The organism is Cellulosimicrobium sp. E-16 (assembly GCF_049913115.1).
Lineage (GTDB): Bacteria > Actinomycetota > Actinomycetes > Actinomycetales > Cellulomonadaceae > Cellulosimicrobium.
Map to the genome: position 1 here is coordinate 736969 of NZ_CP183974.1, position 56930 is coordinate 793898.

Here is a 56930-nt window from a genome sequence, read left to right on the forward strand (position 1 = left end):
CGCGCGGCGGGTTCGTCGGCACGCCGCAGCAGGTCGCGGACGACATCGACCGCCACGTCCAGGAGGACGCCTCCGACGGCTTCATCCTCGTCCCGCACCTCACGCCGGGCGGGCTCGACGACGTCTTCGACCGCGTCGTCCCGCTGCTCCAGGAGCGCGGCTCGTTCCGCACGGAGTACGAGGGCACGACCCTCCGCGAGCATCTCGGCCTCGCACGGCCCGGAGCCGCGCCGCGGGCCGCCGACCCCGAGCCGGCCTCGGCCGAGCTCGTCGGCTGACCGCAGCCCGACCCGCACCAGTCCCGCAGACCTGCACCGCACCGACCTCGGAGGACCCATGAGCACGAGCACGCCGACCGCCACGGGCGCCGTGGCCACCGCGCCCACCACCGGCACGCCCGTCGCCGCCGCGTCGCCCCCGTCGCCCGACGCCACGGCGTGGGCCGGCTGGCACGCCGAGCGGGAGGAGGCGCTGCGCCCGCCGCACGGCTGGCTGAGCCTCGTCGCCTACCACTGGCTGCCGACCGAGCCCGCCGCGCTGCCGGGCGTGCCCGGACTCTGGTGGGCCGACGCCGACGGCGCGCACCATCGCGCGGGCGCGGACGGCGCCGTGCGCACGACGGCGGGCGCGGCCGTCACGACGGTCGTCGTCCCGGAGGGCGGGTCGTCGGTCGCGGGGACGTACCTGCCGGAGGGCCGGGAGCCCGGGACCGATCGGGCGACCGCTCGGGGCGGTGCGCACGACGAGCGGGACGAGACGCGCGAGGTCGCGGTCGAGGTCGTGCGCCGCACGGGCCGGTACGCGGTCCGCCTGCGCGACCCGCTCGCCCCCGCCCGGCTCGCGTTCGACGGCGTCCCGACCTTCGCGCACGACCCCGCCTGGGTCGTGGACGCGGCGGTGCGCTGGTACGACGCGCCGCGGTCCGTCGTGGTGGGCGCCGCGCGTCCCGGCCTGGTGCACCACGTGAGCACGGTCGGCGAGGTCGACCTCGTCGTCGAGCGCGACGGCGTCTCCCACCGCGCGACGCTCGTCCTCACGGGAAAGGCCGGCGGCGCGGTGACGCTGCTGTTCAGCGACGAGGCGGACGACGTCGCGACCTGGCGCGTCCTGTGGGTGGACGCCGACGTGGCGCCCGGTACCGACGCGCGCGTGCGGCTCGACCTCAACCGCACGATCAACCTCCCGTACGCGTTCAGCGACTTCGGGACGTGCCCGGCACCGGTCGAGGGCAACCACGTGCCGTTCGCCGTCACCGCGGGCGAGAGGGCACCACGGTGACCGCGCTCGCCGCGCGCCCCGCCCCGCGCGGGGCGGTCGAGGGAACGCGCGAGGTCCGGTCCGTCGCGATGCACGACCCGCTCGTGCGGCCGCTCCTCGACGAGCTGTCCCACGAGTACTGGACCCGGTACCAGCGGGTGCTGACCGCGGACGAGCTCCGCGCCGAGATGGAGCACTACCCCGCCCAGGACTTCGCGGCGCCGCACGGCGAGCTCGTGCTGGTGCTGGAGGACGGCGAGCCGGTCGCGGGCGGCGCGTTCCGCCGTCGGACCGAGCCGGAGCTCGGCGACCCGGCGCGCCTCGCCCGACCGTCGGCACGGCGCGCCGACGGGTCGCCCGCCGTGCGGACCGCAGAGCTCAAGCGCATCTGGACGCACTCGGCGCACCGGCGCCGCGGGCTGGCGCGCGTCGTGCTCGCCGAGCTGGAGCGCCGCGCGGTCGAGCGCGGGTACCGGCGCGTGTACCTCACGACCGGCCCGCGCCAGCCCGAGGCCGCCGGCCTGTACCTCGCGACGGGCTACACGCCCCTGTTCGACACCGGGACCGATCCGGAGGAGATCGGCCCGCTCGCCTTCGAGAAGTGGTTGGAGGTCGCGCCATGAGCACCGTGTCGCTCCCGCAGGACGAGTCCCGGCAGCTCGCGCCGCCGTCGGGCCGGCACCCCGCCGACCGGCGTGGTGTCGAGGACGCGCTACCGCTCGAGAGCCTGCGCATCGTCCCCGCGCGCCACCCCGGCCGGTGGGCAGCGACGGTCGGCGTGGCCGTGCTGCTCGCGATGGTCGTCAGCTCGCTCGTGACGAACGACCGCTGGGAGTGGGACGTCGTCGCGCAGTACCTCACGTGGCCCTCGATCCTCGAGGGCGCGTGGGCGACGATCCGCCTGACGCTCGTCGCGTCGGTCGTCGGGTTCGCGCTCGGCACGGTCCTCGCGCTCATGCGGCTGTCGCGCTCGCCGCTCCTGCAGTCGGTGTCGTGGACGTACACGTGGGTGTTCCGGTCCGTGCCGCTGCTGCTGCAGCTCCTGCTCTGGTACAACCTCGCGTACCTGTACCCGTATCTGAGCGTCGGCATCCCGTTCGGGCCCGAGTTCCTGTACTTCGACACGCTGTCCGTGATCGACAAGTTCTGGGCCGCGATCCTCGGCCTCGGGCTCTCGCAGGCCGCGTACTCGGCGGAGATCGTGCGCGCCGGGATCCTCTCGGTCGACCAGGGGCAGCAGGAGGCGGCAGCGTCGCTCGGCATCCCCAAGCGGCGCCAGGTGAGCCGCATCATCCTGCCGCAGGCGATGCGCTCCATCATCCCGACGGCCGTCAACGAGGTGATCGGGCTGCTCAAGGGCACGTCGATCGTCTACGTCCTCGCGTACGGCGAGCTGTTCTACATCGTGAGCGTCATCTACGGCCGCAACGGCCGCGTCGTGCCGCTGCTCATCGTCGCGTCGATCTGGTACCTCGTGCTGACCACGCTCATCACGGTCGTCCAGTACTACGTCGAGCGGCACTACGCGAAGGGCGCCGTGCGCACGCTGCCCCCGACGCCGCTGCAGAAGGCACGCTGGACCGTCCTGGTCTGGGCGGCGCGGCTCTCCGGCCGGCCGGTGTCCGACTCCGTCCCGCCCGCGTACGCGGCCCGCGCCCGCGTGGGCGTGCTGACGCGCACCGCGCGCACGTCGGGAGGTGCGGCATGAGCGCCGCCACCGCGACCGGCGCCACCGCGACCGCAGGCGTCGCGACCGCCGGGCTCGTCGAGATCCACGGCGTCCACAAGAGCTTCGGCACGCTCGAGGTGCTGCGCGACGTGTCGCTCACCGTCCCGCCCGGGTCCGTGACGGTCGTGCTCGGCCCGTCGGGCTCCGGGAAGTCGACGCTGCTGCGCGCGATCAACCACCTGGAGAAGGTCGACAAGGGGTTCATCTCGCTCGACGGCGAGCTCATCGGGTACCGCCGCAAGGGCAACACCCTGCGCGAGCTCAAGGAGCGCGAGATCCTCGGCCAGCGCACCCAGATCGGGTTCGTCTTCCAGAGCTTCAACCTGTTCCCGCACCTCACCGCGCTGGAGAACGTCGTCGAGGCCCCGGTCTCGGCGCAGCGCCGCCGCCGCGAGGACGTCGAGCCCGAGGCTCGCGCTCTGCTCGAGCGCGTCGGGCTCGCGGACAAGGCCGACGCCCGACCGCGCCAGCTCTCCGGAGGCCAGCAGCAGCGCGTCGCCATCGCCCGCGCGCTCGCGCTGCGACCCAAGGTGCTGCTGTTCGACGAGCCGACGTCGGCGCTCGACCCCGAGCTCGTCGGGGAGGTGCTCGAGGTCATCAAGGACGTCGCGAGCACCGGCACCACGCTCGTCGTCGTCACGCACGAGATCGGCTTCGCCCGCGAGGTCGCCGACACCGTCGTGTTCATGGACGACGGCGTCGTCGTGGAGCAGGGCACGCCCGCCGAGGTGCTCGACCACCCGCGCCACGACCGCACCCGGGCCTTCCTCCAGAAGGTCCTCTGACCGGCTGCGCGAGCCCGGGTCCACGACCCGGGGACCGACACAGCCCTCGACCCCCCGACGTCGTCACCCGCGACCGGCCGCCCGGCCGTCCCGCACCGCACTCCCCGCGTCGACCGACGCACCACCCGAGAGGTAGGACACCCGTGACCGCAACGACCACCCGCGCCCGCGCCCCCCGCGCGCTCGCCGCCCTCGCCGTCGTGCCCCTGCTGGCGCTCGCGGCCTGCTCCGGGGTGAGCACCGAGGCCCCGGCCGCCGCGGAGGAGGGCGCGGCCACCGAGGAGAGCACGACCTCCGTGTCGGACGCCCTCGACGTGAGCACGAGCCCGGACCAGGACCGCATCCGCACCACGGAGTCGGCCGAGGCCGTCGCGCTCCTCCCGGACGCGTGGAAGGACAAGGACGAGCTCGTCGTCGCGATCTCCGCCGGCGCGGCGCCGCCGCTCGGCTTCCTCGCCGACGACGACGAGACGCCCATCGGCAACGAGACGGACATCGCGCAGCTCGTCGCCGACGCGCTCGGCAAGGACCTGCGGCTCGAGGTCAAGGCGTGGGCCGACTGGCCGCTCGCGCTGGGCTCGGGCGACGTCGACGCCGTGATCTCCAACGTCACCGTGACCGAGGAGCGCAAGGAGACCATCGACTTCTCCACGTACCGCAACGACGAGCTCGGCTGGCTCGTGGGCGCCGACTCCGACATCACGTCGATCACGAAGCGCGAGGACATCGCGGGCAAGGTCGTCGCGGTCGGCTCCGGGACGAACCAGGAGAAGATCGTGCTCGAGTGGGACCGCCTCAACCAGGAGGACGGCCTCGAGCCCATCCAGGGCCCCGAGTACTACGAGCAGTTCTCCGACGTCCTGCTCGCTCTCCAGTCCGGGCGCATCGAGACGTACGTCGGCCCCAACGCGTCGCTCGCGTACCAGGCGGCGATCTCCCCGCAGGACTTCAAGGTCGTCGGCACGCTCAACGGTGGCTGGCCGGACACCGCGCAGATCGCCGTCGCCACGAAGAAGGGCAACGAGGTGGCCCCGGCCATCACGGCCGCGATCAACCACGCCATCGAGGACGGCACGTACCTCGAGGTGCTCCAGCGCTGGGGCCTGGAGTCGGAGGCCGTCGAGGAGTCGCAGACCAACCCGCCCGGCCTGCCGAAGACGGAGTGACCCGCGCATGACCACCAGCACCCAGCACGTCGACCACCTCGTGGTCGGGGGTGGCGTGATGGGCTCGGCCGCCGCGTGGCAGCTCGCCCGGCGCGGGCGCGACGTCGTGCTGCTCGAGCGCTTCGCGCCCGGGCACGCGCACGGCGCCTCGCACGGGACGTCGCGCATCTACCGCACGACGTACGCCGAGCCCGAGTACCTCGACCTCGCGCAGGAGGCGCTCGGCCTGTGGCGCGAGGTCGAGTCGGAGACCGGCACCGAGCTCCTCGACGTCACCGGCGGCGTGAGCCACGGGCGGCGCGACGGCGCCGCCGAGCGCCGCGCGGACGCGATCGGCGCCGCGTTCGCGGCCCGCGGGATCGAGCACGAGTGGCTCGACCCCGGGGCCGCGAGCGAGCGGTGGCCGGGGCTGCGGTTCGAGGGCCGGGTGCTGCACGAGGTCGCGACGGCCGGGCGGCTCCACGCCGACCGCGCCGTCGCGGCCCTCCAGGGGGCCGCCGCCGCACGGGGCGCCGACGTCCGGCACGAGGTCGCCGTCCGGCACGTCGAGCGGGTTCCCGAGGGCGTCCGCGTCGTCACCGGCGGCGGCGACGTCGTCGCACGGGTCGTCGTCGTGACGGTCGGGGCGTGGAGCGCGGGGCTGCTCGGCGGCCCGACCGGCGGGCTGCTGGGGCAGGAGCTCCCTCTCGTCGTCACCCAGGAGCAGCCCGCGCACTTCGCGCTCGCCGCGGGCGCGTCCCCGCAGGGATGGCCCGCGTTCACGCACGACGTCGGCCCCGGCACAGCGTGGCCGAGCGGCGTCTACGGCCTCGCGACACCGGGCGAGGGCGTCAAGGTCGGCTTCCACGGCGTCGGCCCCGTCGTCGACCCCGACCGGCGCTCCTACCGGCCTGAGCCGGGCCAGCTCGCCGCGCTGCGCGACTACGTGCGCACGTGGCTGCCCGGCCTCGACCCCGACGCCTACGTCCCCGTGAGCTGCACGTACACCACGACGCCGGACCACGACTTCGTGCTCGACCGCCGCGGCCCCGTGGTCGTGGGGGCCGGGTTCTCCGGCCACGGCTTCAAGTTCGCCCCGGCGATCGGCCGCGTGCTCGCCGACCTCGCCACCACGTCCGACGGCGTCGCCGCGGCCGAGCGGTTCTCGCTCGCCCGGCTCGCCGCGCTCCCCGAGAGGACCGCCTCATGACGATCGCTCCCGCACCCACCGCGGCGGACGCTCCGGCTCCGTCCGCAGCCCCCGGGACGCTCCCCGCGCCGCCGCACGACACCGACGGAGCCCGGGCTGCGCTCGCTGCGCGGTACGGCGTGGACCCCGCGACCGTCGAGGACGTCGCGCCCGGCGCGACCGAGGGACTGGCACCCGTCGTGGACCGTCCGGGCACCGTCCTCGCGACGCAGCTCCGTCACCGGACGGTGCGCCGCTACCTGACCGACCCGCTGGCCGACCACGTCGTGCCGACGCTCGTCGCCGCCGCGCAGTCCGCTCCGACGTCGTCGAACCTCCAGCTCTGGAGCGTCGTCGCCGTCACCGACGCCGTGCGCAAGGACCGGCTCGCGGCGCTCGCGGGCGACCAGGCGCACGTCCGGACCGCGCCGCTGCTGCTCGTGTGGCTCGCGGACCTCGCCCGGGCGCGCGCCCTCGGTGAGCGCGAGGGTGTCCGGCTCGAGGCCACCGACTACCTCGAGACGACCGTCGTCGCGTTCCTCGACGCCGCGCTCGCCGCGCAGAACGCCGTCGTCGCGGCCGAGTCCCTCGGCCTCGGCACCGTGTACATCGGCGCGCTGCGCAACCACCCCGCGCAGGTCGCGGCGGAGCTCGGCCTGCCCGAGGGCGTCGTCGCGGTCGTCGGGCTCGTCGTCGGGCACCCCGACCCCGCGGGCGGCGAGCGCGTCAAGCCGCGGCTGCCCCAGGCCGCGGTGCTGCACGCCGAGCGCTACCGGGCCGCGGGCCAGCACGAGCACGTCGCGGCGTACGAGCAGCGGATCGCGCCCTTCTACCGCGAGGAGGGGCTCGACGGCGGGTGGCGCGACCGCGTCGTCGACCGCCTGCGCGTCCCCGGCGCCCTGCGCGGGCGCGCCCACCTGCGACCCACGCTCGCCGCGCTCGGGTTCCCGTCCAAGTAGCCCGGTCCCGTCCCGCGGTCGGGAGCAGCCAGGATCCACCGCTCCACGACCAGCCACCACTCCACCACCAGCCGCCGCTCGACCACCGGCCGCCGCTCCACCACTGAAGGAAGCCATGTCGTCCCACCAGCACCCGCACCAGACCGCCACCGCCGGCGGGCCGCGACCGGCGTCCGGCCGCGTCCCGCTGTCCGTCCTCGACCTCGCGATCGTGCCCGAGGGGGCGACGGGCCAGGACGCGGTGCGCCGCGCCGTCGGGCTCGCGCGCGACCTCGACCGGCTCGGCTACCACCGCGTCTGGTACGCCGAGCACCACCTGTCGCCCGGGGTCGGCTCGGCCTCGCCCGCCGTGCTCGCCGCGGCCGTCGCGGCCCGGACCGAGCGCATCCGCGTCGGCAGCGGAGCCGTGCTGCTGAGCACGACGAGCCCGCTCGTCGCCGCCGAGCAGTTCGGGACGATCGCCGCGCTGCACCCGGGCCGCGTCGACCTCGGTCTGGGGCGGGCGTTCACTCCGCCGAAGGACGCGACAGGCGCGCAGGGCAGCACGCAAGGCACCGGCGGTCCGCTGCGGACCGCGCCGCGCGGTACGACCGGGCCGCGCGTCGTCGAGGGGCTCTACGTCCCGGGAGCGCCGCCGTCGAACGTCAACGACTCCGTGCTGCGCGAGCGGATCCTCGCCCAGAAGCGGATCGTCGGCGCCTCGCGCACGCCGGTCAGCTTTCGCGACGAGCTCGACCTCGTGCTCGGTCTGCGTGCCGGGACGTACCGCGACGAGCACGGGACGCCGTACGTGAGCCCGCCCGTCGAGGGTGCCGACTGGGACCTGTGGGTCCTCGCGTCGAGCCCCGGTGAGAGCGCGCGCGTCGCGGGCGAGCTCGGGCTGCCGATCGCCGCGAACTACCACGTGGCACCGTCGGCGACGATCGACACCGTCGCCGCCTACCGCGAGGCGTTCCGGCCCGGGGTGCTCGACGAGCCGTACGTCGTCGTGTCCGCCGACGTGCTCGTCGCCGACACGATCGAGCGGGCGCGCGAGCTCGCGACGCCCTTCGCCGACTGGGTGCTCTCCATCCGCAGCGGCGTCGACGGCGCGATCGCGTACCCCGAGCCGGGCACCTCGCCCGCGTGGGAGGAGCGACCGGAGGCCGAGCGCGCGCTCGTCGCCGACCGCGTCGACACGCGGATCGTCGGCGACCCGGAGACGGTCGTGCAGCGGCTCGAGACGCTGCGCCGCGCGACCGGCGCCGACGAGCTGCTCGTCACCACCGCGACCCACGACGCCGACGACGCGCGCCGCTCGTTCGAGCTGCTCGCGGAGCACTGGTTCGCGAGCTCTGCCCCCGACGCGGCCGCGGGCGCCGCCGTCGTTCCCGCACTCGCCACCACCCCCTGACGCGAGATCGACCCCTGCGTCGCCAGATCGACCTCCTGAAGGTCGATCTCGGGCGTGCGGGTCGATCTCGCGACGACCTTCGAAGGAGACGCTCCACCATGACGACCCCGCCCCTCCAGACCGCGACCGACGCCGGCGCCAAGGTCGCCGACGGCGCTCTGCTGATCGACGTGCGCTCGGCCGGCGGCCGCGCCGCTCACGGCGAGATCCCCGGTGCCACGCTCGCGGACCGCAACGACCTCGACGCGCTGTTCGGTCCCGCCGGCAACCCGGCGATCTCGCTCGACACGCCCGTCGTCGTCGTGTGCGGGTCGCCGAACGGCTCCGGCCCCGTCGCCGAGGCGCTCGCCCAGCGCGGGTACACGAACGTCTCGCACGTCGACGGCGGCTTCCCGGCCTGGAAGGACGCCGGCCTCCCGGCGTCCGACCCGGTCGAGGCGCCCGCTCCGTCCGCCGAGCCGGTGGCGTCCCACGAGCCGGCGGCGTCCCCGGAGCCGACGGCGCCCGCCCGGCCCTGAGCCGGCGTCCGACCCGCACCGCGCCTGCCCGACGCGGGCGCCACCCGCACCGCGAACCACCCGCACCCACACCCACACCCACACCCACACCCACACCCACGGAGACACTCATGCCCGTCGAGTTCCTCGGCATCGCCACGACCAACGACGCCTCGGAGACCACCGAGCGCACGACCGCCGCGTTCGACCCCGCCTACCTCGAGCGCATCGTGCGCGCGCACGAGGACAACGGCTGGACGCGCGTGCTCTTCGCGTACGGCTCCTCCGGCCCCGAGCCCGCAGCGCTCGCCGCCTACACCGCGGCGCGCCTCGACTCGATCGAGCTGCTGCTCGCGCACCGGCCCAACGTGTCCTACCCGACCTACGCCGCGAAGACGTTCGCGACGCTCGACCAGCTCTCCGGCGGGCGGCTCTCCGTCCACTTCATCACCGGCGGCAACGACCACGAGCAGGGCCGCGAGGGCGACACCCTCACCAAGGACGAGCGGTACGCGCGCACCCACGAGTACATCCAGATCGTCAAGCAGGCGTGGGCGAGCGCCGAGCCGTTCGACCACCACGGCCCGTTCTACGACTTCGACGACTTCGTCCTCGACGCCAAGCCGTTCGAGGGACGTACCCCGACGATCTCGTTCGGCGGGTCGTCGGACGCCGCGTTCCGTGTCGGCGCGGCCGAGGCCGACATCTACGCCGTCTGGGGTGAGCCGCTCGACCGCACGGCCGAGCAGATCGCGCGCGTGCACGCCGAGGCCGCGGCGGCGGGACGTGCGACGCCGCCGCGCATCCACGCTGCGTTCCGGCCGATCGTCGCGCCGACCGAAGAGCTCGCGTGGGAGAAGGCGCACCGCGTCCTCGACCGGATCGAGGCCCGCAAGGCGGCGGCCGGCGGGCAGCTCAGCCGTCGGCACCCGATCGACAAGCCTGAGAACGCGGGCTCGCAGCGCCTCCTGGAGATCGCCGCCCAGGGTGAGCGCTACGACACCGCCCTGTGGACCGCGACCGCCAAGGCCACCGGCGGCGCCGGCAACTCCAACGCGCTCGTCGGCACGCCCGAGCAGGTCGCGGAGGCCCTCCTCGCGTACTACGACCTCGGGGTCCGCGTCATCTCCGCGCGCGGCTACGACCTGCTCGACGACGCGATCGACTTCGGCCGCTACGTCATCCCGATCGTCCGCGAGGAGGTCGCGAAGCGCGACGCCGCCACCGCGGAGGCCGCGGCGGCCTGACGATCGGCCGGACCCACCGCGAACGACGACGACAAGGAGCAGGACCGTGCGTTTCCAGGTACTCGACATCGTGTTCAACCCGCCCCACCCCGTGACCGGGGAGGCGGTCGCGCCGTCCGACCGGTTGAACCGGGTCGTGGAGACGGCGGTGCTGGCGGAGGAGCTCGGGTTCGACTCGTTCGCGGTGGGGGAGCGGCACGCGGGGGAGGTGCTGTCGTCGGCGCCGACGGTGATCCTCGGGGCGGTCGCGGCGCGGACGTCCCGCATCCTGCTGAGCACGGGCGTCACGGTGCTCTCGCTGCTCGACCCGATCCGCGTCGCCGAGGACCTCGCGACGGTGGACCAGCTGAGCCGCGGGCGGCTGGAGATCGTCATCGGCAAGGGCAACGAGGTGCTGCAGTACCCGCTGCTGGGGCTCGACATCGACAAGCAGTACGAGTACCTGCAGGAGAACTACGAGCTCCTGCGCCTGCTGCTGTCGGAGGAGGACGTGAGCTGGAGCGGGCGGCACCGGCACACGCTGGAGCGCGCGACGACGCTGCCGCGTCCGTTCGCCGGGCCGTTCCGCATCTGGCACGGGTCGGCGACGTCGCAGTTCGCGGTGGAGCTCGCGGCGCGGTACGGGGACCCGATCGTCAGCGCCAACGCGCTGCAGCCGCGCGAGAACTACCAGGTGCTCATCGACCGCTACCGCGAGCGGTACGCGGCGCACGGGCACGACCCGGCGTACGGGTTCGTGGGGTCGGGCTCGGGCGGGCTGTTCCTCGCCGACACGACGGAGGAGGCGATCGAGCAGTACCGCCCGATCTACGAGGGCCAGGTCGCGGCGGCGGCACGTCGCGGCTACGGGCCGGATGCCGTGGGGAAGGCGCCGAGCTTCCGGACGGTCGAGGACGCCGTCGAGCGCGGCCCGGCGCTGGTGGGCTCGCCGGAGCGCGTAGCGGAGAAGATCCTCGACTACCACGCCTCCTACGGGCACGACCTCCAGTCGGTGTCTGTCAACCACCTCATCCCCGCGACGCAGCAGGAGGACGTGCTGCGCCGGTTCGCGGAGGAGGTGGTCCCGGTCGTGAAGGCCGAGGTGAAGACCGACCTGTGGAGCCCGGCCGACGCCCGTCGCGCGGCGGGGTTCACCGCGGCCTGACCCGCCCCACCGGTCGTGGGCATGAGAAGGGCCCGGTTCGCGCGGCGAGACCGGGCCCTTCTCATGCCCACAGCGGGGAGCGGAAACATCCGTCCGCCTGGCGGGACGGTCGTCTCGAAACTTGACTCAACCAGTCGAGATTGTCTTTCCTGCTCCCAGGTGACGAGCGTCAGCACCCAGGCCCGGCTCGCTGACCAGCAACCCTTCGACGTGACGGGGTGCTCCGGGAACGACCTGACCGCGTGGCTCCCGCTGCGCGGTAAGCACGGCACCCCGGTGGGATCCCCCGCCGCGCCGGCCCTCGGCCGGGCGCGGACGACCACCGGCGCCGGACGACCGCCGGTCCTCAGCCGGCACACGAGGAGAGCAGCACGACATGATCCCCACATCTCACCGACGCCGGTCCCTGGCCGTCGCCGCGGCGGCCGCCGCGACGGGCCTCCTGCTCAGCGCGTGCGCGGGCGGCGGCTCCGGCGCGTCCGACGGCGACGGGTCGCCGAGCCCGTCCGGCGAGCCCGTGGCGGGCGGCGACCTGACCTTCGCGATCACGGTCGACTCGCACTGCATCGACCCGCAGCAGGTCGGCAACAACGACGCCATCGCCGCGGCCCGCCAGACCGTCGCGTCCCTCACGGCGCAGGACCCCGCGTCGGGCGAGATCCTGCCGTGGCTCGCGGAGAGCTGGGAGGTGAACGACGACGCGTCGAGCTACACGTTCCACCTGCGCGACGACGCGACCTACGCCGACGGCACGCCGATCGACGCCGAGTCGGTCAAGACCAACTTCGACGCGATCGTCGCCCTCGGCGCGACGGCGTCGCTCGGGTCCCAGTACCTCGTCGGCTACGAGGGCACGACGGTCACGGACCCGCAGACCCTCACGGTCGACTTCTCGGCGCCGAGCGCCCAGTTCCTCCAGGCCACCTCCACGTTCTCGCTGGGCCTCCTCGCCCCGTCGTCGGCCGACCTGAGCGTCGAGGACCGCTGCGCCGGGAAGTTCGTCGGCTCCGGTCCGTTCTCCGTGAAGTCGTACACGCAGGACCAGGAGATCGTGCTCGAGAAGGTCGCGGGCTACGCGTGGGGCTCGGAGGCGAACGCCCACCAGGGCGAGGCCTACCTCGACACGGTGACGTTCAAGGTCATCCCCGAGGCGAGCGTGCGCAGCGGCAGCCTGCAGTCCGGGCAGATCGACGCGACCGCCGCGATCTCGACCGTCGACCTCCCGCAGTTCGACGGCAACGGGTTCTGGCTCGAGTACCGCGCCAACCCGGGCGTCGTCTTCAACCTGTTCCCCAACGAGTCGAGCCCGCTCGCGGGCGACGAGGCCGTGCGGACCGCGATCCTCAAGGGCATCGACCGCGAGCAGATCGCGGACACCGTGCTCAGCGCGCAGGACGAGCCGGCCACGAGCGTCCTGTCCCACTCGACGCCGCTCTACGAGAGCATCGCGGACGAGCTCGCCTACGACCCCGAGGGCGCGAAGAAGATCCTCGACGACGCGGGCTGGGTCGAGGGTGCCGACGGCGTCCGTGAGAAGGACGGCCAGAAGCTCTCCACGACCGTGACGTTCTGGCAGGTGCCGGAGCCGCTCGAGCTGGTCCAGCAGCAGCTCGCGCAGATCGGCGTCGACCTCCAGCTCCAGCACGTGACCGTCGCGGAGTCGCAGGCGATCAAGGAGAGCGGCGACTTCGACTTCGACTACTACAACCTCACGCGCTCCGACCCGGACGTGCTGCGGACGATCTTCTCCGCCAACGCGCGCAACATCAACCAGCGCGACGCCGAGGAGGTCGACGACCTGCTCGACGCGTCCGCCGCGGCGACCGACGCGACCGAGCGGCAGGAGCTCGTCACGGAGGCGTCGCGCCTCCTGGTCCAGAAGGGCCACGCGATCCCGGTCTACGAGCTGTCGACGACCATCGCGGCGGCAGACACGGTCCACGGCCTGACGTTCGAGGCGTCGTCGCGCCTCGACTTCTACGACGCCTGGGTCACCCAGGGCTGACCCGACGGGTCCGCCTGCCCGACGCCGCGGCGTCGGGCAGGCGGACCGTCCCCCCACGGAAGGAGGCCGACCATGGGCCGATACGTCCTGCGTCGCGCCGGGCAGGGGCTGTTCGTGCTCTGGGCGGCGTTCACGATCTCGTTCTTCGTCCTCTACCTGCTGCCCAGCGACCCGGCCGCGCTCATGGCGAGCGGCGGCGGCGAGGCGGACCAGGTGGACCCCGCGCTGCTCGACGCGCTGCGCGCGCAGTACGGCCTCGACCGGCCCGTGCTCGTGCAGTACGGTGACGCGCTGTGGCACGCGCTGCGCCTCGACTTCGGCACGTCGTACTCGTCGGGCGCGCCCGCGACCGAGCTCGTGCTCCAGGCGCTGCCCGAGACGCTCAAGCTCACGGCTGCGGCCCTCGTCCTCGCGGTCGTGGCGGGTGCCGGCATCGCGATCGCGAGTACGTTCCCGCGCGCGACCTGGCTGCGCCACGCGCTCGCCTCGCTCCCGCCGCTCGGCGTCGCCCTGCCGCCGTTCTGGCTGGGCCTGCTGCTCCTGCAGTGGTTCTCCTTCCAGCTCCCGGTGTTCCCCGCGATCGGCAACGAGGGCGCGGTCAGCCTCGTGCTGCCGGCGATCACGCTCGCCGTGCCGGCGAGCGCCGCGCTCGCCCAGGTGCTCGCACGGAGCCTGCGCGGGACGCTCGACGAGCCGTACGTCGAGACGGCGCGCGCCAAGGGCGCGAGCCGGGCGCGCGTGCACTTCGGTCACGCGCTCCGCAACGCCGCGATCCCCGCGCTGACCGTGCTCGGGGTCCTCGTCGGCGGGCTGCTCGGCGGCACGGTCGTCACGGAGACGGTGTTCTCGCGCGCGGGGCTCGGGCGGCTCACGGTCACGTCCGTGGACGCGCAGGACATCCCCGTGGTGCAGGCGGTCGTCGTCCTCTCGGCCCTCGTGTTCGTGGTCGTCACGCTCGTGGTCGACCTGCTCTACCCCCTGCTCGACCCCCGGATCGACGCACGACAGAAGGCGGTGGCCGCATGAGCACCAGGCCGGGAGTACGCATCGTGCTCCGTGACGACGTGCGGGTCGCGGACCGCGCCGCGGTGGTGGACGCACCGCCGTCGGCCACGCCCGACCCCGACGCTCCGCCTGCCGACGCGCCCGAGGTGCGCACGCCCGAGGAGATCGAGGTCGCGGACCGCGAGGACGCCCGGGCGATCATCCGGTACGGCCGGGTCCGCGGCGCCGGCCCCGCGGGCCGGTGGCGCCGCGGGGTGCGGTACGCCGTGCGGCGTCCCGGGCTGGTCGTCGCCGTGCTCGTCGTCCTGCTCGTCACGGCGTGGGCGGTCGTCCCGCAGCTCTTCACGTCGTACGACCCGCTGACGGGCGTGCCCGCGGACCGGCTCCAGCCGCCGTCGGGCGCGCACCTGTTCGGCACCGACCACCTGGGGCGGGACGTGTACGCGCGCGTCGTGCACGGCGCGTCCGCGTCGCTCAGCGCGACCGTCATCGCGGTCGCCGTCGGGCTCGTCGCCGGGTCGCTGCTCGGCCTGCTCGCGGGGTTCGTGCGCGGCTGGGTGGACGACGTCGTCGGCCGGTTCGTCGACGTGCTGCTCGCGATCCCGAGCATCCTGCTCTCGCTCGCGATCATCACGGCGCTGGGGTTCGGGACCGTCAAGGTCGCGATCGCGGTGGGCATCACGAGCGTCGCGACGTTCGCGCGCGTCATGCGGGCGGAGGTCCTGCGGACCTCGACGTCGGTGTACGTCGAGGCGGCCCGCGCGTCGGGCGTGCGCTGGTACGGCGTGCTCGGACGGCACGTGCTGCCCAACTCGACGGGACCGGTGCTCGCGCTCGTCGCGCTCGAGCTCGGGACCGCCGTGCTCGCCATCTCGGCGCTGAGCTTCCTCGGCTACGGGACGCCGCCGCCCGCGCCCGAGTGGGGGTCGCTCGTCTCGGGCGGGCGCGACTACCTGGCCACCGCGTGGTGGCTCACGACCATGCCGGGCCTCGTGATCGTCGCCGTCGTGCTGTCGGCGAACCGCATCGCGCGAGCCCTGGAACGGACCGGAGGGGACGCATGACCGCCACGACGCCGACCACGCAGGAGCGCGCCGGCACCACGCCGCACGAGGCGCCCGCGCTCGAGATCCGCGGGCTCGAGGTCGCCTACCGCACGCGCGACGGCGGCTCGTACGCCGCCGTCCGCGGCGTCGACCTCACGGTCGGGGCGGGCGAGGTCGTGGCGCTCGTGGGCGAGTCGGGGTCGGGCAAGAGCACGACGGCCCACGCGGCGCTGCACCTGCTCTCGCGCGGGGGAGCGGTGACGGGCGGGACCATCCGGCTCGGCGGTCGCGACGTCGGCGACCTCTCCGAGAAGGAGTGGCAGCAGGTGCGGGGCCGCGACGTCGGCCTCGTGCCGCAGGACCCGACGGTCTCGCTCAACCCCGTCACGCGCGTGGGCGACCAGGTCGCGGAGGTGCTCGTCATCCACGGGCTCGCGCGGCGCAAGGAGGCGCGCGAGCGGGCGGTCGAGCTGCTCCGCCAGGCCGGGATCGACGACCCGGAGGCCCGTGCGCGGCAGTACCCGTCGCAGCTCTCCGGCGGCATGCGCCAGCGCGTGCTCATCGCGATCGCGGTCGCCGCGCGCCCGAGGCTCGTCGTCGCCGACGAGCCGACGAGCGCGCTCGACGTGACGGTCCAGCGCCGCATCCTCGATCACCTCGACGGCCTCGTGCGCGACCTCGGCACTGCGGTCCTGCTCATCACGCACGACCTCGGGGTCGCGGCGGACCGCGCCGACCGGATCGTCGTGCTCGAGCGCGGGGTCGTCGTCGAGGAGGGGGCGGCCGAGCAGGTGCTCCACGACCCGCGCCACCCGTACACGAAGCAGCTCATCGCCGCGGCGCCGAGCCTCGCGAGCTCGCGCCTCGTCGCGGGCGGCACCCCGGAGCCGCGCGATGCCGTCGTCCCGCGCGCCGAGGCGAGCCGCGCCGTCGATCAGGGGCTCGTGGTGCCCGACGGCGCCGGCCCGGACACCGCGAGCACGCCCGTCCTCGCGGTGCGGGAGCTGCGCAAGGAGTTCACGCTGCCGCGGGGCGCCGCGCACCGCACGCTCGTCGCGGTGGACGGCGTGAGCCTCGCCGTCGGGCGCGGCGAGACGTACGCGCTCGTGGGGGAGTCCGGCTCCGGAAAGAGCACGACGGCGCGGCTCGCCCTGCGCCTCGAGCGGCCCACCGCGGGCACGGTCGAGTTCGCGGGCGAGGACATCACGACGGCGCGCGGCGAGCGCCTGCGGTCGCTGCGCCGCGGGTTCCAGGTGGTCTACCAGTCCCCGTACGCGTCGCTCGACCCGCGGTTCACGGTCGAGCAGATCGTCACCGAGCCGCTGCGGGCGTACCGGGTCGGGTCGCCGTCCGAGCGGGCCGACCGCGCGCGCGCGCTCGTCGAGGACGTCGCGCTCCCCGCCGACGTGCTGCGGCGCGGGCCTCGCGAGCTCTCGGGCGGCCAGCGCCAGCGCGTCGCCATCGCGCGGGCGCTCGCGCTGAACCCCGCGCTCGTCGTGCTCGACGAGCCCGTCTCGGCGCTCGACGTGTCCGTGCAGGCGCAGATCCTCGAGCTGCTCGTGCGGCTCCAGGCCGAGCACGGGCTCGCGTACCTGTTCATCTCGCACGACCTCGCCGTCGTGCGCCAGGTGTCCGACCACGTCGGCGTCATGCACCGCGGGCGCGTCGTCGAGCAGGGGGCGACCGAGCAGATCCTGCTCGACCCGCAGGAGGACTACACGCGCGAGCTCGTGGCGGCCATCCCCGGCCGACGCGCGCTCCAGGACGCGCCCCGGGCGTCGTCCACGACAGCAGGGAGCGCACGATGACCGTCGCCGCCGCACGAGCCGCAGAGCCCCGCACCCGGCCGAGCGCGGGGCCGCGCGTCCTCGCGGACCCCGCCCCCGCGCCGTCGCGCACGGAGCTCGCCGGCCGCACCACCGAGCTGCTCCAGGCGATGATCCGCAACGCGTGCGTCAACGACGGCACCGTCGGCTCGGGGCACGAGGCGCGCAACGCGCGCGCCGTCGCCGACGCGCTCGACGGTCTCGAGCTCGAGGTCGAGTGGGTCGAGCCGCGCCCCGGCCGCACGTCGCTCGTCGCGCGCCTGCGCGGCACCGACCCGGACGCGCCGTCGCTCGCGCTCGTCGGGCACACCGACGTCGTGCCCGTCGAGCCGGAGGGGTGGACGCGCGACCCGTTCGGCGGTGAGCTCGTCGACGGCTGGGTCTGGGGTCGTGGGGCGATCGACATGCTCGGGCTCACGTCCGCGTTCACGGTCGTCACGCGCGCGATCGCGGAGAGCGGGCGGCGGCTGCGCGGCGACCTCGTGCTCGCCGCCGTCGCGGACGAGGAGCACGGCAGCACGTGGGGAGTCGACTGGATCATGCAGCACCGGTACGACCTCGTGGACGTCGACGCGGTGCTCACGGAGTCGGGCGGGGTCCCGCTGGGGTCCCGCGGGAGCCGCACGGTCGCGGTCGGCGAGAAGGGCGGCGCGGGGCGCCGGCTGCGCGTCGTCGGTCGCCCCGGGCACGGGTCGGGGCCCTACGGGTCGCTCAACGCGATCGTGCTCGCGGCCGAGGCCGTGCGGCGGATCACCGAGTACCGGGGCCCCGTCGTCGTCGGCGACCTGTGGCGGCGGTACGTCGACGCGCTCGACCTCGCGCCCGACGTACGCGCCGCGCTGCTCGACCCCGCGCGGCTCGACGACGCGCTCCCCGAGCTCGGCGCCCTGGCGTCGGTCGCGCACGCCACGACCCACACGACCGTCGCGCCCACCGTGCTGCACGCAGGCTCGAAGCCCAACGTCATCCCCGGGCTCGCGGAGGTCACGCTCGACATCCGCGTCCTCCCGGGCGCGACCCCGCAGGACGTGGCCGACCTGCTCGACGACGCTCTCGGCGACCTGCGCGAGCACGTTCACGTCGAGGGAGACTGGTTCGGCGAGGCGTCGCAGTCGCCCACCGACGGCGCGGCGTACGAGGCGATCGAGCGCGCCGTGCGCGCGCACGCGGGCGCCGAGGTCGTGCCGGTGCTCGGGACCGGCGGCACGGACGGGCGCTTCTTCCGCCGCCGCGGCGTGCCGGCCTACGGGTTCGGCCTGCTCAGCGAGCACTGGGACCCCGGGGTGTTCCGGTCCCTCTTCCACGGGAACGACGAGCGCGTCGACGTCGAGTCCCTCGGCCTCACGGCCACCGCGCTCCACGACGTCGTGACGAGCTACCTCGGATGAGCGGTCATCCTGGCGACGGCCGGCCGTGGCGGTGACGACGGACGGTCGGTCGTCACGGACCGTGCTGAGGGTCTGCCTCGCGACCGGGTTCGTCACGCTGCTCGACTCCGCCATCCTCACCGTCGCGGCACCGGCGTTGCGGACGGAGCTCGGCGCGACGACCGCGCAGCTCCAGTGGATCCTCGCCGGGTACTCGTTGACGTTCGGGCTCGCGCTGGTCCCGGCGGGCCGCCTCGGCGACCGGCTCGGGCGCGGTGGCCCCCTGGCCGTCGGGCTGGCCCTGTTCGCCGCGGGGAGCCTCGTCGGCGCGACGGCGTCCGACGCCGACGTGCTCGTCGCCGCGCGACTGCTCCAGGGCGTCGGCGCCGGGACCGCGAACCCGCAGGTCATCGGCCTGCTCCAGGACCACTACGCCGGGCCGGCCCGCGCGCGTGCGCTCGGGGCGTACGCCTCGACGGGCGCGTTCGCCATGGTCCTGTCCCCGCTCGTCGGCGGCGGGATCCTGTCCGCCCTCGGGCCGGCCGCGGGGTGGCGCGCCGCCGTCGGGCTCGCCGCGCCCCTGGGGCTCGCCGTCGCCGTCCTCGCCCTGCGCGTGCTGCGTCGCGGCTCGACGGGCGCGGGGCGCCGGACACCGCCTGGCGGCCGCGTCGGCGTCGGGTTCGACGTCGTCGGGCTGGTGCTCGTGACGCTCGTGACGCTCGGGCTGCTCGTCCCGTTCGTCGCCGAGGGCCCGCGCGCCGTCGTGCTGCCGCTGTCCCTCGGGGTGCTCGTGGCCGCCGTCGGGGCGCTCGTCGTGTGGGAGCCGCGCTACGCGCGGCGCGGTCGGACACCCGTCCTCGCGCCGGCGCTCCTGCGTTCCCCGACCTACGTGCTCGGCTGCGTCGTCGCGGCGTTCAGCTTCGGGGCGGCGCTCGGGTACTCCGCCGTCCTCATGCTGTTCCTCCAGGACGGCGCGGGGCTCAGCCCGGTCCAGGCCGGCCTGGTCACGACGCCGGGCGCGATCGCCTCGGTCGTGGCGGCGAACCTCTCGTGGCGGCTGTTCCGCAGGTTCGGCCGGCGCGGGGTGACCGTGGCCGTGGGCGCGAAGGCGCTCGTCGCCGCGGGCACGGCGCTCGCGGTGGCCGTCGCGCCCACGACGACCGTGGTCGCCGTGCTCGTCGTCTCGCAGGTGCTCACCGGGGCCGTCGCCGGGCTGACGATCTCGCCCAACCAGGCGCTCACGCTCGAGGGTGCCCCCGGCACGGAGCGCGGCGTCGCCGGCGCCGCGCTCCAGCTCGTGCAGCGCGTCGCCGCGACGGTCTGCATCGCCGCGATGACCGGCACGTTCGTGGCCCGGACCAGCGGCGCGGTCCCGGGCGTCCTCGACGCCCACCGCGACGGTCTCGTCGTCGTGAGCGCCGCCGTCGCGGCGCTGGCGCTCGTCGCCTGGGCGGCGTCCTTGCTCGACGAACGGCTCGCCCGTCCCCTCGACGAGGTAGAGCCGCCGGTCGCGAGGTAGAGCACCAGGTGCTCTACCTCGCGACCGGCGGCTCTACCCCGCGGGGCGGGTTGGTCAGGCCTCGCGGTTCTCCGACGAGAGGAACCAGGCCTGCTTCTCCAGGTCGGCGATGATCTCGTGCAGGATGTCGGCGCTCGTCGGGTCCTCGGCGTCGACGCCGTCGTGCACCTCGCGCACGACCTCGACCGTCTGGGCGAGGCGCTCGACGATCGCGTCGACCGTGTCGCCGACGGAGACGAGCCCGGCCGGGTACGGGGACAGGTCCGTCGTCGTCGCGACCGTCTCGGTGCGGCCGTCGGGCACGACCTGGAGCGCTCGCATGCGCTCGGCGACGGTGTCGCTGTGCTCGCGCGCGGCGTCCACGACGTCGTCGAGCTGGAGGTGCAGGTCGCGGAACCCGCGGCCCGTGACGTTCCAGTGGGCCTGCTTGCCCTGGACGTGCAGGTCGACGAGCGCGACGAGCACGCGCTGGAGGTGCGAGCGGAGCGCCTCCGACGCCTCGAAGCGGGCGGTGGCGCGGTGGATGGTGGGTGCGGACATGGTGCTCCTCGCTCTCTCGGGGGTCTCCCGGAACGTGCGGCGGTCACCCGGCTTCCGTCGGTGCCGACTCGTGACTCGTTCTCTTGAACGATTCCAGACTAGGCACCATTCCCCGTCCCCGCCAGCAAGGACAGGCGTGCCTGACCTGCGGTGACACGTGCTGGCGGGACCGCCGCGACGAGACCCGTCACGTTCTCTCGCCAGGTGAGAGGACCCGCCGAGCCCCTTGCCGGACGGCGCTCGGAGTGGTCCGCTGACGTCATGACCGACGATCCCGCCACCGCCACCCAGCCCGCCCTCCCGCAGCGCACCCTCGGATCCGGTGACGCCGCGCTCACCGTCGCGGCCGTCGGGTTCGGCGGCATGTCCGTGACGGACGCCTACGGCCCCGCGGACGCCGTCGAGGCGGAGGCCGTGCTGCGCCGCGCGCTCGAGCTCGGCGTCACGCTCGTCGACACGGCCGACGTCTACGGGCACGGACGTAACGAGGAGCTCATCGGGCGCGTGCTGGGAGCCCACCGTGACCAGATCGTCCTCGCGTCGAAGTTCGGGCTGCCTCCGGCCGACGGCCATCCCGACGGCCGTCGCGTCGACGGGCGCCCCGAGTACGTGCGCTCCGCGATCGACGCGAGCCTGCGCCGCCTCGGTACCGACCGGCTCGACCTGTACTACCTGCACCGCATCGACCCGCAGGTCCCGGTCGAGGAGACCGTCGGGGCGCTCGCCGAGCTGGTCGAGGCGGGCAAGGTCCGGACGATCGGGCTCTCGGAGCCCTCGGCGGCGACGGTGCGCCGCGCGCACGCCGTCCACCAGATCACCGCCGTGCAGAGCGAGTACTCGCTGTGGACGCGCGACCCGGAGGACGACGTCCTGCCGACGCTGCGCGAGCTCGGTGTCGGGTTCGTGCCGTTCTCCCCGCTCGGGCGCGGCATCCTCACGGGCACCGTCGACGCGACGGACGGCTTCGCCGAGGACGACGTGCGCCGCGCCCACGCCCGCTACGCGGGCGAGGCGTTCGAGCACAACCGCGGCCTGGTCCGCTCGCTCGAGCAGCTCGCCACGGAGCGCGGCGTCACGACGGCGCAGCTCGCCCTCGCGTGGCTCCTCGCCCAGGGTGACGACATCGTCCCGATCCCCGGCACCAAGCGCCTCGCGTACCTCGAGCAGAACGTCGCGGCGGCCGCGGTCGAGCTCACCCCGGACGACGTCGCGGCGATCGGAGCGGCCATCCCGCGCGGGGCCGTGGAGGGCGTGCGCCACCCGCAGCCGGACCTGCTCGCGGGATGAGCGCCGACGCCGTGGCCGTGCCCGCGACACCCGCGCCCCTACCTGACGAGGCGGGCGCCCGCCGCCGGCTCGCCGTGCACTGGTTCCTGCCGACCTCGGGCGACGCGCGCGGCATCGTCGACGGCGCGCACGCCAAGGACACACCCGGCCGGGCGACCGGGTTCCGCGCGCCGTCGCTCGACTACCTGGAGCAGGTCGCCGTCGCGGCCGACCGCCTCGGCTACGAGGGCGTGCTCACACCGACGGGGACGTGGTGCGAGGACGCGTGGCTCGTCACGTCCGCGCTGATCCGCAGTACGCAGCGGCTGAAGTTCCTCGTCGCGTTCCGGCCCGGCCTCGTCTCGCCGACGCTCGCGGCGCAGATGGCCGCGACGTTCCAGCGCCTGTCCGGCGGGCGGCTGCTCCTCAACGTCGTCACGGGCGGCGACGAGAACGAGATGCGCCGGTTCGGCGACTGGCTCGAGCACGACGAGCGGTACGACCGCACGCGCGAGTTCCTCGAGGTCGTGCGCGGCGTGTGGGACGACGCGCCGCTCTCGTACGAGGGCGCGCACTACCGGATCGCCGACGCCCGGACCTCCGCTCCGCCGGACCCGCGCCCCGAGATCTTCTTCGGCGGGTCGTCGGAGGCCGCGCTGCCCGTCGCGGCCGCCCAGGCCGACGTCTACCTCACGTGGGGCGAGCCGCCCGCGCAGGCGCGCGAGAAGATCGAGCGCGTGCGCGAGCTCGCCGCCGCGCAGGGACGCACGATCCGCTTCGGCGTGCGCCTGCACGTCATCACGCGCGACCGGTCGGCCGACGCGTGGGACGTCGCGCAGCGGTTCCTCGACGACCTCACGCCCGAGCAGATCGCGGGCGCCCAGCGGCTCCTCGGCTCGTCCGGGTCGGTCGGGCAGCAGCGCATGGTCGTGCTGCACGGCGGCGGTGACCTCGCGGCCACACGGCGCGCGCGCGACCTCGAGATCCACCCCGGGCTGTGGGCGGGCGTCGGGCTCGTGCGCGGCGGCGCCGGGACGGCGCTCGTCGGGAGCCACGAGGAGGTCGCCGACCTGATCGAGGAGTATCGCGCGGCGGGGTTCGACGAGCTCGTCCTGTCCGGCTACCCCCACCTCGAGGAGGCGTACTGGTTCGCGGAGGGCGTCCGCCCGCTGCTCGACGCGCGCGGTCTCACCGCTCCCGCCGCACGCACCGGCGGCGCCGCTTCACGCACCCATGCCGTGCCGTTCTGAGCCGGTTCCCGACCCCGTCGGCGAGGTGCGCGCGAAGCCATCGGGTGCCCCCGGGCAGCCGGGACGGCGCGCCCGGACGCCGACGAGCGCCAGGACGAGCTGGGCGACCCAGAGCAGCAGGGCCGCGGGGGCGACGACGGCGCTCGCGGTCTCCGTGGCCGCACATCCCGGGGGCACGGGACGTCCACCGGCACCGGCTGGGTGGAGAACAGGAGGAAGCCGACGGGAGCGCCGCGACCCACAGGGCCACGCTCACGAGGCGCCGCCGTCCGGGGATGGAGCGCGACCCATGGCCCGCGGCGTCCTGCGGACCTAGACTGGAGAGGTCCGGTGGGTCTCCCCGCGCAGAGGTCGGCTCCGATGTCGTGGCTGCTGATGGTCTGGTGCGCGACGGCGTGCACGGCCGCCGCCGCGTGGTGGGTGCTGCGCCGCGCCGGCCGGCCCCCGAGCCACCGGACGACCAGCAGGCCGCACCTGCTGCGCCGGCGCCCGACGCCCCCCGACCCGCTCGCGACGCTCGCGCTCCAGGTGCGGCTGAGCGAGCTCGCGGCGGAGATGCGGCGGATCGAGGCGGACCCGGACGTCTTCGCCCGCGCCCACCACTACCTCGCGGTCCAGGGTGCGTACGACGCGCTGCTGCGAGAGGCGTGCCGGCTCACCGGGCTCTCGGTCGAGGACGCGCCGCTTCGGGCGGGGTTCCGGACGGGCGACGACGAGCGGTTCCGCGAGGAGCTCGAGCTGAGCGCGCGCGGCTGGAGCTGGTGACCGGTCCACCCGTGAGGGGCGGCACGGGACGGGCGAGGGGCCCGACGGCGGTGCGTCCGCCGTCGGGCCCCTCGCCCGTGGTGCCCGTCGCGTGCGCTCAGAGCGCCGAGTGGTCCCCGATCCGGTGGTAGGTGCGGTCGTGGTAGACGAGGGGGGACGGCGTGCCGGCCGCCTCGCGGCGGGGGCCGGCGCCCCTGCCGACGCTCGACGAGAGCGCCCGCAGCGAGACGAGGTACGAGTCGCCGACGGGCGTGCGCTGCACGACGCGGCCGCGGACCCAGGAGAGCGCGCCGTCGACCACGGGCTCACCGGTGTCGAGGCGGGACCAGCCGCCGTCGGCGAACCGGTCGATGCCGCTCGTGGCGAAGCGTGCCGAGACGTCGTCCTGGTGGTCGGCGAGGAAGCTCACCGTGAGCGTCCGCGCGGCGGAGACCGCGGGCCACGACGACGACGTCGACGCGAGCGAGAACGCGAGCAGCGGGGGCGCGGCCGAGACGGAGATGACCGACGTCGCGGTGAACCCGACGAGGCGGTCGTCGTGCTCGAGCGCGATCACGGCGACCCCGGCGGGGTGGCCGCGGAACACGGACTTGTACTCGTCGGGGGAGAGCTGCGGCTCGTCCTGCTCCGCCAGGAGGGCCTCCAGGTGGGTGAGCTCGGCGGTCATCGGGCCACCCCCGCGAACGCGTCGGCGACGGCCTGGTCGGCGGGCGCCGGGCCGTCCGCGGGGAGGGGGGTCGCGGCGCGGCGCAGCGCGTCGCCCTCGCGGGCGAGCCACACGTCCACGACCGGGCCCAGGTCCGCGAGCTGCGGCTCGGTGACCGTGAGGGAGCGGGTCGGGACGACGGCGCCGAGCTCGACGAGCACGGGCCGCAGGTGCACCTCGCCGACGAGCGCGTGGGCGGGGTTGCCCGACACGACGAGCGGCACGACGACGACCCCCGCGAGCCCGTCCGGGCCGTACAGGTCGAGGAACGCCTTGAGGAGCCCGGTGTAGGACGCCTTGTAGACCGGCGTCGCCACGACGGCGACGGTCGCCGCGGCGAGCCGGTCGCGCGCGGCGTCCGCCGCGGGGCGCTCGGGGCCGAGGATCTCGGTCGCGAACGTCGCGAGGTCGATCGTCGAGACGTCGGTCGCCCCGATGAGGGCCGCGACGCGGTGCGCCACGGTCTCGGCGGCACCGAGCGTCCGCGATCCGGGGCGCGGGTTGCCGGAGACGGCGAGGACCGTCGGGGAGGGGGAGCGGTGGGTCATGTGTACCTCGCAGTAGTCGTCGATCACGCTTGCCGCGCGGCCGTCCCGCGGGTGCGGGGCCGGTCGTGCGCGGCCTGGTCATCTCCCGGAGCACCCCGCCGTGACAGGGGGTTGCCGACCAGCGAGCCGGGGCTTGGCGCTGGTGCTCGTGACCTGGGGACGGGTATAGCAACGGCTCCATGAAAACTGCACCAGATCGATCGGGTTTCTCAGTGGGTGGACGGTTGTGTCGTCCGTGGGGGACCTGCGCGACGTCTCCGGGTGGGCAGGGAGTGAGACGGCGGTACGGGAACTTCTGGCACAGGCGTACCGTCAGCAGGAGTTTCCGCCCAGACGAGGAGTACCCATGGACAGCCGACTGCAGTCCGTCTACGACGAGGTCCTGCGTCGCAACCCCGGCGAGGCCGAGTTCCACCAGGCCGTGCGCGAGGTCTTCGACTCGCTCGGCCCCGTGCTGCGCAAGCACCCGCGCTACGTCGAGGCGGCCGTCCTCGAGCGCGTGTGCGAGCCCGAGCGCCAGATCATCTTCCGGGTCCCGTGGGTGGACGACGCGGGCCGCGTGCAGATCAACCGCGGCTTCCGGGTCGAGTTCAACTCGGCGCTCGGCCCGTACAAGGGCGGCCTGCGGTTCCACCCGTCGGTCTACCTCGGGATCGTCAAGTTCCTCGGCTTCGAGCAGATCTTCAAGAACTCGCTCACCGGTATGCCGATCGGCGGCGGCAAGGGCGGGTCGGACTTCGACCCGCGCGGCCGCTCCGACGGCGAGGTCATGCGGTTCTGCCAGTCGTTCATGACCGAGCTGTACCGGCACATCGGCGAGAACACCGACGTCCCGGCCGGTGACATCGGCGTGGGCGGCCGCGAGATCGGCTACCTGTTCGGCCAGTACAAGCGGATCACCAACCGCTACGAGTCCGGCGTCCTCACGGGCAAGGGGATCTCGTGGGGCGGCTCGCTCGTGCGCACCGAGGCGACGGGCTACGGCACCGTGCTCTTCGCGCAGAGCATGCTCGAGACGCGCGGGCAGGAGCTCGACGGTCGGCGCGTCGTGGTCTCGGGCTCGGGCAACGTCGCGACCTACGCGACCGCCAAGGCCCAGCAGCTCGGCGCGAACGTCGTCGCCTTCTCCGACTCCTCCGGCTACGTCGTGGACGAGGCGGGCGTCGACCTCGACCTGCTGCGCCAGGTCAAGGAGGTCGAGCGCGGCCGCGTCGCCGACTACGCGGCCCGTCGCCCGGGGGCCCGCGTCGTCACCGACGGCTCCATCTGGGACGTGCCGTGCGACGTCGCGCTGCCGTGCGCGACGCAGAACGAGCTCGACGAGGGTGCGGCCAAGCAGCTCGTCGCGAACGGCGTCGTCGCGGTCGCCGAGGGCGCCAACATGCCGACGACGCCCTCCGCCGTCGCGCTCCTCCAGGAGGCGGGCGTGCTGTTCGCGCCCGGCAAGGCCGCGAACGCCGGCGGCGTCGCGACCTCGGCGCTCGAGATGCAGCAGAACGCGTCGCGCGACTCGTGGTCGTTCGAGTACACGGAGGAGCGGCTCGCGCAGATCATGGCGGGCATCCACGACCGGTGCGTCGAGACGGCCGACGAGTACGGCGCGCCCGGCAACTACGTGCTCGGCGCCAACGTCGCGGGCTTCACCAAGGTCGCCGACGCGATCCTCGCCCTCGGCGTCATCTGACCGTCGTCTACCCTGGCCGACGGCCGCCGTCGCGCACGCCGCGCGACGTGACGGCCGTCGGACCGGACGACGGGAGAACGCAGTGACGACCACCGACCCCGAGGGCCCTGCCGTGCGCGCGGGCCGCGACGTCGTGCTCGAGCTCGCGGTGCAGGACCCGGAGGGCGTCCGGGTGGCCGCCTCCGTGGGCGCCCGGCGGGTCGAGCTGTGCGTCGGCCTGGGCGCGACGGGCGGGCTCACGCCGAGCGCCGGCCTCGTGGAGGCGGCCGTCGTGGCCGCCGCCGACGCCGCGGGCGGTGGGCCTGCCGTCGAGGTGCACGTCCTCGTGCGCCCGCGCCCGGGAGGGTTCGTCCTCTCGGCGGCTGACCTCGACGTGCAGGTCCGCGACGTCCGGGCCGCGGTCGCGGCGGGTGCGGCGGGCGTCGTGGTCGGCGCGCTGACCCCGGACGGCGTCGTGGACGTCGCCGCCGTGCGCGCCCTCGTCGAGGCGGCTGACGGCCGCGAGGTGACGTTCCACCGAGCGGTCGACGTCGTCGCAGACCCGCTCGCGGCCCTCGACGCGCTCGCCGGCGCGGGCGTGGTGCGCGTGCTCACGTCGGGTGGCGCCGCCCGCAGCATCGACGGCGTCGAGCGCCTGCGCGCCATGTCGGCGCACGCCCGCGGACCCCTGGGCCGCCGCGTCCAGGTCATGGCCGGCGGGGGAGTGCAGCCCCGGGACGTCGGCGCGCTCGTGGCCGCCGGCGTGGACGCCGTGCACCTCTCCGCGAAGCGCGTCGTCGCGGACGACGCCGGTCCCGGGGGTGGTGGGGACGCCGGCTACGAGGTCACGGACCCCGAGGTCGCCGCGGCGGCGAGCGCGGCGCTCCGCGCCGCGCGGTAGCGACACCCTTCCGCTCGCGGGCGCCCGCGAACGCCTGCTCGACGCCGACGACGCCACGTCTCGACGTCGCCCGACCGGCCGGTCCCCGCCACGCGGGGGCCGGCCGTCGCCCTTCCCGAGCACCGCCGCAGTCGGCCATGTCTCAGTTAGGTAACTTTCCTGTCCTATTCGTCTGCGACCCAGGATCGATTAGTTAGTGTTCCTGCCACACGCCCCAGGGCGCCACGACGAACGACGCGAGGACGCGTCGTCCATGCGAAAGGACCGATGATGATTCGAAGCACGGCGCGCAAGCGTCTGCTCACGGCGGTTGCGCTCGTGACCGGCGTGACTCTCCTGGCCGCGGGCTGCTCCGGTGGCGGCAGCAACGGTGACGGCGACGAGGGCGCGAGCGGGGGCCGCACGCTCAACGTGTGGGCCGGGACGCAGACGCCGATCGTCGCGAACTTCAACCCGTACTCGCCGAACCCGCTGCACGCGGCCAACGGCGCGATCTACGAACCGCTCTTCTACTACAACAAGGCGCAGGCCGGCCCGCCGGAGCCGCGCCTCGGCGAGTCGTTCGAGTGGTCGGAGGACGGCACCGAGCTCACGGTGAAGCTCCGCGAGGGCGTCAAGTGGACCGACGGCGAGGACTTCGACGCCGACGACGTGGTCTTCTCGCAGACCAACGAGGCCGCCCAGCGCGACTTCGTGATCTCGGTCGAGGCCGTCGACCCGTACACCGTGACGTGGACGTTCGACTCGCCGCAGTTCACGTCCGAGGTCCAGCTCCTCGGCACGTCGCTCGTCGTGCCGGAGCACATCTGGTCCGAGGTCGACGACCTCGTGACGTTCGCGAACGAGAACCCGGTCGGCACCGGCCCGTACAAGGCCGACGCCGTCACCGAGGCCGCCTACACGGTCGTCGCGAACGAGGACTACTGGGCCGGTGCCCCGAAGGTCAAGAAGGTCCGCTACCTCGGCATCGACGCGAACCAGAGCGCCGAGGACCTCATGACCACCGGCAAGGTCGACTGGACCGCGATGTTCGTCGCGGACCCCGACCGCATCACCGCGGACGGCCGCCTGAGCATGATCAACACGCCGCAGGACCCGACGACGATCTACACGTGCGTGTCGGTCGACCTCGGCTGCACCGGCCCGCAGACCGACGTCGCGGTGCGCCAGGCGATCAACCTCGCGATGGACCGCACCGAGATCAACGAGAAGGCGTTCGCCGGTCTCGCCGCGGAGGCGTCCCCGACGTTCGCGCTGCTCGGTCGCGACGACCGCTGGATCTCGCCCGACGTCGAGGCGGAGAGCCCGCAGACGGCCGACGCCGCGGCGGCGTCGAAGGTCCTCGAGGACGCCGGCTACACCCAGGGCGCGGACGGCATCTACGAGAAGGACGGCCAGAAGGTCGAGCTGACCCTCATCACGGTCGACGGCTGGAACGACTACAACGCGGTCGGTGACCTGCTCGTCGAGCAGGCGAAGGCAGCCGGCATCGCGATCGTCCACAACAAGGTCACGCAGCAGGAGATGTCGGACGCGCGCGTCGCGGGCACCTACCAGCTCATGGTCGGTGGCATCACGGGCCCGTCGCTCGACGACCCGTTCAGCATCTACCGCCAGTGGATGACGACGGACTACACGCGCCCGGTCGGCGAGGTCATGGAGTCCGGCCTCTTCAACTACGTGCGCTACACCAACCCGAAGGTCGACGCCGCGGTCGAGGCGGCCGCCTCGACGAACGACGAGGCCGCGAAGCAGGAGCAGTACGCGGTCATCCAGGAGGAGATCGTCCGCGACCTGCCCTACATCCCGGTGGTCGTGAACGCCTCGCAGACGTTCATGGACACGAAGGACTTCACGGGCTGGCCGACCGAGGACGACCTCTACGCCTTCCCGCCGTCGTGGAGCACGGTCTCGCTGGGCGTCGTGCTCTCGAAGCTCGAGCCGACGAGCTGATGCGACCGCGCCGAGGAGGAGGACCGGGGAACGAGGAACACGCATCATGAGGTACTACGCACGACGGATCACGTTCTACGTGATCACCCTCTGGGCAGCGGTCTCGCTGAACTTCCTCATCCCGAAGCTCATGCCTGGTGACCCCAAGCAGATCTTCATCGACAAGTTCCTGCGCAAGGGCGGCGAGCTGACGCCCCAGATGCAGAACAGCATCGACCTCCTCTTCGGCGCGGACGGCGACGCCTCCCTGTGGGACCAGTACGTGGACTACTGGGGGCGTCTGTTCCAGGGAGATCTCGGGATCTCCATCACCTACTACCCCCAGCCCGTCACCGAGCTGATCGGCCAGGCCCTCCCCTGGACGGTCGGGCTCGTGGGACTCGCGACGATCATCTCGTTCGTCCTGGGTGTCGGGCTGGGGGCGTGGGCCGGCTGGAAGCGCGGCACGTGGGTGGACAGCATCATCCCCGCGTCCACGCTCCTCCAGGCGGTGCCCTACTTCTGGCTCGCCCTCATCCTCGTCTCGGTCTTCTCGGTCTCGACCGGGTGGTTCCCGCGGATCGGCAGCTACGACATCTTCGGTTTCGACAACGGCCCCGAGTGGTCGTGGGCGTTCGTCGGCAGCGTGATCTACCACGGGTTCCTGCCCGCGCTGACGATCGTGCTGTCGTCGGTGGGCGGCTGGCTGCTCGGGATGCGCAACATGATGGTGTCCACGCTGTCCGAGGACTACGTCACGACGGCCGAGGCCAAGGGCCTGCGCCGCATGCGGGTGGCGATCACCTACGCGACCCGCAACGCCGCGCTCCCGTCGTTCGCCGGGTTCGGCGTCGCGCTCGGGTTCGTCGTGGCCGGGTCGGTCGTCATGGAGCAGGTCTTCAGCTACCCGGGTCTGGGCAAGCTCCTGTTCAACGCGGTCCAGGCGAGCGACTTCGCGCTCATGCAGGGCACGTTCCTCGTGATCACGCTCGCCGTGCTCGCGGCGAACTTCCTCATGGACATCATCTACGGATTCATCGACCCGAGGGCGCGCGCCAATGTCTGACAACACCCGCGACACGGAGATCGTGACCCCCGCCGCCGACGCGGCCCCCGCCGCCACGGTCGTGGTCGACGGCCTCGCGCCGGCGACGACCACCGAGGGGATCGTCCCGGACGTCCGGGACGTCCCCGCGGCGCTCGACCAGGACGCCCCGGCCGCGCCCGCCCGCCGTGGCCTGCGCGCGATGCTCCCGCGCCGGTCCGGCAAGCTCACCGCGGGGATCGTCCTCGTGGTCGGCATCCTGCTCTTCACGTTCGTCGCGCCGTTCTTCACCCAGGACCCGCGCTCCACGGCGAACGCGCGGTTCCTGCCGCCGAGCGCCGAGCACCTGCTCGGCACCAACCACATCGGGAACGACATCTTCGCCCAGGTCGCGTACGGCGGGCAGGGCTCGCTGATGGTGGGTCTCGTCGCCGGCGCGATCGCGCTCGTGCTGTCGATCGTGTTCGGCATCGTCGCGGGCTACCGCGGGCGGTTCACCGACGAGGCCCTCTCGCTCGTCACGAACATCATGCTCGTGATCCCGGGCCTGCCGCTGATCATCGTCATCTCGGCCTACCTCCAGACACGGTCCCTCATCATCGTCGCGGTGATCCTGGGGCTCACGGCCTGGCCCGGTGCGGCGATCGTGCTCCGCATGCAGGCGAAGTCGCTGCGTGCGCGCGACTACGTGTCCGCGGCGCGCGTGGCGGGCGAGAAGACGCCGCGCATCATCCTCGTGGAGATCTTCCCCAACCTCCTGCCGCTCCTCACGGCGCAGTTCCTGGGCGCGGTGCTCCTCGCGATCCTCGCCGAGGCGGGGCTGTCGTTCCTCGGGCTCGGTCCGTCGGGCTCGATCACGTGGGGCACGATCCTCAACCAGGCGAGCGCCAACAACGCGCTGAGCCTCGGCATGTGGTGGTGGTTCGTCCCGCCGGGGCTCCTCATCGCGCTCTTCGGCTGCGGGCTCGCGCTCATCAACTTCAGCCTCGACGAGATCATCAACCCCCGGTTGCGGCTGGGCCCGGCCGCGGTCAAGAGCGTGCGCAAGGCCCGCAAGGCCGGCCTCGCCGCGGACGCGGACCCCGACGGCGCGGGGTCGGACGCCCCCGACACCGACGGCAGCGACCCTGACGGTACGGACACCGACGCCGACGACGCGAAGGAGACGGTGGGCGCATGACCGCCACGACCACGGCCGCCGGGCCGCTGACCAGTGAGAGCCACGCCGCCTACCTCGTCGGCAAGGAGCCGGTGCTCACCGCGCGGCACGTCTCGATCGACTACGAGGTCGAGCCGGTCGTCCACGCCGTCAAGGACGTCTCGCTCACGCTGCACCGCGGCGAGATCCTCGGCCTCGCGGGCGAGTCGGGATGCGGCAAGACGACGCTCGCGTACGGGATCAACCGCCTCCTCAAGCCCCCGGCGCTCCTCACGTCCGGGACGGTGACGTTCCACGACCAGGACGGCGGCGACGTCGACGTCGTCGCGCTCTCGGGCGACGCTCTGCGCGCGTTCCGGTGGGACAAGGTCTCCATGGTGTTCCAGGGCGCGATGAACTCGCTCAACCCGGTCATCAGCGTGCGCGACCAGCTCGGGGACGTCCTCAAGACCCACCGGCCGGGGATGTCGCGCAAGGACCGCGCGGCCCGGTCCGCGGAGCTCCTCGAGCTCGTGGGGGTCGACCCGCTGCGCCTCGACAGCTACGCGCACGAGCTGTCGGGCGGCATGCGCCAGCGCGTCATGATCGCGATGGCGCTCGCGCTCAACCCGCAGGTCATGATCATGGACGAGCCGACGACGGCGCTCGACGTCGTCGTCCAGCGCGGGATCCTGCGCGAGATCATGCGGCTGCGCGAGCAGCTCGGGTTCGCCGTCGTGTTCATCACGCACGACCTCCCGCTCCTGCTGGAGATCAGCGACCGCATCGCCGTGATGCTCCGCGGCGAGATCGTCGAGATCGACACGGCGGAGGCGGTCTTCGAGGGCGCCCAGCACCCGTACACGCGTCGTCTGCTCGGCTCGTTCCCGAGCCTCACCGGCGACCGCGGCGCGTTCGTCCGCACGGGCGAGGGCACCGGCGAGAGCCAGGAAGGACCGCACGCATGAGCACCCTCGAGGTCCGCAACCTGGTCAAGGACTTCTCGATCCGCAAGGGGCTGCGCCGCACGCGGCTGCGCGCGGTGAACGACGTGTCGTTCACGCTGGAGCCAGGCAAGACGATCGCGGTCGTCGGCGAGTCCGGATCGGGCAAGTCGACGGTGGCGCGCATGATCGCCCAGCTCGAGACGCCGACGTCGGGCGAGATCCTGCTGGACGGCAAGGCGTCCGCGACCCGTGGTCGCGGCCTGGACGCCTACCGGCACGACGTGCAGATGGTGTTCCAGGACCCGTTCGCGTCGCTCAACCCGTTCCACACGGTCGCCCACCACCTCGAGCGGCCGCTGCGCCTGCACAAGGTCGCCCGCGGACGCCAGGCGCTCGACGCGCGGGTCCACGAGCTCCTCGAGCGGGTGAACCTCACGCCAGCGCCCGTGTTCGCGGCGAAGCAGCCGCACGAGATGTCGGGCGGACAGCGCCAGCGCGTCGCGATCGCCCGGGCGCTCGCGCCGGGCGCGCGCTTCCTCGTGGCCGACGAGCCGGTGTCGATGCTCGACGTGTCGATCCGGCTCGGGGTGCTCAACCTGCTGGCCCGGCTCCAGCGGGAGGAGAACCTCGGGGTCCTCTACATCACGCACGACCTCGCGACCGCGCGGCACTTCAGCGACGAGATCCTCGTGATGTTCCGCGGGAACGTCGTCGAGCGTGGGCCGTCGGACCAGGTGATCCTCGACCCGCAGCACGACTACACCAAGCTGCTCCTCGGCGCGGCGCCCGAGCCGCAGAACCACGGGAAGCTGCGCGAGGAGGTGCGCCGCGAGCTCGCGGCGGCCGCGGCGGGATCGGGCGGGGGCGCCGACCGCGACCGGTTCGGCACGCGCGGCCTGTGAGACCGGCGCACCCGTCGCCCGCTCGATCCGGGCGGCGGGTGCTGCCTCCCGTCGTACGCGTCGGTGGTGGCGCGTACCCGTCGCGCGGGCCAGGTCTGTCGGAGGCCCTGGCCCGCGCGCCCTTCTGCGCGCGCGCCGTCGTCCCGACCCGGTGGTCGTGACGACCGGGGACGATCGGGCGGGAGACGGCCGGGCGGCGGATGGGTAGGGTCGGGCTCGTGCCCGCCCGTCATCTGCGCCTCGCCCGCTCCGCCGAGCCCACTGCGCCGACGCCCTCCGTGGACCCGGCCGCCACCGTGACCGGCGCGCTCGCGGCGCTGCGCCGCGAGATGGAGGTCCCGGACTCGTTCCCCGCCGCGGTGCTCGCCGAGGCGGAGGCCGTCGTCCGCGACGGTGGCGCCGTCCTCGGCGAGGGCCGCGTCGACCTGCGTGACGTCCCGTTCGTGACGATCGACCCGCCCGGGTCGATGGACCTCGACCAGGCGCTCCACCTCGAGCGCGCCGGGGACGACCTGGCAGGTCCTGCGGGTGCGGCGTTCGTCGTGCACTACGCCATCGCGGACGTCGGCGCGTTCGTCGCGCCGGGCGGGGCGATCGACGCCGAGGTGCACGAGCGCGGGACGACCTTGTACGCACCCGACGGCCGCACCCCGCTCCACCCCGCGGTGCTCTCCGAGGGGGCGGCGAGCCTCCTGCCGGACCAGGTGCGCCCGGCGGCGGCGTGGCGCGTCGTGCTCGACGCGCGGGGCGAGATCCTCGACGCGACGGTCCGCCGCGCCGTCGTGCGGTCGACGCGGCGACTCACCTATGACGAGGCCCAGGCCGCGATCGACGGGGGCGGGTCCGAGGGCGCGGGCGGGGCCGCGCTCCTCCTGCTCCGGGAGGTCGGCGAGCTGCGGCGCGCGCGCGAGCGCGAGCGCGGGGGAGTGTCGCTCGAGGTCCCCGAGCAGGAGATCGTCCCGCTCGACGACGGCACGTTCGGCCTCGCGTTCCGCTCGACCCTCCCCGCAGAGGGGTGGAACGCCCAGATCTCGCTGCTCACGGGGATCGCGGCGGCGCGCCTCATGCGGGCGGGCGGGGTCGGGGTCTTCCGCGCGCTGCCCGAGGCCGACCCGCGCGACCTCGCGCGCCTGCGCCGCACCGCTCGCGCCCTCGGCATCGACTGGCCGCGCGAGACGGCGTACGCGGACCTCGTGCCGACCCTCGACTCGCGCGTCCCGCGCCACGCGGCCTTCCTCAACGAGGCGACGTCGCTCTTCCGGGGCGCGTCGTACGAGGCGTTCGGCGGAACGGGGCAGGAGCCCGGCGTGCCCGACGACGCCGCGCACGCCGCGATCGGCGCCGAGTACGCCCACGTGACGGCACCGTTGCGCCGGCTCGTGGACCGGTACGGCACGGAGGTCTGCCTCGCCCTGTGCGCGGGCGAGGACGTGCCGCGCTGGGTGCTCGACGCGCTGCCCGGCCTGCCGCGCACGATGGCGCGGACGGGCCAGCGCGCGGGGTCGTACGAGCGCGCGATCGTCGACGTCGTCGAGGCGGCGCTGCTCAGCGGGCGCGAGGGGGAGGAGTTCGACGGCGTCGTCGTCGACGTCGAGGACGATCGCGAGCGCGGCCGTCGCCTCGAGCGGGAGGGCGGCGACGCGTCCGGCGCGCGGCGCGGCCAGGTGGTGCTCACCGACCCCGCGGTCCGGGCGCCGGTCGAGGGCACCGAGGGCACCGACCTCCCGCTCGGCGACCCCGTCCGGGCGACGCTGCGCGAGGCGTCGGTAGCGGAGCGCCGCGTCCGGTTCACCGTCGGCTGAGGGTGCGCGGGGCGACCTAGGCTGGTCCTCGTGCCTGCCCGACGACGTACCGACCCGACCGCCGGCCGCCTCGCCCTGGCGGCGTGGCGCGACGACCCCGCCGACCGCAAGGCCGTGACGACCGCGGTGCGGTTCACGCTCGAGGAGCTCGCGGACGTCGCGCCCGGGCACACCGTGGAGGTGCGCGTGCCGCCCGCGGGCGCGGTGCAGGCGGTCGAGGGTCCCCGGCACACGCGCGGGACGCCGCCCAACGTCGTGGAGACGGACCCGCAGACGTGGCTCGGCCTCGTGACCGGCGCGCTCGCGTGGGCCGACGCCGTCGCCGACGGCCGTGTCCGCGCGTCGGGCGAGCGCTCGGACATCTCGTGGCTCCTCCCGCTCCAGGCGGCCCGTCCCCGCTGAGGTCGTGCCCCGGGCGCGACGGCACGGCCTGACGTGTTACCGGTGCGTAACGTTCTCGGCCCCAGGTCTGGCGGCGCGGCACGCGGGGGGCTAGCGTCCGATGATGATCGGCCGCCGTCCGCGCGGGCGCTCGCTGCACGACGACGTGCGGCGACGTTCTCGCGGCGGTGACGTGGCAGCAACCGCCCGTTCATCCAGGTGGGGTGCGATGTCCTGCGGAGGCAGGGCGTCGACCCGTCCGACTCGTGGACGTGAGCGGCTGCTGCCCGGCCGTCCGCACGAGATGAAGGAGTCAGCGTGACCGACCACCAGCACCTGCGGCGACGGAGGGTGGTGGCGGGCACGTTGACCGTGGCCCTCGCCGCGCCGCTCTCCGTCGCGGCGGCCACCGCCGCGAGCGCGGCGCCCGACGGGTCGGGCCTCGTCATCAACGAGGCCTACCTGAGCGGCGGCAGCGCCAATGCCCCCTACACCCACAAGTTCGTCGAGCTGTACAACCCCACGCAGGCGGCGATCGACCTCTCCGGCATGTCGCTCCAGTACCGCTCGGCGACGGGCACGGGCGCCTTCACCGGCGTCACGGCGCTGACCGGAACGGTCGCACCTGGCGGCTACTTCCTCGTGCAGGGCGGCTCCAACGGGTCCACCGGCGCGGCGCTGCCGACGCCGGACGCGACCGGTGGCCTCAACCCGTCGGGCACGACGGGCACCCTCGCGCTCGTGCGCTCCACCTCCGCGGTCACGCTGCCCGCAGGTAACGCCGCGGGTGCCGCGAACGTCGTGGACCTCGTCGGGTACGGGACGTCGAACACGTTCGAGACCGCCGTGAGCCCGGCACCGTCCGCCAACAACGTGCCGGCGTCGATCAACCGCACCGGCTTCGCGGACACGGACGACAACAGCAAGGACTTCACGCTCTCCAGCACCGTCACCCCGCAGAACAGCGGCGACGACGGCGGCGGCCCGGGCCCCGAGCCGGGTGAGGTCGTCCCGATCGCCGAGATCCAGGGCACGGGCGCGGCGAGCCCGCTCGTCGGCCAGACCGTCACGACGCGCGGCGTCGTCACCGCGACCTACCCCACGGGCGGCTACGACGGCTTCTACCTGCAGACCGAGGGCACGGGCGGCGACCTCGACGCCTCGCACACGGCGTCGGACGCGATCTTCGTCTACTCCAAGGCGGGCGCCGCGGCCGTGCAGGTCGGCGACCACGTCGAGGTCACGGGCGCGGTGTCCGAGTACTTCACGCTGACCCAGATCACGCCCGCGGCGGGCGGTTGGACGTTCCTCGACGAGGCGGCCGAGGCGGTCAAGCCCGCGAACGTCGCGTTCCCCGCGACCGACGCCGCGCGCGAGGCGCTCGAGGGCATGCTCGTGCAGCCCGCGGGCGACTACGTCGTCGCGGACAACTACGACACGAACTTCTACGGCTCGTTCCTGCTCGCCGCGGGGACGGACCCGTTCGTCCAGCCGACGTCGGCCGGGCGCCCGGGCAGCGCGGAGGCCGCGGCCGCGGTCACGGACCGCGCGGCGCGGGCCGTCGTGCTCGACGACGGGGCGACGACGAACTTCAACAACACGGCGAACAAGGGCATCCCGCTCCCGTACCTCACGGGCGGGGCACCGGCGCGCGTCGGAGCAGGCGTGTCCTTCACGACGCCCGTGATCCTCGACTACCGGTTCGACGCCTGGACGTTCCAGCCGCTGACGCAGCTCACCGCCGGTGACGGCGGGAACGCCGCCACGGTGCAGCCGGCCACGTTCGCGAACACGCGCGAGGACGCCCCGGCCGAGGTCGGGGGCGACCTGTCGGTCGCGACGTTCAACGTGCTCAACTACTTCACGACGACCGGTGACCAGCTCACGGGCTGCACGTACTACACGGACCGCGCGGGCAACCCCATCACGGTCAACCGTGGGTGCGACGCCCGTGGCGCCGCGAACGCGGAGAACCTCGAGCGCCAGGAGACCAAGATCGTCGCGGCGATCGACGCGCTCGACGCGGACGTGGTCGCGCTCATGGAGATCGAGAACTCGACGCCGTTCGGCAAGGACCGCGACCAGGCGCTCTCCGACCTCGTCGACGCGCTCAACGACGCCGCGGGCGGGGACGAGTGGGCTTTCGTCCCGTCGCCGGCCGCACTGCCGGACGACGAGGACGTGATCCGGCTCGCGTACATCTACCAGGTGGACGCGGCCGAGCCGGTCGGGGACTCGCGGATCCTGCTCGACGACCCGGCGTTCGTCAACGCGCGCGAGCCGCTCGCGCAGGTGTTCCAGCCGGTCGGCGGGGTCTCCGAGGGTGACGACGCCGCGAGCGACGACGTGCTCGTCGTCGCGAACCACCTCAAGTCGAAGGGCTCCGGCACGCCCGTGCTGCCCGGCGACGAGGACTCGGGCGACGGCCAGGGCGCCTTCAACGCGTCGCGCGTCGCGCAGGCGACGGCGCTCGTCGGCTTCGCCGAGGACGTCGCGGCGGACGCGGGCACGGACAAGGTCCTGCTCGCGGGCGACTTCAACTCGTACTCCCAGGAGGACCCGCTCGAGGTCCTCAAGGACGCGGGCTACACGGACCTCGGTGAGACGACCGGTGAGCACACGTACCTGTTCGACGGGTACGTCGGGTCGCTCGACCACGTCTTCGCCTCGGCCGGCGCGGCGAGCGCCGTCACCGGCACGGACGTGTGGAACATCAACTCCGTCGAGCCCATCGCCAACGAGTACAGCCGGTACAACTACAACGCGTCGATCCTCTACGACACGACGCCGTTCCGGTCCTCCGACCACGACCCGGTGCTCGTCGGCCTCCAGCTCGGCGACGCCGTGCCGGGCACCACGCAGCTCGACCTGCTGGCGATCAACGACTTCCACGGTCGCATCGACGCCAACACCGTGAAGTTCGCGGGCACGATCGAGCAGCTGCGCGCGGCGAACCCCGACGGGACGGCCTTCGTCTCCGCGGGCGACAACATCGGCGCGTCGCTGTTCGCGTCGGCGCTCCAGGAGGACCAGCCGACGATCGACGTGCTGAACGCGCTCGACCTGGCGGCGTCCGCCGTCGGCAACCACGAGTTCGACCAGGGCTTCGCGGACCTCACCGGTCGCGTGAGCGACGAGGCCGACTGGGCCTACCTGGGCGCGAACGTCTACGACAAGGGCACGACCAACCCGGCCCTGCCCGAGTACCAGGTCGTCGAGATCGACGGTCTCGACGTCGGCTTCGTCGGCGTCGTCACCGAGGAGACCCCGACGCTCGTCACGCCGTCGGGCATCGCGGACCTCGACTTCGGCGACCCGGTCGAGGCGCTCAACCGCGTCACGGCCCAGCTCCAGGACGGCGACCCGGCGAACGGCGAGGCCGACGTGGTCGTGGGCCTCGTCCACGAGGGCGCGTCCGCGGGCACGCCCGACGGCGCGACGCTCGAGGAGGAGGTCGCCGCGGGCGGCGCCTTCGCGGACATCGTCAACGAGACCGACGCGCGCGTCGCGGCGATCTTCACGGGCCACACCCACAAGCAGTACGCGTGGGACGCGCCCGTCCCGGGCGTCGAGGGCAAGACCCGCCCGATCGTCCAGACCGGCAACTACGGCGAGTTCATCGGGCACGTGTCGCTCACCGTGGACACCACGACCCACGAGGTCACGGCGTACACGGCGCAGAACGTCGCGCGCACGACGACGGACGACGCGACGCTCGTCGCGACGTACCCGCGGGTCGCGGAGGTCAAGACCATCGTCGACGCCGCGCTCAAGCAGGCCGAGGTCATCGGCGCGCAGCCGGTGGGCGAGGTCACGGCGGACATCACGACGGCGTTCTCCGGCGGCTCCTACACCGGTCCCGGCGGCACGTACGTCGGTTCGGGACCGCTGCCGACCACGGGTCGCGACGACCGCGCCTCCGAGTCGACGCTGGGCAACCTCGTCGCCGACTCGCTCCTCGCCACCCTGTCCGACCCGGCACGCGGCGGTGCGGACATCGGCGTCGTCAACCCGGGCGGGCTCCGCAACGAGCTCTTCCACAACGGCGACGGCGTCATCACCTACGCCGAGGCCAACGCGGTGCTGCCGTTCGTCAACAACCTGTGGACCGTGACCCTCACGGGCGAGCAGGTCGTCGAGATGCTCGAGCAGCAGTGGCAGACGAACGCGGACGGCACGCGCCCGTCGCGTCCGTACCTGGCGCTCGGGCTCTCGGACAACGTGTCGTGGACGGCGGAGACCGCCGACCCGAACGCGACCCCGGGGAGCAACGTCTCGTCGGTCACGATCGACGGGGAGCCGATCGACCTCGCGGGCGAGTACCGCGTGGCGACGTTCTCCTTCCTCGCGACCGGTGGCGACAACTTCCGGGTGTTCACGGACGGCACCGACCCGCGCGACTCCGGTCTGGTCGACCGGGACGCGTGGATCGCGTACCTGCAGCAGAGCTCGCCGGTGTCGCCGTCGTTCGACCGCTCGCGCGTGGTGGTCGACGAGCTCCCCGGCCCGGTGGCCGCGGGCTCCGAGGTGAGCGTCGGGCTCTCGGGCCTGAACCTCACGTCGCTGGGGTCGCCGGCCAACACGTCGGTGGACGGGTACCTCGTCGCCGCGGACGCCACGTTCGACCCGGCGAACCCGGGCACCCCGGCGGGCACCGCCACGGTGACGGGTGGGGCGGCCACGCTGACGGCGACGGTCCCGGCCGACGCCGCCGCGGGGGAGTACGACCTCTGGGTCGTGGCCAGGTCGAGCGGCACGACCGCCCGGATCCCGGTCACGGTCGAGGCCGCGACGCCGACGGTGGTGCTCGAGAACCTCGAGGCCTCCGCCCGCTGCATGGGCAAGTTCGTCCACGTCGCGGTCCGTGCGACCAACGGCGAGGACGTCCCGGTCGAGGTCGTCGTCGAGACGCCGTACGGCTCCAAGCGGTTCCCGAGCGTCCAGCCGGGCAAGAACGCGTACCAGTCGTTCAACACCCGGGCCGCGTCGGTCGAGGGTGGGACGGTGACCCTCACCGCCACGCTCGACGGCGTGACGCAGGAGTACGAGGTCCCGTTCGAGGGCCAGAGCTGCGGCTGACGCCTCGCTGACGCCGTGCGGCGCCGCCGACGAGGCGGCGCCGCGTCCCGCGACCCGGGTCCCGTCCGACGGGCCCGGGTCGCGGTGCGTGCGGGCGCGACGTCCGGGTCGCCCGTCACGCTCCCCGGGGCGCGCGGAGCTCCCAGCAACCGCGGGTAGGGTCGTGGTCGTGAGCTCCGAGCAGTCCCCCGCGCCCGACGGCGACGCCCCCGACCGGTCCACCGCGCCGGACATCGCGACCGACAGCGCTCCCGACGCGGCATCCGACACCGCGCCCGACACCGTGCGTGAGGCGGTGCCGGCGGCGTCCACCGAGACGTCCGGCGAGGCGTCGGACGAGGTCGAGATCGAGTCGGTCGTGGACCCCGCGACCGTTCGCCGCGCGCCGCGTTACGGGGCGTTCTTCACCGTCGGCGTGCTGCTGGGCACGGTGCTCGGACTCGGGATCGGCGGCGCCTGGCTGCAGTCGCCCGCCGCCGACCCGGTCTTCAAGCCGGGCGTGTACTTCACCGTCATCGTCGTCACGTGCGCCGCGCTCGGCGCCGCCGTCGCGGGCCTGTGGGCCGTCCTCGCCGACCGAAGGAGCCTGCGAGGGCGCCGCTGACCCGACCTCGTCGGGCCACGTGCCGGGGTCGGGTCAGGCGTCAGCCGGGTCCGTCGTCGCCCACGTGCCAGCGCTCGCGCACCAGGGCGCGGTACCGTGCCGCCCGGGTCACGCCGACCACCACGACGCACTGCGCCGCGAGGGTCACGGCGACCAGGGCCGCCGCCGTGGCGGCGAACGGCACCCCGTCGACCAGGAGCGCGACGCCGCCCCCCGCGAGGCCGGCCAGGACGGAGGGCGCGAGCATCCCGGAGCCGGCCAGGAGCACGAGGGCGACCGTCGTGGACGCCGACCACGGGGACAGGAGCTCCCGGACGACGTCGTCGGCGGGCGGCGCGGACGGCTCGGTGGAGCGCAGGAGCGCGAGCCCCGCCCGGCGCCGCCCGCCCTGTCGTGACACCGGGAGCAGGAGCCACACCGCGCCGAGGAGCAGCGCCGCCCCGACCAGCGCACCGCCCACGCCGACGAGGACGTCGATCGACACCTCGCCCACCGGACCGAAGTGCCGGTCCGGTCCGAACTTGCGCGGGTGCCGCATCCACAGGCCGATGAGGAACAGGACGATGCCGACCACGCCGGCGCCGCCCAGCACGGCGGCCACCCGGTCGTTCCGGAGCGCGACCCGCCCGTCGGGTCGCGCGGGCGCGGACGGCCCGAGCGCTGCGCGCCGCCGACGCTCGGCCTCCTCGGCGAAGCGCACCTCGTTGGGCCCCCACGTCGTGCGCACGACGTCCTGCCAGGCGGACCAACGCGCGCGCAGCCCGCGCAGGAGCAGCAGGCCGACCGCGGTCACCACCCCGACGACCGCGGAGACCACGACGGTCGGGGTGCGCACGGCGTCGTCACGGTCCATCGCGAAGAGCCCGACCGCCCCGGCGACGAGCGCGAGCACGAGGTAGGTCCAGGTGAGCCCGGCGAGCGCCCCCGCCGGGCTCGACTCCGCCACGCGCTTCCGCACCGAGTGCGGCGGGACGTCGGTGCGGGGCCGGCCCTCGCTCAGCAGGGCGCGGGTGACCGCGAGCGTCGCCGCGGTGTGCGCCGGCACGAAGAGCGGCACCGCGACCGCGAGGGTCAGGACCCACCAGCCCAGCGTCGAGCGCAGGACCTCGTCGGCCTCGTACCTCCCGCCGGAGACCAGCTCGCCGCCGACGAGCCCGAGCCCGAGGAGGACGAGGAAGCCCAGGACCGTGCCGACGAGGAACGCCCCGCCGCCCGCCGTGAGGCCGTCGAGACGAGACGGCCCCGCGGCGGCGCGGACCTCCACGAACCGGTAGGCCGCCCGCTCGCGGCGGTGCCGCGGCCGGTCGCCGCGGGCACGGTCGTCGCGGGCACGGTCGTCTCGGTCCTGGGCGGAGCGGTCGACGCGGGAGGGGTCCACGCGGGCAGGATAGCGAGCGGTCCGCGGTGTCTGGGCGGCGTCGTCGGACGGCGCCGGGTCAGCCGTGGACCGACGCGCCGACCGGCCGGGGAGCGGCGGACGTCGGCGCGCCCTCCGCCGGGGCGAGCCGCACGGCGACGCCCGGCGCGAGACCCAGCGTCCGGGCCTCCGCGCGGGTCACGACGACGGACACCACCTCGTCCTCGGTGGCCACCTCCGCGCGCACCTCGAAGCCCACGCGCGTCGTGCGGGTCACCACGCCGGGTACCGGCGCGCCCGGGCGAGACGGCTCCGCGACGTCCACCGTGCCGTCGGAGGTGCCGTCGGGCAGCACCTCGACGTGCACGTCGTGCGGGCGCACGAGCACGCCACCGAGGCGGGTCACCGGCCCGAGGAAGCTCATGACGAAGTCGTTCGCGGGGCGGTCGTAGAGGTCGTCGGGCGTGCCGACCTGCTCGATGCGGCCCTCGTTGACGACGACGATCTCGTCCGCGACCTCGAGCGCCTCCTCCTGGTCGTGCGTGACGAACACGGTGGTCACGGGGATCTCGTCGTGCAGGCGGCGCAGCCAGTCGCGCAGCTCCTTGCGGACCTTGGCGTCGAGCGCGCCGAAGGGCTCGTCGAGCAGGAGGACGCTCGGCCGGATCGCGAGGGCGCGCGCGAGCGCCATGCGCTGGCGCTGCCCACCGGAGAGCTGCGACGGCAGGCGGTGCGCGAAGCTCTCGAGGTGCACGAGCCGCAGCAGCTCGTCGACGCGCTCGGCGATCTCGGCCTTCGGCGTGCGCCGGATCTCGAGCCCGAACGCGACGTTCCGCGCGACGCTCAGGTGCTTGAACGCCGCGTAGTGCTGGAAGACGAAGCCCACGTTGCGGCGTCGGGCCGGCAGGTTCGTGGCGTCGCGGCCCTCGATCTCGATCTCGCCGGAGTCGGGCACCTCGAGCCCCGCGACGACGCGCAGGAGCGTCGACTTGCCCCCGCCGCTCGGGCCCAGCAGCGCGGTGAGGCGCCCGGTGGGGACGGACACGGAGACGTCGTCGAGCGCGACGAAGTCGCCGAAGGTCTTGCGGACGTTGCGGATCTCGATGCTCATGCGTCGGCCTCCGTGGGGGCGGCGGTTCGGGGGGCGGGGCGGCGGGTGCGGCGACCGGCGGCGTCGTCGGAACGGAGGAAGGTCACCGCGACGATGCACGCGACGGACACCGACGCGAGGAGGAACGCGACCGCGTAGGCCGTGCCCTGCTCGAAGTCCTGGTAGCGCTGCTCGACGAGGAGCGTGGACGTCTGGGTGCGGCCCTCGAAGTTGCCGGACACCACCTTGACGGCGCCGAACTCGCCGAGGGCCCGGGCGAGCGTGAGCACGACGCCGTAGACGACCGCCCACTTGATCGCGGGCAGGGTGATGCGCCGGAAGGTCTGGAACCAGCTCGCGCCGAGGCTCGTCGCGGCGAGCTCCTCGTCGGTGCCGAGCTCGGTGAGGACGGGCACGACCTCGCGGATCACGAGCGGGAGGCACACGAACGCCGTCGCGAGGACGATCCCGGGCGGCGCGAAGATCACCTGGAGCCCGGCATCCTCGAGCGCTCCGCCGAACCAGCCGTTCTTGCCGTACACCAGCACGAGCGAGAGCCCGACGACGATCGGCGAGACCGAGAGCGGGAGGTCGAGCAGGGCGTTGAGGAGCGCCTTGCCCGGGAAGTCGTACCGCACGATGAGCATCGAGATCCCGACGCCGAAGACCGTGTTGATCAGCACGACCTGCACCGCGACGGCGGCGGTGAGCTGGAGGGCGAAGACGACGGACGGGTCGGCGAGCGCGCGCTGGAACGTCTCGAGGCCGTCCGCGAAAGCACCCCGGACGACGAGCGAGACCGGCCACCCGACGAGCAGCACCAGGTAGACGACCACGACGGCGCGCAGCGTGCGCCGCACCCAGGGGGAGCTATCCACGGCGGGCCACCCTTCGCTGGAGGAGCTGGATCGTCGCGATGACGAGGAGGGACACGAGCAGGAGCACCGACGCGACGGCCGCCGCCTGCTCGGGCTGGCCGTTCTCCAGGTAGCTGAGGATGCGGACCGAGCCGACCTCGGTGCGCATCGGCAGGTTCCCGGAGAGCAGGACGAGCGCGCCGTACTCGCTGATCGCGCGGGCGAACGACAGTGCCGCGCCCGCCGTGATCGCCGGGGCGAGCGCGGGGAGGATCACGCGACGGAAGGTCGTGAGCCGCGTCGCACCGAGCGACGCGGCCGCCTCCTCGACGTCGCGGTCGAGCTCGGCGAGCACGGGCTGCACGCTGCGCACCACGAAGGGCAGGGTGACGAAGAGGAACGCGAGGAAGACGGCGGCGCGCGTGTTCGCGACGTCGATCCCGAGCGGTCCCGACGGCCCGTACAGCGCGAGCAGCACGAGTCCGGCGACGATCGTCGGGAGCGCGAACGGGATGTCGATGAGCACCTCGAGGAGCCGCTTCCCGGGGAACCGGTCGCGCACGAGGACCCAGGCGATGAGCGTGCCCATGACGACGTTGACGGCCGTCACGGCGAGCGCCTGCGTGATCGTGAGCGTCAGCGCCGCGGCGGTCTGCGGCTGCGTGACCGCGGCCACGAAGGCGGGCCAGCCGCCGACGGACGTCTCGACGAGCACGGCGATCAGCGGTATGAGCGCGAGCGCCGAGAACCACACGAGCGCGACCCCGAGCCCGAGGCCCGAGGCCGCGGTCAGGCGGTAGGGGCCGTTGGGCGTCCGACGTGCCCGGCGGACCCGGCGCGGCCGGGACGCGGCCGGAGCCGGGCGGCGCTCGCGCGCCGCCCGGCCCGGTCGTTCAGCGAGGGTCGAGGACACGGGTCACTGCTTCCCGGTCTCGGCCTGGATCTTCGTCACGAGGCCCTCGTCGCCGAAGAACTTGTCGTTCGTGGCCGACCAGCCGCCGAAGTCGTCCGCGATGGTGAGGAGCGTCGGGACGGCCGGGAACGGGTCGCTCGGGTCGTTGGCGCCCTCGACCTCGAAGTCGACGTCGTCCCCGGTCAGGGGGCGGAAGCCCACGTGCGCGAACGCCTCCTGGCCCTCGGGCGTGAGGACGAAGTCGAGGTAGCTCTGCGCCTTGGGGTCGGCGTCGACCGTCACCGCGGCCGGGTTCTCGATGAGGAGCGTCTGGTCGGGGACCACGTAGTCGAACGTCTCGCCGTTCTGGCGCGCGAGGATCGCCTCGTTCTCGTAGGACAGCAGGACGTCGCCCGTGCCGGACGTGAACGCCGTGGTGGCGTCGCGGCCGCTGCCCGGGAGCGCGACGGCGTTGGTGAAGAACTTCCGCAGGTACTCGGTCGCGTCCTCCTCCGAGCCGCCGTTCGCGATGACGCTGCCCCACCCGGCGAGGATGTTCCAGCGGGCCGAGCCCGACGAGCCGGGGTTCGGGGTGACGATCTCGACGCCGGGCTGGACGATGTCCTCCCAGCTCTGGATGTTCTTCGGGTTGCCCTCGCGCACGACGAGCACGACGACGGACTGGCTGACGATGCCCTTGTTGTCGCCCGCGTTCCAGTCCTCGGCGACGAGGCCCGCGTCGACGAGGCGCGTGACGTCGCCCTCGAGCGAGAAGTGCACGTAGTCGGCCTCCAGGCCGTCGGCGACGGCGCGGCTCTGGTCGCCGGAGGCGCCGTACGACGTCTCCCACGTGACGCCCTGGCCGTCCTCCGTCTCGCCCCACAGCTCCTGCGCGGCGTCGTTGCCCGCCTTGGGCACGGCGAACCCGACGAGGGAGAGCGTGGTGGGATCCGCGGTGGAGTCTCCCGAGGCGTCGCCCCCGCCGGACCCGTCGACGGCGGTCGGCGCGCAGGCGGTGAGGACCAGGGCGGTGGCTGCCGCGGCAGCCGCGAGGGTGATCGTCGTCCGGAGGCGTCGCATGGTGTCGTCCTTCGTCGGGGTCCCGGGGGCCGGGAGCGGGTGGTCGAGCAGGGGGCGGAGCAGGGTGGAGCGGGTGATCGATCGGTCGATCGAGCGTCGTGGCCGGGCAGACGGCGTGATACTGGACTGCCGCGATCGGGTAAGTCGAGATTCAAGCGCGGCGTTCCCACGCAGCGAAACCCCTGACCGACAGGTGGGACGACGTAACGCCATCGTGAACGCCCGCCGTGCCCCACCCGCGGGCGCGCGCTCCGGCCCGCCGTCCGCATGACCTCGCGCTTCGGTCCGGACGCGCCTGCTGTGGGACACTGAGGTACGTGGCCCCCCGCGGAGATGGACTTCTCAACCACGACCTCATGCCCGGCGAGAAAGGCCCCCAGGACGCCTGTGGCGTCTTCGGTGTCTGGGCGCCCGGCGAGGAGGTCGCCAAGCTCGCCTACTTCGGGCTGTACGCGTTGCAGCACCGAGGCCAGGAGTCGGCCGGCATCGCCACCAGCAACGGTGAGCAGATCCTGGTCTACAAGGACATGGGACTCGTCTCCCAGGTGTTCGACGAGACGGCGCTCAACGCCCTGACGGGGCACATCGCCGTCGGGCACTGCCGGTACTCGACCACGGGCGGCGTGACGTGGGAGAACGCGCAGCCGACGCTCGGTGCCACCGCCTCCGGGACCGTCGCGCTCGGGCACAACGGCAACCTCACCAACTCCGCGGAGCTCGTCAACCTCGTCGCGGAGCGCTACGGCAGCCAGCGCCGCGGCGAGCTGGCCCGCGGCAACACCACGGACACGGCGCTCGTCACCGCGCTCCTGGCCGGCGACGCCGACCACACGCTCGAGGCCACGGCGCTCGAGGTGCTCCCGCGCCTGCGCGGCGCCTTCTCGCTCGTCTTCATGGACGAGCGCACCCTCTACGCCGCGCGCGACCCGCAGGGCGTGCGCCCGCTCGTCCTCGGCCGCCTCGAGCGTGGCTGGGTCGTGGCGAGCGAGACGCCGGCGCTCGACATCGTCGGAGCGTCGTTCGTGCGCGAGGTCGAGCCGGGCGAGCTCATCGCGATCGACGCGGACGGCCTGCGCTCCCAGCGCTTCGCGCCCACCGAGCGCGCGGGCTGCGTCTTCGAGTACGTCTACCTCGCGCGCCCCGACACGTCGATCAACGGCCGCTCGGTGCACGCCGCCCGCGTCGAGATGGGCCGCCAGCTCGCGCGCGAGCACTCCGTCGAGGCCGACCTGGTCATCCCCGTCCCCGAGTCCGGTACGCCCGCCGCGGTGGGCTATGCCGCCGAGTCGGGCATCCCGTTCGGCCAGGGGCTGACCAAGAACGCCTACGTCGGACGCACGTTCATCCAGCCGTCGGACACGCTGCGCCAGCTCGGCATCCGGCTCAAGCTCAACCCGTTGCGCGACGTCATCCGGGGCAAGCGCCTCGTCGTCGTCGACGACTCGATCGTGCGCGGCAACACGCAGCGCGCGCTCATCCGCATGCTGCGCGAGGCCGGGGCGGCCGAGGTGCACGTGCGCATCAGCTCGCCACCCGTGAAGTGGCCGTGCTTCTACGGCATCGACTTCGCCTCCCGCGCCGAGCTCATCGCCAACGGCCTCTCGCCCGACGAGATCGGGCAGTCGCTCGGCGCCGACAGCCTGGGCTACATCTCGACCGAGGGCATGATCGCGGCGACCGAGCAGCCGTCGTCCCAGCTCTGCACCGCGTGCTTCACCGGGAAGTACCCCATCGAGCTGCCGCCGGACGACCAGCTCGGCAAGCACCTCCTCGAGCAGGCCGAGCTCCCGCTCGGCGCGCCCGAGGACGGGCTGCGCAGCCTGTCGGTGACCGCCGGCGCCGCCGGCGCGCTCCAGCACCCGTGAGCTCACGCCGCATCCGAACCCGAGACCACCAGCACCACCGGCGCGTGCGCCGCGAGACCTCCTTGGAGCCGACACCGTGACTGCCGACTCGCCCCAGACGGGCCTCACCTACGCCGCCGCGGGCGTCGACACCGAGGCCGGTGACAAGGCCGTCGAGCTCATGAAGGACGCCGTGCGCCGCACCCACGGGCCGCAGGTACTCGGTGGCGTGGGCGGTTTCGCGGGGCTCTACGACTTCTCCGAGGTCGCGACGTACCGCCGCCCCCTGCTCGCGACGTCGACCGACGGCGTGGGCACCAAGGTCGCGATCGCCCAGGCCCTCGACGTCCACGACACGATCGGGTTCGACCTCGTCGGCATGGTCGTGGACGACATCGTCGTGGTGGGCGCCAAGCCGCTGTTCATGACGGACTACATCGCGTGCGGCAAGGTCGTGCCGGAGCGCATCGCGGGCATCGTCCGCGGCATCGCCGCGGCGTGCGAGGTCGCCGGCACGGCGCTCGTGGGCGGCGAGACGGCTGAGCACCCGGGTCTGCTCGGCGAGGACGAGTACGACGTCGCCGGTGCTGCTACGGGGGTCGTCGAGGCCGACCGGCTGCTGGGCCCGGACCGCGTGCGCGAGGGCGACGTGCTCGTCGCCATGGCCTCGTCGGGCCTGCACTCGAACGGGTACTCGCTCGTGCGCGCCGTCCTCAAGCACGCCGGCTGGGGCCTCGAGCGCCACGTGGACGAGCTGGGTCGCACGGTCGGCGAGGAGCTCCTCGAGCCCACGCGGGTGTACGCGAGCGACTGCCTCGCGCTGGCCGCGGACGACGCCGCGCAGGTCCACGCCTTCACGCACGTCACCGGCGGCGGCCTCGCCGCCAACCTCGCGCGCGTCCTGCCCGCCGGGCTCGTCGGCGTCGTGGACCGCGCGAGCTGGGACGTGCCGCCGGTCTTCCGCCTCGTGCGCGAGCTGGGCGGCGTGCCGCGCGGCGACCTCGAGAACACGCTCAACCTCGGCGTCGGCATGGTCGCGGTGGTCGGTGCCGACGGCGTCGACGCCGCGCTCGCGCGCTGCGCCGCGCTCGGTGTCCCCGCGTGGGTGCTCGGCACGGTCGAGGCCTTCGACCCGACGGCGGTCTCCGACGTCGCCGACGGTGACCTCGTCGCGGGCACCAAGGGCGTCCAGGCGGGCGCCGTGCGCCTCGTCGGCGACTACCGCGCCTGACCTTCGATGTCCCCGGGCGGGGTGGCATCTGCCGACCCGCTCGGGGGAGGGACGCTCCCGCGGTCGGGCGCACGACGTCCGTGCACGACGACGGCCACGGTGCGGAGGCCTCGGAGCGAGCGAGGTCACGGCGGGCCGGTGCGCGAGGGTGCTCGGGTCACGAACGACGACCGCGCCGTCGCCTACCGGGAGCAGACGACGGCGCAGTCGAGGTCAAGACGCTTCCGCGGCAGACCGCGGCGATGAAAGGTGGTCGACGACCGTCAGCGGTCGTCGGACCAGTCGTTGTAGCGCTGGTCGTAGCGCTCGAGGTCGTCCGACGACTCGGCGCCGAAGCGCGAGTCCGTCACGACATCCGTGTGGCTGTGACCGGTGAGCTCTTGCTCGAGCGCACTGTAGTTCGTCTCGGGGCTGTAGTACTTCAGCGCGCGAGCGACCTTGGTCTGCTTTGCCTTCTGACGGCCGCGGCCCATGGCTCCGACCCCCTCAACGTAGAAGCGGGGCGGCTACGTACTCAGACGTGCGGCCCCGGGGTGTAGTTTCGTCTGTTCAGGGTCCAACGGTACATGCTCAGGGCCTATTCCATCCACTCAGAAGACCGTGACGGGCCGTGGACGTGCCTACCGTCACACAGTCTCCACGAGCGGGGGAGCCGTCCTGTGCAGCGCGAGGCGCGGCGCGTGGCCGAGGGGCCCGGCCCGCACCGCTCGTAAGCCGCACGAGCGCCTATCCGGCCGATCCGACCATAGGCGGCCTAATTCACCCGTCCGTCAAGTCGCCCGAAATCCGCATGCTGCGACAATGGAGGGTACTGGCGTCGTGCTGTCGTCGTGATCCGGGGTATCTGCCGGACCAGCGCGTACCAGGAGGAGGTGTCGTGATGTCCATGCACGGAGAGTCCGAGGTTCTGCTCACGCCCGCCGAGGTCGCCAGCCTGTTCCGCGTCGACCCCAAGACGGTCACCCGCTGGGCGAAGGCGGGCAAGCTCTCGTCGATCCGTACGCTCGGGGGGCACCGCCGCTACCGCGAGTCCGAGGTCCGAGCGCTGCTCGGTGCCGCCAGCGAGCCCGCGGAGGGCACCGACAAGTCCTGAGCCGACCGCGCGCCGCGCCGCCGGCACGGCCGGCGCGTCGGATCGGCAGGCAGGAAGAACGCTCCGGCGAGCACGCACCGGGGCGAGCGCTCGTCGAAGACTACGAGCGCCAGCGCAGGATCGCCGCCGTGACGAGCGCGACGCCGGCCACCACAGCACCCAGCAGCAGCTTGACGTTGCGCGACCGGTCGGGGTCCTCCTCGGGCAACCCGCTTCCGGTGAGGAACGCACCCGTGTCCGTGGCCGCCTGCTTCGCCTGCTGAGCCGCCGCCTTCGCCTGCACACGGGGGTCCAGACGGGTCGTGAGCTCGTCGATCGTCCCCGCGAGCTCGGCGCGCGTGCGCGCGATCTCGTCCTCGAGCTGGGACTGGGACAGCGGGGGCACCGGGGCCCCGTCGGTTCCGCTCACGGGCGCAGTCCTTCCTTGATGGTGGCCACGTCTTCCTTGATGCTGTCGACCGCTCCGGTCGGGGTCGGTGGGACGCCGCGCTGGAGCTGCTTGACACCGACGAACGCGAGCGTACCGGCGACGAGCACGAGGACGAGGCCGACGATCAGCGCGGCGAGCCACAGCGGCATCACGGTCGCGAGACCCTCCATCGCCGAGTGGAGGAGGAAGCCGAGGCCGTAGAGGACGAGCACCCCTCCCACGACGAGCATGCCGATGCCGATGCCGGCGTGCTTGGCCTTCGTCGTGAGCTCGGCCTTCGCGAGCGCGATCTCGGAGCGGACGAGGCGGGTCGCCTGCTCGGACAGCCGCTCGACGAGCTGCCCGACCGTCGGCTTCTGCTCCTCGGGCGGGATGCGCCCGTCGATCCAGTCGCTCATCTCTCCGCCTTTCCGCAGGTGACCCCACCACTCAACCGGCACCCGAGGCGGCGCGCAACTTCCCGCGGGCCCGTGCCGGACGCGGAGGGGCGGTCGTGCGACGTCGTCGCAGAGATGCAGAAGACCCCCGCCCGGATCCCGGACGGGGGTCTCTTCGGTGGCTCCGACCGGCGTCGATCCGGTGACCTTTCGATTTTCAGTCGAACGCTCTACCAACTGAGCTACAGAGCCATGGGGGAAGAGCCCGGCCGGCCGATGCCGACCGGGCTCTTCGCCTCACGCGACCCTGACGGGACTTGAACCCGCGACCTCCGCCGTGACAGGGCGGCGCGCTAACCAACTGCGCTACAGGGCCTTGCTGTTCTTCGCGAGACACACCTTAACACCAGAGGACCCGGTGGTTTTCACCAGTGAACCTGGTGGTGTGGTGGCCCGCTTTCGAACCGAGAGGATCGTACCGTACCGATGAGCCGATCCGTAAATCCGCTGGTGGCCGCCGGTCCCGCTGCGATCTCGCGTACCCCCAACGGGATTCGAACCCGTGCTACCGCCGTGAAAGGGCGGGGTCCTAGGCCGCTAGACGATGGGGGCTCAGGAACGTGCGCCAGTGTACAGCGGCGGGGCCGTGGCTTCCCGGTCGGCGTCGTGGCCGGCGCGGTGCTGCGCCCGCTGCCGGGCCGGTGCTGCTGCCGGTGCCGTGGCGGGGGAGGATGGTCGCGTGGTGGAGATGACGCGGGCCGAGTTCGAGGACGCCGTGCGGGACGGGCTCGACCTCGTCCCCCAGGACCTCGCGGCGCAGATGGACAACGTCGTGGTGCTCGTCGAGGACGACGCGCCCGCGGACGACCCCGAGCTCCTGGGGCTCTACGAGGGCGTCCCCCTCACCGAGCGGGACCACATGTGGGCGGCGGGCGCACTGCCCGACCGCATCACGATCTTCCGCAACCCGACGCTCGCGATCTGCGACACGCGCGAGGACGTGGTCGAGGAGGTGGCGGTGACGGTCGTCCACGAGATCGCGCACCACTTCGGCATCGACGACGACCGGTTGCACGAGCTCGGCTGGGACTGAGCCCGGGCGGCGCGCGGGTGCCGCTCGCTACGATCGGGTGGTGACGACGAGCGCCGCGAGCGATCCCCGGCACGACGGCGCGCACGACCACGAGGCCGTCGCGCGCCTGCTCCACGCGCTCGCCGACCCGAGCCGGCTCGCGATCGTGCACCTGCTCACCGGCGCCGAGCGGCGCGTCGTCGACCTCACGCGCGAGCTCGGGCTCGCGCAGTCGACGGTCTCCGCGCACCTGACGACCCTGCGCGAGGTGGGCGTGGTCGCCGTCCGGCGCGAGGGGCGCTCGTCCTGGTACCGGCTCGTGCGGCCGGAGGTGGCGCACCTGCTCGCCGACGCGGAGCACGTCGCGCTCGCTCCCTGACCCGCGCGGTGGCGCGCCCTGCGGCGCAGCCGGTCTGGCATTCATCGTCGTTCACCGATATCATCGTCAATGAGCGATGAATGGAGGGGTCATGGGAGCCGGGCACGACCACGGCGCGGGGGGTGCCGCGCCCGACCACCGCGCGCGGCTCGCGGTCGCCTTCGGGATCACCGCGACGATCCTCGTCGCGCAGGCCGTCGGAGCCGTCCTCACGGGGAGCCTCGCGCTCCTCACGGACACGGCGCACATGCTCACCGACGCGACGGGGCTGGCCGTGGCGCTCGTCGCCGCGTCGCTCGTGCTCCGGCCGGCGACCAAGCGCCGCACCTGGGGCTTTCGCCGCGTCGAGGTGCTCGCGGCCCTCGCGCAGGCGGCGCTCCTCCTCGCGGTCGGCGCGTACGCCGTCGTCGAGGGTGTCCGACGGCTGTTCTCGCCGCCGGACGTGCCCTCGTCGGAGCTCCTCGTCTTCGGGATCGTCGGCCTCGTCGGCAACGTCGTCGCGATCGCCGTCCTCGCGTCCGGGCGCCGCGCGAACCTCAACCTGCGCGCGGCGTTCCTGGAGGTCGTCAACGACGCCCTGGGGTCGGTCGGGGTGATCGTGGCAGCCGTCGTCATCGCGACGACCGGGTACCAGCAGGCGGACGCGATCGCCGGCCTGTTCATCGCGCTCCTCATCGTCCCCCGTGCCTTCCGCCTCCTGCGCGAGGCGACGGCCGTGCTCATGGAGTTCACGCCGAAGGGCCTGGACCTCGACGACGTCCGGGCGCACATCCTCTCGCTCGACCACGTCGAGGACGTGCACGACCTCCACGCCTCGACCGTCGCGACCGGCCTGCCGACCATCTCGGCGCACGTCGTGGTCGACGACGCGTGCTTCCGGGACGGGCACGCGCTCGAGATCACCGAGCGGGTCCGCGCGTGCGTCGCGCACCACTTCCCCGTCTCGGTCGAGCACTCGACGTTCCAGCTCGAGACGGCCGCACTGCGCGACCGCGAGGCGCACGGCCACGCCTGAGGGCGCGGCGCGACGCGCCGAGCCCGGTGATGGCCCCGAGCTCGCCGTCCGAGCCCGGCGACAACGCCGGGTTCGACGCCGCGGGGGTGGTGCTCGGTCCCACTAGGGTGGGCCTCATGACGATCCTCGTGACCGGCGGAGCCGGGTACATCGGCGCGCACGTGGTGCGCCTTCTCCAGGAGCGCGGCGAGAAGGTGGTCGTGGTCGACGACCTCAGCACCGGTCGCCCGGACCGTGTCGGCGACGCGACGCTCGTCGAGGTCGACGTCGCGGCCCCCGAGGCCGTGGACGTGCTGACGCGCGCCCTCACCGAGCACGACGTGCGCGCGGTGATCCACTTCGCGGCGCGCAAGCAGGTGGGGGAGTCGGTCGAGAAGCCGGCCTGGTACTACCAGCAGAACGTCGGCGGTTTCACGAACCTCGTCACCGCGATGCAGGCGGCCGGCGTGGACCGGCTGGTCTTCTCCTCGTCCGCGGCGACGTACGGCATGCCGTCGGTCTCCCTCGTCGAGGAGAAGCTGCATGCCGAGCCGATCAACCCCTACGGCGAGACCAAGCTCGTCGGCGAGTGGCTCGGTCGCGCGGCCGGCCGGGCGTGGGGCCTGCGGTTCGTCGCGCTGCGCTACTTCAACGTGGCCGGCGCCGGCTGGCCGGAGCTCGGCGACGCCGCCGTGCTCAACCTCGTCCCCATGGTGCTCGACCGCCTGGAGCGCGGCGAGCAGCCCAAGATCTTCGGTGACGACTACCCGACGCCGGACGGCACGTGCGTCCGCGACTACATCCACGTCCTGGACCTCGCGCACGCGCACCTCGCGGCGCTCGGGTACCTCGACGTCGACGAGCGCCCGTTCGACGTGTTCAACGTCGGGACCGGGCAGGGGTCCTCGGTGCGCGAGGTGATCGACGAGATCGGGCGCGTCAGCGGGCTCGACGTCACACCAGAGGTCCTGCCGCGGCGTGCGGGCGACCCGCCGCAGCTCGTCGGCGACCCGCGACGGATCAACGAGCTCTTCGGCTGGACGGCGACGAACGGCCTGCCCGAGATCATCGCGTCGGCCTGGGAGGCCTGGCAGGCAGGCCCGCGTCGCATCGAGGTCGGGGCCGCCGGCGACGCGGAGGGCGCCCCCGAGGTGTGAGTTTCCGCGTCCCGTGGCACCCTTATTGCTCAGCATGCTGAGGAATGTCCGGGGAGGTGCCCCGGCGACGGGAGACGGGACGACGACGTGGGCGACGAGAACGACCCGGCACGGCTGTACGACCTGACCGCAGCGCGCACGAGCCGGGTCGTGCTCGCGTCCTACTCGACGTCGTTCGGGCTGGGAGCGCGCCTGCTCGACGCGCCGACGCGCGACGGGATCGACGCCGTCTACGGCCTCGTCCGCATCGCCGACGAGGTCGTCGACACGCGGCGTGGGGACGGCGCCGCCGACCTCCTCGACGAGCTCGAGGCCGAGACGGCGAAGGCGCTCGAGCGCGGATGGTCGACGAACCTCGTCGTGCACTCGTTCGCTCGCGCGGCGCGGCGCTGCGGCTTCGGTCGCGCCGAGGTCGACCCTTTCTTCGCGTCGATGCGGACCGACCTCACCGTGCGCGTGCACGACCGCGAGAGCTACGAGCGGTACGTCTACGGCTCGGCGGAGGTCGTCGGCCTCATGTGCCTCGCGGTCTTCCTCAACGCGCGCCGCCGCCCGGGCGAGCCGCTCCGGGTTCCCGACCCCGTGCTCGTGCGGGGCGCGCGGGCGCTCGGCGCGGCGTTCCAGAAGATCAACTTCCTGCGCGACCTGCGCACCGACCACGACGAGCTGGGTCGGGCGTACCTGCCCGGCGTCGTCCCGGGCCGGCTGCGGCGGCGCGACGTCGAGGCGTTCTGCCGCGAGGTCGAGGAGGACCTCGCCGCGGCGCGGGCGGCGCTCCCGGGACTTCCCGTGCGGCCGCGGATCGCCGTCGCCGCGACGGTCGCGGTCTACGAGCGGCTCCTCGCGCGCCTCGCGGCGACGCCGCCCGAGGACATCCTGCGCGCGCGCGTGCGCGTTCCGGACACCGTCAAGGTCGCGCTCGCGGCCCGCGCCGCCGGCGGTCAGCTCCTCGGCCAGGTGGCGTCCGGCCGGTCCTCGCGCCCGCGGAAGGTGCTCGCGTGAGGGCACCGCGCGTCGTCGTCGTCGGGGGCGGGATCTCGGGTCTCGCGACCGCGGCGCTGCTCGCGCGCGGAGGCGCGCGCGTCACGCTGCTGGAGCGCCACGAGACCCTCGGTGGCCGGGCCGGCACGCTCGAGCTCGACGGCTTCCGCTTCGACACCGGCCCGTCCTGGTACTTCATGCCGGAGGTGTTCGACCACTTCTTCGAGCTCCTCGGCACGCGGGTCGAGGACCACCTCGACCTGGTTCCCCTCGACCCGGCCTACCGCGTCTTCTTCGAGCCCGACGGCACCGACGCCGCGTCGACGTTCGAGCTCTCGGCGAGCCCGGGCGTGAACCGGTCCCGGTTCGACGCGGTCGAGCCCGGCGCCGGCGGACGCCTCGCGGCGTACGCCGCGGACGCGAGCGAGGCGTACGGGCTCGCGCTCGACCACTTCCTGTACACCACGTTCGAGCGCCCCGTCCGGGCGCTCTCGCCCGCGGTCCTGCGACGGCT

The 56930-nt window shown here is 73.8% G+C and carries 52 protein-coding genes, 3 tRNA genes and 2 riboswitches (2 of these 57 only partly in view); of the genes, 41 read left to right on the top strand and 14 right to left on the bottom strand.

The genetic code is table 11. The features are described 5' to 3' along the window. The 18 genes from ACN9MS_RS03255 to ACN9MS_RS03340 form a co-directional block, all read left to right on the top strand. A protein-coding gene (locus tag ACN9MS_RS03255) for an NtaA/DmoA family FMN-dependent monooxygenase (protein WP_426310705.1) crosses the window boundary here: on the top strand, positions 1-278 show its end. Its footprint begins 1117 nt before the window's first position; 278 of the gene's 1395 nt are visible here — the last part of the coding sequence; the start codon falls outside the window, past its left edge; it ends in the stop codon at positions 276-278. A 58-nt stretch (positions 279-336) separates the two neighbouring features. Then, positions 337-1278 carry a DUF1684 domain-containing protein gene (locus ACN9MS_RS03260; RefSeq protein ID WP_426310706.1) on the top strand — a complete coding sequence of 314 codons (942 nt, stop codon included), beginning with the start codon at positions 337-339 and terminating at the stop codon, positions 1276-1278. Then, the gene (locus ACN9MS_RS03265; protein WP_426310707.1) at positions 1275-1880 is read left to right on the top strand and encodes a GNAT family N-acetyltransferase; all 606 of its coding nucleotides are present in this window, start codon (positions 1275-1277) and stop codon (positions 1878-1880) included. The genes ACN9MS_RS03260 and ACN9MS_RS03265 overlap by 4 nt, the downstream gene beginning before the upstream one ends. Beyond that, positions 1877-2965, top strand: coding sequence for an amino acid ABC transporter permease (locus tag ACN9MS_RS03270; RefSeq protein WP_426310708.1), 1089 nt, complete (start codon positions 1877-1879; stop codon positions 2963-2965). Before ACN9MS_RS03265 ends, ACN9MS_RS03270 begins: the two co-directional genes overlap by 4 nt. Then, positions 2962-3771, top strand: a complete 810-nt coding sequence (locus ACN9MS_RS03275; protein WP_378231054.1) for an amino acid ABC transporter ATP-binding protein — start codon at positions 2962-2964, stop codon at positions 3769-3771. Before ACN9MS_RS03270 ends, ACN9MS_RS03275 begins: the two co-directional genes overlap by 4 nt. Before the next feature lie 143 nt (positions 3772-3914). Beyond that, entirely contained in the window at positions 3915-4937 is a 1023-nt protein-coding gene (locus ACN9MS_RS03280) for an ABC transporter substrate-binding protein (protein ID WP_426310709.1), read from the top strand. 7 nt (positions 4938-4944) lie between these two features. Continuing rightward, the gene (locus ACN9MS_RS03285; protein ID WP_426310710.1) at positions 4945-6126 is read left to right on the top strand and encodes an FAD-dependent oxidoreductase; all 1182 of its coding nucleotides are present in this window, start codon (positions 4945-4947) and stop codon (positions 6124-6126) included. Beyond that, entirely contained in the window at positions 6123-7064 is a 942-nt protein-coding gene (locus ACN9MS_RS03290; protein ID WP_426310711.1) for an NADPH-dependent oxidoreductase, read from the top strand. The genes ACN9MS_RS03285 and ACN9MS_RS03290 overlap by 4 nt, the downstream gene beginning before the upstream one ends. Before the next feature lie 115 nt (positions 7065-7179). Then, positions 7180-8457, top strand: a complete 1278-nt coding sequence (locus ACN9MS_RS03295; RefSeq protein WP_426310712.1) for an LLM class flavin-dependent oxidoreductase — start codon at positions 7180-7182, stop codon at positions 8455-8457. Between the two features lie 98 nt (positions 8458-8555). Next, the gene (locus ACN9MS_RS03300) at positions 8556-8975 is read left to right on the top strand and encodes a rhodanese-like domain-containing protein (protein WP_426310713.1); all 420 of its coding nucleotides are present in this window, start codon (positions 8556-8558) and stop codon (positions 8973-8975) included. Between the two features lie 110 nt (positions 8976-9085). After that, the gene (locus ACN9MS_RS03305) at positions 9086-10201 is read left to right on the top strand and encodes an LLM class flavin-dependent oxidoreductase (RefSeq protein ID WP_426310714.1); all 1116 of its coding nucleotides are present in this window, start codon (positions 9086-9088) and stop codon (positions 10199-10201) included. Positions 10202-10247: 46 nt separating this feature from the next. Further along, positions 10248-11345 carry an LLM class flavin-dependent oxidoreductase gene (locus tag ACN9MS_RS03310; protein ID WP_426310715.1) on the top strand — a complete coding sequence of 366 codons (1098 nt, stop codon included), beginning with the start codon at positions 10248-10250 and terminating at the stop codon, positions 11343-11345. A gap of 158 nt (positions 11346-11503) precedes the next feature. After that, positions 11504-11617, top strand: a riboswitch (SAM riboswitch). A gap of 104 nt (positions 11618-11721) precedes the next feature. Continuing rightward, positions 11722-13350 (top strand): ABC transporter substrate-binding protein, encoded by a 1629-nt coding sequence (locus ACN9MS_RS03315; protein WP_426310716.1) that lies wholly within the window; start codon positions 11722-11724, stop codon positions 13348-13350. A gap of 72 nt (positions 13351-13422) precedes the next feature. Continuing rightward, entirely contained in the window at positions 13423-14376 is a 954-nt protein-coding gene (locus ACN9MS_RS03320) for an ABC transporter permease (RefSeq protein WP_426310717.1), read from the top strand. After that, positions 14373-15419, top strand: coding sequence for an ABC transporter permease (locus ACN9MS_RS03325; protein ID WP_426310718.1), 1047 nt, complete (start codon positions 14373-14375; stop codon positions 15417-15419). Before ACN9MS_RS03320 ends, ACN9MS_RS03325 begins: the two co-directional genes overlap by 4 nt. Then, entirely contained in the window at positions 15416-17209 is a 1794-nt protein-coding gene (locus ACN9MS_RS03330; RefSeq protein ID WP_426310719.1) for a dipeptide ABC transporter ATP-binding protein, read from the top strand. The genes ACN9MS_RS03325 and ACN9MS_RS03330 overlap by 4 nt, the downstream gene beginning before the upstream one ends. Continuing rightward, on the top strand, positions 17206-18615 hold the full coding sequence (locus ACN9MS_RS03335; RefSeq protein WP_426310720.1) for a M20/M25/M40 family metallo-hydrolase: 1410 nt from the start codon (positions 17206-17208) through the stop codon (positions 18613-18615). The genes ACN9MS_RS03330 and ACN9MS_RS03335 overlap by 4 nt, the downstream gene beginning before the upstream one ends. A 61-nt stretch (positions 18616-18676) precedes the next feature. After that, complete coding sequence (locus ACN9MS_RS03340) at positions 18677-20113, top strand: MFS transporter (protein WP_426310721.1); 1437 nt, start codon at positions 18677-18679, stop codon at positions 20111-20113. A gap of 54 nt (positions 20114-20167) precedes the next feature. Here the strand turns inward: ACN9MS_RS03340 and ACN9MS_RS03345 are convergent, their stop codons facing one another. After that, complete coding sequence (locus ACN9MS_RS03345) at positions 20168-20653, bottom strand: Dps family protein (protein WP_053369399.1); 486 nt, start codon at positions 20651-20653, stop codon at positions 20168-20170. A gap of 261 nt (positions 20654-20914) precedes the next feature. Between ACN9MS_RS03345 and ACN9MS_RS03350 the strand changes: the two genes are divergently transcribed. From ACN9MS_RS03350 to ACN9MS_RS03360, 3 genes are all read left to right on the top strand, one after another. Further along, positions 20915-21940, top strand: a complete 1026-nt coding sequence (locus ACN9MS_RS03350) for an aldo/keto reductase (protein WP_426310722.1) — start codon at positions 20915-20917, stop codon at positions 21938-21940. Then, positions 21937-23169 (top strand): LLM class flavin-dependent oxidoreductase, encoded by a 1233-nt coding sequence (locus ACN9MS_RS03355; RefSeq protein WP_426310723.1) that lies wholly within the window; start codon positions 21937-21939, stop codon positions 23167-23169. The genes ACN9MS_RS03350 and ACN9MS_RS03355 overlap by 4 nt, the downstream gene beginning before the upstream one ends. Before the next feature lie 360 nt (positions 23170-23529). After that, positions 23530-23934, top strand: a complete 405-nt coding sequence (locus ACN9MS_RS03360; protein ID WP_426310724.1) for a hypothetical protein — start codon at positions 23530-23532, stop codon at positions 23932-23934. A gap of 97 nt (positions 23935-24031) precedes the next feature. On the opposite strand, the gene ACN9MS_RS03365 is transcribed toward ACN9MS_RS03360, so the two are convergent. Beyond that, positions 24032-24601, bottom strand: coding sequence for a flavin reductase family protein (locus ACN9MS_RS03365; protein ID WP_426310725.1), 570 nt, complete (start codon positions 24599-24601; stop codon positions 24032-24034). Further along, positions 24598-25188 (bottom strand): NADPH-dependent FMN reductase, encoded by a 591-nt coding sequence (locus tag ACN9MS_RS03370; protein WP_426310726.1) that lies wholly within the window; start codon positions 25186-25188, stop codon positions 24598-24600. Before ACN9MS_RS03370 ends, ACN9MS_RS03365 begins: the two co-directional genes overlap by 4 nt. 20 nt (positions 25189-25208) lie before the next feature. Then, a riboswitch (SAM riboswitch) is annotated at positions 25209-25342 on the bottom strand. 192 nt (positions 25343-25534) lie between these two features. Here ACN9MS_RS03370 and gdhA point away from each other — a divergent pair. The 11 genes from gdhA (at position 25535) to ACN9MS_RS03425 (ending at position 41582) form a co-directional block, all read left to right on the top strand. After that, on the top strand, positions 25535-26872 hold the full coding sequence (gdhA, locus tag ACN9MS_RS03375; RefSeq protein WP_426310727.1) for an NADP-specific glutamate dehydrogenase: 1338 nt from the start codon (positions 25535-25537) through the stop codon (positions 26870-26872). Between the two features lie 82 nt (positions 26873-26954). Continuing rightward, entirely contained in the window at positions 26955-27752 is a 798-nt protein-coding gene (locus ACN9MS_RS03380; protein WP_426310728.1) for a copper homeostasis protein CutC, read from the top strand. Between the two features lie 270 nt (positions 27753-28022). After that, entirely contained in the window at positions 28023-29705 is a 1683-nt protein-coding gene (locus tag ACN9MS_RS03385; protein WP_426310729.1) for an ABC transporter substrate-binding protein, read from the top strand. A 46-nt stretch (positions 29706-29751) separates the two neighbouring features. Beyond that, positions 29752-30750: an ABC transporter permease gene (locus ACN9MS_RS03390; RefSeq protein ID WP_047231353.1), complete on the top strand. Its 999-nt coding sequence runs from the start codon at positions 29752-29754 to the stop codon at positions 30748-30750. Beyond that, positions 30743-31909: an ABC transporter permease gene (locus ACN9MS_RS03395; RefSeq protein WP_426310730.1), complete on the top strand. Its 1167-nt coding sequence runs from the start codon at positions 30743-30745 to the stop codon at positions 31907-31909. The genes ACN9MS_RS03390 and ACN9MS_RS03395 overlap by 8 nt, the downstream gene beginning before the upstream one ends. After that, the gene (locus ACN9MS_RS03400) at positions 31906-32835 is read left to right on the top strand and encodes an ABC transporter ATP-binding protein (protein ID WP_426310731.1); all 930 of its coding nucleotides are present in this window, start codon (positions 31906-31908) and stop codon (positions 32833-32835) included. The genes ACN9MS_RS03395 and ACN9MS_RS03400 overlap by 4 nt, the downstream gene beginning before the upstream one ends. After that, on the top strand, positions 32832-33716 hold the full coding sequence (locus ACN9MS_RS03405; protein ID WP_426310732.1) for an ABC transporter ATP-binding protein: 885 nt from the start codon (positions 32832-32834) through the stop codon (positions 33714-33716). Before ACN9MS_RS03400 ends, ACN9MS_RS03405 begins: the two co-directional genes overlap by 4 nt. A gap of 218 nt (positions 33717-33934) precedes the next feature. Next, positions 33935-35518: an RNB domain-containing ribonuclease gene (locus ACN9MS_RS03410; protein ID WP_426310733.1), complete on the top strand. Its 1584-nt coding sequence runs from the start codon at positions 33935-33937 to the stop codon at positions 35516-35518. Between the two features lie 30 nt (positions 35519-35548). After that, complete coding sequence (locus tag ACN9MS_RS03415; protein WP_426310734.1) at positions 35549-35920, top strand: sterol carrier family protein; 372 nt, start codon at positions 35549-35551, stop codon at positions 35918-35920. Between the two features lie 297 nt (positions 35921-36217). Beyond that, complete coding sequence (locus ACN9MS_RS03420) at positions 36218-40978, top strand: ExeM/NucH family extracellular endonuclease (RefSeq protein WP_426310735.1); 4761 nt, start codon at positions 36218-36220, stop codon at positions 40976-40978. Positions 40979-41147: 169 nt separating this feature from the next. Next, positions 41148-41582, top strand: a complete 435-nt coding sequence (locus tag ACN9MS_RS03425) for a histidine kinase (protein ID WP_426310736.1) — start codon at positions 41148-41150, stop codon at positions 41580-41582. A gap of 40 nt (positions 41583-41622) precedes the next feature. On the opposite strand, the gene ACN9MS_RS03430 is transcribed toward ACN9MS_RS03425, so the two are convergent. From ACN9MS_RS03430 to ACN9MS_RS03450, 5 genes are read right to left on the bottom strand one after another with little or no spacing between them, the layout of a single operon-like run. Beyond that, entirely contained in the window at positions 41623-42960 is a 1338-nt protein-coding gene (locus tag ACN9MS_RS03430; RefSeq protein ID WP_426310737.1) for a hypothetical protein, read from the bottom strand. A gap of 58 nt (positions 42961-43018) precedes the next feature. Continuing rightward, positions 43019-44050 carry a sulfate/molybdate ABC transporter ATP-binding protein gene (locus ACN9MS_RS03435; RefSeq protein ID WP_426310738.1) on the bottom strand — a complete coding sequence of 344 codons (1032 nt, stop codon included), beginning with the start codon at positions 44048-44050 and terminating at the stop codon, positions 43019-43021. Beyond that, entirely contained in the window at positions 44047-44907 is an 861-nt protein-coding gene (locus ACN9MS_RS03440) for a sulfate ABC transporter permease (protein ID WP_426310739.1), read from the bottom strand. Before ACN9MS_RS03440 ends, ACN9MS_RS03435 begins: the two co-directional genes overlap by 4 nt. Continuing rightward, positions 44900-45799 carry a sulfate ABC transporter permease subunit CysT gene (gene cysT, locus ACN9MS_RS03445; protein WP_426310740.1) on the bottom strand — a complete coding sequence of 300 codons (900 nt, stop codon included), beginning with the start codon at positions 45797-45799 and terminating at the stop codon, positions 44900-44902. Before cysT ends, ACN9MS_RS03440 begins: the two co-directional genes overlap by 8 nt. Before the next feature lie 3 nt (positions 45800-45802). Next, positions 45803-46858 carry a sulfate ABC transporter substrate-binding protein gene (locus ACN9MS_RS03450; RefSeq protein WP_426310741.1) on the bottom strand — a complete coding sequence of 352 codons (1056 nt, stop codon included), beginning with the start codon at positions 46856-46858 and terminating at the stop codon, positions 45803-45805. A 317-nt stretch (positions 46859-47175) separates the two neighbouring features. Between ACN9MS_RS03450 and purF the strand changes: the two genes are divergently transcribed. Together purF and purM are read left to right on the top strand one after the other, a co-directional pair. Beyond that, complete coding sequence (gene purF, locus ACN9MS_RS03455; RefSeq protein WP_426310742.1) at positions 47176-48723, top strand: amidophosphoribosyltransferase; 1548 nt, start codon at positions 47176-47178, stop codon at positions 48721-48723. A gap of 76 nt (positions 48724-48799) precedes the next feature. After that, complete coding sequence (gene purM / locus ACN9MS_RS03460) at positions 48800-49933, top strand: phosphoribosylformylglycinamidine cyclo-ligase (RefSeq protein ID WP_426310743.1); 1134 nt, start codon at positions 48800-48802, stop codon at positions 49931-49933. A 263-nt stretch (positions 49934-50196) separates the two neighbouring features. Here purM and ACN9MS_RS03465 read toward each other — a convergent pair whose 3' ends face one another. Next, entirely contained in the window at positions 50197-50406 is a 210-nt protein-coding gene (locus ACN9MS_RS03465; protein WP_047231363.1) for a DUF3073 domain-containing protein, read from the bottom strand. A gap of 407 nt (positions 50407-50813) precedes the next feature. On the opposite strand from ACN9MS_RS03465, the gene ACN9MS_RS03470 reads away from it, so the two are divergent. Next, positions 50814-51026 carry a BldC family transcriptional regulator gene (locus tag ACN9MS_RS03470; RefSeq protein ID WP_024839011.1) on the top strand — a complete coding sequence of 71 codons (213 nt, stop codon included), beginning with the start codon at positions 50814-50816 and terminating at the stop codon, positions 51024-51026. 100 nt (positions 51027-51126) lie between these two features. Here the strand turns inward: ACN9MS_RS03470 and ACN9MS_RS03475 are convergent, their stop codons facing one another. The 5 genes from ACN9MS_RS03475 to ACN9MS_RS03495 all read right to left on the bottom strand — a co-directional run bounded on the left by ACN9MS_RS03475 (position 51127) and on the right by ACN9MS_RS03495 (position 52445). Then, positions 51127-51435: a DUF3618 domain-containing protein gene (locus tag ACN9MS_RS03475; RefSeq protein ID WP_426310744.1), complete on the bottom strand. Its 309-nt coding sequence runs from the start codon at positions 51433-51435 to the stop codon at positions 51127-51129. Then, a complete protein-coding gene (locus ACN9MS_RS03480; RefSeq protein ID WP_378230966.1) occupies positions 51432-51854 on the bottom strand; it encodes a phage holin family protein in 423 nt (140 codons plus the stop codon). The genes ACN9MS_RS03475 and ACN9MS_RS03480 overlap by 4 nt, the downstream gene beginning before the upstream one ends. Before the next feature lie 158 nt (positions 51855-52012). Then, positions 52013-52085, bottom strand: a tRNA-Phe gene (locus ACN9MS_RS03485). Positions 52086-52135: 50 nt separating this feature from the next. Next, a tRNA-Asp gene (locus tag ACN9MS_RS03490) sits at positions 52136-52209 on the bottom strand. A gap of 163 nt (positions 52210-52372) precedes the next feature. Continuing rightward, positions 52373-52445 (bottom strand) — tRNA-Glu (locus ACN9MS_RS03495). 136 nt (positions 52446-52581) lie between these two features. On the opposite strand from ACN9MS_RS03495, the gene ACN9MS_RS03500 reads away from it, so the two are divergent. The 6 genes from ACN9MS_RS03500 to crtI all read left to right on the top strand — a co-directional run. Then, positions 52582-52926 (top strand): metallopeptidase family protein, encoded by a 345-nt coding sequence (locus tag ACN9MS_RS03500; RefSeq protein ID WP_426311811.1) that lies wholly within the window; start codon positions 52582-52584, stop codon positions 52924-52926. Positions 52927-52966: 40 nt separating this feature from the next. Beyond that, positions 52967-53284: an ArsR/SmtB family transcription factor gene (locus tag ACN9MS_RS03505; protein WP_064315011.1), complete on the top strand. Its 318-nt coding sequence runs from the start codon at positions 52967-52969 to the stop codon at positions 53282-53284. A 91-nt stretch (positions 53285-53375) separates the two neighbouring features. Further along, positions 53376-54299, top strand: coding sequence for a cation diffusion facilitator family transporter (locus ACN9MS_RS03510; protein WP_426310745.1), 924 nt, complete (start codon positions 53376-53378; stop codon positions 54297-54299). 116 nt (positions 54300-54415) lie between these two features. After that, positions 54416-55435, top strand: a complete 1020-nt coding sequence (galE, locus tag ACN9MS_RS03515) for a UDP-glucose 4-epimerase GalE (RefSeq protein WP_426311812.1) — start codon at positions 54416-54418, stop codon at positions 55433-55435. 87 nt (positions 55436-55522) lie between these two features. Continuing rightward, positions 55523-56437 (top strand): phytoene/squalene synthase family protein, encoded by a 915-nt coding sequence (locus ACN9MS_RS03520; protein WP_426310746.1) that lies wholly within the window; start codon positions 55523-55525, stop codon positions 56435-56437. Next, on the top strand, positions 56434-56930 hold the 5' portion of the coding sequence (crtI, locus tag ACN9MS_RS03525) for a phytoene desaturase family protein (protein WP_426310747.1). The gene runs 1177 nt beyond the window's last position; only the first 497 of its 1674 coding nucleotides appear in the window; it begins with the start codon at positions 56434-56436; its stop codon lies off the right edge, out of view. The genes ACN9MS_RS03520 and crtI overlap by 4 nt, the downstream gene beginning before the upstream one ends.

Coding starts and splice junctions, on each gene's coding strand:
- ACN9MS_RS03260 (WP_426310706.1), top strand. CDS start 337: ATGAGCACGAGCACGCCGACCGCCACGGGCGCCGTGGCCACCGCGCCC.
- ACN9MS_RS03270 (WP_426310708.1), top strand. CDS start 1,877: ATGAGCACCGTGTCGCTCCCGCAGGACGAGTCCCGGCAGCTCGCGCCG.
- ACN9MS_RS03275 (WP_378231054.1), top strand. CDS start 2,962: ATGAGCGCCGCCACCGCGACCGGCGCCACCGCGACCGCAGGCGTCGCG.
- ACN9MS_RS03285 (WP_426310710.1), top strand. CDS start 4,945: ATGACCACCAGCACCCAGCACGTCGACCACCTCGTGGTCGGGGGTGGC.
- ACN9MS_RS03290 (WP_426310711.1), top strand. CDS start 6,123: ATGACGATCGCTCCCGCACCCACCGCGGCGGACGCTCCGGCTCCGTCC.
- ACN9MS_RS03295 (WP_426310712.1), top strand. CDS start 7,180: ATGTCGTCCCACCAGCACCCGCACCAGACCGCCACCGCCGGCGGGCCG.
- ACN9MS_RS03300 (WP_426310713.1), top strand. CDS start 8,556: ATGACGACCCCGCCCCTCCAGACCGCGACCGACGCCGGCGCCAAGGTC.
- ACN9MS_RS03305 (WP_426310714.1), top strand. CDS start 9,086: ATGCCCGTCGAGTTCCTCGGCATCGCCACGACCAACGACGCCTCGGAG.
- ACN9MS_RS03315 (WP_426310716.1), top strand. CDS start 11,722: ATGATCCCCACATCTCACCGACGCCGGTCCCTGGCCGTCGCCGCGGCG.
- ACN9MS_RS03320 (WP_426310717.1), top strand. CDS start 13,423: ATGGGCCGATACGTCCTGCGTCGCGCCGGGCAGGGGCTGTTCGTGCTC.
- ACN9MS_RS03325 (WP_426310718.1), top strand. CDS start 14,373: ATGAGCACCAGGCCGGGAGTACGCATCGTGCTCCGTGACGACGTGCGG.
- ACN9MS_RS03330 (WP_426310719.1), top strand. CDS start 15,416: ATGACCGCCACGACGCCGACCACGCAGGAGCGCGCCGGCACCACGCCG.
- ACN9MS_RS03335 (WP_426310720.1), top strand. CDS start 17,206: ATGACCGTCGCCGCCGCACGAGCCGCAGAGCCCCGCACCCGGCCGAGC.
- ACN9MS_RS03345 (WP_053369399.1), bottom strand. CDS start 20,653: ATGTCCGCACCCACCATCCACCGCGCCACCGCCCGCTTCGAGGCGTCG.
- ACN9MS_RS03350 (WP_426310722.1), top strand. CDS start 20,915: ATGACCGACGATCCCGCCACCGCCACCCAGCCCGCCCTCCCGCAGCGC.
- ACN9MS_RS03355 (WP_426310723.1), top strand. CDS start 21,937: ATGAGCGCCGACGCCGTGGCCGTGCCCGCGACACCCGCGCCCCTACCT.
- ACN9MS_RS03360 (WP_426310724.1), top strand. CDS start 23,530: ATGTCGTGGCTGCTGATGGTCTGGTGCGCGACGGCGTGCACGGCCGCC.
- ACN9MS_RS03365 (WP_426310725.1), bottom strand. CDS start 24,601: ATGACCGCCGAGCTCACCCACCTGGAGGCCCTCCTGGCGGAGCAGGAC.
- ACN9MS_RS03370 (WP_426310726.1), bottom strand. CDS start 25,188: ATGACCCACCGCTCCCCCTCCCCGACGGTCCTCGCCGTCTCCGGCAAC.
- gdhA (WP_426310727.1), top strand. CDS start 25,535: ATGGACAGCCGACTGCAGTCCGTCTACGACGAGGTCCTGCGTCGCAAC.
- ACN9MS_RS03385 (WP_426310729.1), top strand. CDS start 28,023: ATGATTCGAAGCACGGCGCGCAAGCGTCTGCTCACGGCGGTTGCGCTC.
- ACN9MS_RS03390 (WP_047231353.1), top strand. CDS start 29,752: ATGAGGTACTACGCACGACGGATCACGTTCTACGTGATCACCCTCTGG.
- ACN9MS_RS03395 (WP_426310730.1), top strand. CDS start 30,743: ATGTCTGACAACACCCGCGACACGGAGATCGTGACCCCCGCCGCCGAC.
- ACN9MS_RS03400 (WP_426310731.1), top strand. CDS start 31,906: ATGACCGCCACGACCACGGCCGCCGGGCCGCTGACCAGTGAGAGCCAC.
- ACN9MS_RS03405 (WP_426310732.1), top strand. CDS start 32,832: ATGAGCACCCTCGAGGTCCGCAACCTGGTCAAGGACTTCTCGATCCGC.
- ACN9MS_RS03435 (WP_426310738.1), bottom strand. CDS start 44,050: ATGAGCATCGAGATCCGCAACGTCCGCAAGACCTTCGGCGACTTCGTC.
- ACN9MS_RS03450 (WP_426310741.1), bottom strand. CDS start 46,858: ATGCGACGCCTCCGGACGACGATCACCCTCGCGGCTGCCGCGGCAGCC.
- ACN9MS_RS03465 (WP_047231363.1), bottom strand. CDS start 50,406: ATGGGCCGCGGCCGTCAGAAGGCAAAGCAGACCAAGGTCGCTCGCGCG.
- ACN9MS_RS03470 (WP_024839011.1), top strand. CDS start 50,814: ATGTCCATGCACGGAGAGTCCGAGGTTCTGCTCACGCCCGCCGAGGTC.
- ACN9MS_RS03480 (WP_378230966.1), bottom strand. CDS start 51,854: ATGAGCGACTGGATCGACGGGCGCATCCCGCCCGAGGAGCAGAAGCCG.
- ACN9MS_RS03500 (WP_426311811.1), top strand. CDS start 52,582: ATGACGCGGGCCGAGTTCGAGGACGCCGTGCGGGACGGGCTCGACCTC.
- ACN9MS_RS03510 (WP_426310745.1), top strand. CDS start 53,376: ATGGGAGCCGGGCACGACCACGGCGCGGGGGGTGCCGCGCCCGACCAC.
- galE (WP_426311812.1), top strand. CDS start 54,416: ATGACGATCCTCGTGACCGGCGGAGCCGGGTACATCGGCGCGCACGTG.